This window comes from Microvirga medicaginis (genome assembly GCF_052658925.1).
Genome location: NZ_JBQWEL010000016.1, coordinates 56,050 through 112,664 on the forward strand (window position 1 = coordinate 56,050; position 56,615 = coordinate 112,664).

Annotated in this window: 55 protein-coding genes (2 of these 55 only partly in view); 30 read left to right on the plus strand and 25 right to left on the minus strand. The window is 61.7% G+C overall.

Annotation, left to right across the window (positions count from 1 at the left end; all coding sequences use genetic code 11):
* From ACUXUR_RS18880 to ACUXUR_RS18915, 8 genes are all read left to right on the plus strand, one after another.
* Nucleotides 1-481: the 3' portion of an AMP-dependent synthetase/ligase gene (locus tag ACUXUR_RS18880; RefSeq protein ID WP_445503899.1), read on the plus strand. 1,502 nt of this gene lie to the left of the window's left edge; 481 of the gene's 1,983 nt are visible here — the last part of the coding sequence; its start codon lies beyond the left edge, outside the window; it ends in the stop codon at nt 479-481.
* Nucleotides 478-1,278, plus strand: a complete 801-nt coding sequence (locus ACUXUR_RS18885; RefSeq protein ID WP_445503900.1) for an ABC transporter ATP-binding protein — start codon at nt 478-480, stop codon at nt 1,276-1,278. Before ACUXUR_RS18880 ends, ACUXUR_RS18885 begins: the two co-directional genes overlap by 4 nt.
* A 10-nt stretch (nt 1,279-1,288) precedes the next feature.
* Entirely contained in the window at nt 1,289-2,245 is a 957-nt protein-coding gene (locus ACUXUR_RS18890; RefSeq protein WP_445503901.1) for a branched-chain amino acid ABC transporter permease, read from the plus strand.
* A gap of 13 nt (nt 2,246-2,258) precedes the next feature.
* A complete protein-coding gene (locus tag ACUXUR_RS18895; RefSeq protein ID WP_445503902.1) occupies nt 2,259-3,344 on the plus strand; it encodes a branched-chain amino acid ABC transporter permease in 1,086 nt (361 codons plus the stop codon).
* Between the two features lie 73 nt (nt 3,345-3,417).
* A complete protein-coding gene (locus tag ACUXUR_RS18900; protein ID WP_445503903.1) occupies nt 3,418-4,740 on the plus strand; it encodes an ABC transporter substrate-binding protein in 1,323 nt (440 codons plus the stop codon).
* Nucleotides 4,741-4,945: 205 nt separating this feature from the next.
* Nucleotides 4,946-5,794 carry an ABC transporter ATP-binding protein gene (locus tag ACUXUR_RS18905; protein WP_445503904.1) on the plus strand — a complete coding sequence of 283 codons (849 nt, stop codon included), beginning with the start codon at nt 4,946-4,948 and terminating at the stop codon, nt 5,792-5,794.
* 121 nt (nt 5,795-5,915) lie between these two features.
* Nucleotides 5,916-6,299, plus strand: a complete 384-nt coding sequence (locus ACUXUR_RS18910) for a DUF805 domain-containing protein (RefSeq protein ID WP_445503905.1) — start codon at nt 5,916-5,918, stop codon at nt 6,297-6,299.
* A 176-nt stretch (nt 6,300-6,475) separates the two neighbouring features.
* Nucleotides 6,476-7,708 (plus strand): phenylacetate--CoA ligase family protein, encoded by a 1,233-nt coding sequence (locus ACUXUR_RS18915; protein WP_445503906.1) that lies wholly within the window; start codon nt 6,476-6,478, stop codon nt 7,706-7,708.
* Nucleotides 7,709-8,145: 437 nt separating this feature from the next.
* On the opposite strand, the gene ACUXUR_RS18920 is transcribed toward ACUXUR_RS18915, so the two are convergent.
* The 3 genes from ACUXUR_RS18920 to ACUXUR_RS18930 form a co-directional block, all read right to left on the minus strand.
* The gene (locus ACUXUR_RS18920) at nt 8,146-8,916 is read right to left on the minus strand and encodes an outer membrane protein (RefSeq protein WP_445503907.1); all 771 of its coding nucleotides are present in this window, start codon (nt 8,914-8,916) and stop codon (nt 8,146-8,148) included.
* A 391-nt stretch (nt 8,917-9,307) separates the two neighbouring features.
* Nucleotides 9,308-9,760, minus strand: coding sequence for a sigma factor-like helix-turn-helix DNA-binding protein (locus ACUXUR_RS18925; RefSeq protein WP_445503908.1), 453 nt, complete (start codon nt 9,758-9,760; stop codon nt 9,308-9,310).
* Between the two features lie 93 nt (nt 9,761-9,853).
* Nucleotides 9,854-10,714, minus strand: a complete 861-nt coding sequence (locus tag ACUXUR_RS18930) for a pentapeptide repeat-containing protein (RefSeq protein WP_445503909.1) — start codon at nt 10,712-10,714, stop codon at nt 9,854-9,856.
* A gap of 539 nt (nt 10,715-11,253) precedes the next feature.
* On the opposite strand from ACUXUR_RS18930, the gene ACUXUR_RS18935 reads away from it, so the two are divergent.
* From ACUXUR_RS18935 to ACUXUR_RS18945, 3 genes are all read left to right on the plus strand, one after another.
* A complete protein-coding gene (locus ACUXUR_RS18935; protein ID WP_445503963.1) occupies nt 11,254-11,916 on the plus strand; it encodes a Crp/Fnr family transcriptional regulator in 663 nt (220 codons plus the stop codon).
* Between the two features lie 155 nt (nt 11,917-12,071).
* On the plus strand, nt 12,072-13,100 hold the full coding sequence (locus tag ACUXUR_RS18940; protein ID WP_445503910.1) for a Fe(3+) ABC transporter substrate-binding protein: 1,029 nt from the start codon (nt 12,072-12,074) through the stop codon (nt 13,098-13,100).
* 72 nt (nt 13,101-13,172) lie between these two features.
* Complete coding sequence (locus tag ACUXUR_RS18945; protein WP_445503911.1) at nt 13,173-14,891, plus strand: ABC transporter permease; 1,719 nt, start codon at nt 13,173-13,175, stop codon at nt 14,889-14,891.
* Between the two features lie 170 nt (nt 14,892-15,061).
* Here ACUXUR_RS18945 and ACUXUR_RS18950 read toward each other — a convergent pair whose 3' ends face one another.
* Both ACUXUR_RS18950 and ACUXUR_RS18955 read right to left on the minus strand, forming a co-directional pair.
* Entirely contained in the window at nt 15,062-15,736 is a 675-nt protein-coding gene (locus tag ACUXUR_RS18950) for a 3-oxoacid CoA-transferase subunit B (protein ID WP_445503912.1), read from the minus strand.
* Nucleotides 15,736-16,446, minus strand: a complete 711-nt coding sequence (locus ACUXUR_RS18955; RefSeq protein WP_445503913.1) for a CoA transferase subunit A — start codon at nt 16,444-16,446, stop codon at nt 15,736-15,738. Before ACUXUR_RS18955 ends, ACUXUR_RS18950 begins: the two co-directional genes overlap by 1 nt.
* Nucleotides 16,447-16,643: 197 nt before the next feature.
* Between ACUXUR_RS18955 and ACUXUR_RS18960 the strand changes: the two genes are divergently transcribed.
* Nucleotides 16,644-18,446, plus strand: coding sequence for an AsmA family protein (locus tag ACUXUR_RS18960; protein ID WP_445503914.1), 1,803 nt, complete (start codon nt 16,644-16,646; stop codon nt 18,444-18,446).
* On the opposite strand, the gene ACUXUR_RS18965 is transcribed toward ACUXUR_RS18960, so the two are convergent.
* The 3 genes from ACUXUR_RS18965 to ACUXUR_RS18975 are packed head-to-tail and all read right to left on the minus strand — an operon-like array spanning nt 18,440 to nt 21,323.
* Entirely contained in the window at nt 18,440-19,243 is an 804-nt protein-coding gene (locus ACUXUR_RS18965; RefSeq protein ID WP_445503915.1) for an ABC transporter permease, read from the minus strand. The genes ACUXUR_RS18960 and ACUXUR_RS18965 overlap by 7 nt on opposite strands.
* Nucleotides 19,240-20,145 (minus strand): ABC transporter permease, encoded by a 906-nt coding sequence (locus tag ACUXUR_RS18970; protein ID WP_445503916.1) that lies wholly within the window; start codon nt 20,143-20,145, stop codon nt 19,240-19,242. The genes ACUXUR_RS18965 and ACUXUR_RS18970 overlap by 4 nt, the downstream gene beginning before the upstream one ends.
* 2 nt (nt 20,146-20,147) lie before the next feature.
* Nucleotides 20,148-21,323: an ABC transporter ATP-binding protein gene (locus tag ACUXUR_RS18975; RefSeq protein ID WP_445503917.1), complete on the minus strand. Its 1,176-nt coding sequence runs from the start codon at nt 21,321-21,323 to the stop codon at nt 20,148-20,150.
* A gap of 226 nt (nt 21,324-21,549) precedes the next feature.
* Between ACUXUR_RS18975 and ACUXUR_RS18980 the strand changes: the two genes are divergently transcribed.
* From ACUXUR_RS18980 to ACUXUR_RS19010, 7 genes are all read left to right on the plus strand, one after another.
* Nucleotides 21,550-21,978, plus strand: a complete 429-nt coding sequence (locus ACUXUR_RS18980; protein WP_445503918.1) for a MarR family winged helix-turn-helix transcriptional regulator — start codon at nt 21,550-21,552, stop codon at nt 21,976-21,978.
* A 154-nt stretch (nt 21,979-22,132) separates the two neighbouring features.
* Entirely contained in the window at nt 22,133-23,701 is a 1,569-nt protein-coding gene (locus ACUXUR_RS18985) for an MFS transporter (RefSeq protein ID WP_445503919.1), read from the plus strand.
* A 21-nt stretch (nt 23,702-23,722) separates the two neighbouring features.
* Nucleotides 23,723-24,823 (plus strand): HlyD family secretion protein, encoded by a 1,101-nt coding sequence (locus tag ACUXUR_RS18990; protein ID WP_445503920.1) that lies wholly within the window; start codon nt 23,723-23,725, stop codon nt 24,821-24,823.
* 101 nt (nt 24,824-24,924) lie between these two features.
* The gene (locus ACUXUR_RS18995; protein WP_445503921.1) at nt 24,925-25,110 is read left to right on the plus strand and encodes a hypothetical protein; all 186 of its coding nucleotides are present in this window, start codon (nt 24,925-24,927) and stop codon (nt 25,108-25,110) included.
* A 68-nt stretch (nt 25,111-25,178) separates the two neighbouring features.
* Nucleotides 25,179-25,673 (plus strand): DUF2267 domain-containing protein, encoded by a 495-nt coding sequence (locus ACUXUR_RS19000; protein WP_445503922.1) that lies wholly within the window; start codon nt 25,179-25,181, stop codon nt 25,671-25,673.
* Nucleotides 25,674-25,703: 30 nt separating this feature from the next.
* Nucleotides 25,704-25,988, plus strand: a complete 285-nt coding sequence (locus ACUXUR_RS19005) for a hypothetical protein (RefSeq protein WP_445503923.1) — start codon at nt 25,704-25,706, stop codon at nt 25,986-25,988.
* 17 nt (nt 25,989-26,005) lie between these two features.
* Nucleotides 26,006-26,293 (plus strand): hypothetical protein, encoded by a 288-nt coding sequence (locus ACUXUR_RS19010; protein WP_445503924.1) that lies wholly within the window; start codon nt 26,006-26,008, stop codon nt 26,291-26,293.
* Nucleotides 26,294-26,353: 60 nt separating this feature from the next.
* Here the strand turns inward: ACUXUR_RS19010 and ACUXUR_RS19015 are convergent, their stop codons facing one another.
* Together ACUXUR_RS19015 and ACUXUR_RS19020 are read right to left on the minus strand one after the other, a co-directional pair.
* Complete coding sequence (locus ACUXUR_RS19015; RefSeq protein WP_445503925.1) at nt 26,354-27,949, minus strand: DHA2 family efflux MFS transporter permease subunit; 1,596 nt, start codon at nt 27,947-27,949, stop codon at nt 26,354-26,356.
* 17 nt (nt 27,950-27,966) lie between these two features.
* A complete protein-coding gene (locus ACUXUR_RS19020; protein ID WP_445503926.1) occupies nt 27,967-29,181 on the minus strand; it encodes an HlyD family secretion protein in 1,215 nt (404 codons plus the stop codon).
* Nucleotides 29,182-29,323: 142 nt separating this feature from the next.
* Between ACUXUR_RS19020 and ACUXUR_RS19025 the strand changes: the two genes are divergently transcribed.
* Nucleotides 29,324-30,004: a TetR/AcrR family transcriptional regulator gene (locus tag ACUXUR_RS19025; RefSeq protein ID WP_445503927.1), complete on the plus strand. Its 681-nt coding sequence runs from the start codon at nt 29,324-29,326 to the stop codon at nt 30,002-30,004.
* A 50-nt stretch (nt 30,005-30,054) separates the two neighbouring features.
* Here the strand turns inward: ACUXUR_RS19025 and ACUXUR_RS19030 are convergent, their stop codons facing one another.
* The 3 genes from ACUXUR_RS19030 to ACUXUR_RS19040 form a co-directional block, all read right to left on the minus strand.
* Entirely contained in the window at nt 30,055-30,615 is a 561-nt protein-coding gene (locus ACUXUR_RS19030) for a cupin domain-containing protein (RefSeq protein WP_445503928.1), read from the minus strand.
* Between the two features lie 232 nt (nt 30,616-30,847).
* On the minus strand, nt 30,848-31,534 hold the full coding sequence (locus tag ACUXUR_RS19035; RefSeq protein WP_445503929.1) for a Crp/Fnr family transcriptional regulator: 687 nt from the start codon (nt 31,532-31,534) through the stop codon (nt 30,848-30,850).
* A 94-nt stretch (nt 31,535-31,628) separates the two neighbouring features.
* Nucleotides 31,629-31,802, minus strand: coding sequence for a hypothetical protein (locus ACUXUR_RS19040; RefSeq protein WP_445503930.1), 174 nt, complete (start codon nt 31,800-31,802; stop codon nt 31,629-31,631).
* Between the two features lie 125 nt (nt 31,803-31,927).
* Between ACUXUR_RS19040 and ACUXUR_RS19045 the strand changes: the two genes are divergently transcribed.
* Together ACUXUR_RS19045 and ACUXUR_RS19050 are read left to right on the plus strand one after the other, a co-directional pair.
* Complete coding sequence (locus ACUXUR_RS19045) at nt 31,928-33,805, plus strand: ABC-F family ATP-binding cassette domain-containing protein (protein WP_445503931.1); 1,878 nt, start codon at nt 31,928-31,930, stop codon at nt 33,803-33,805.
* Between the two features lie 2 nt (nt 33,806-33,807).
* Entirely contained in the window at nt 33,808-35,052 is a 1,245-nt protein-coding gene (locus ACUXUR_RS19050) for an MFS transporter (RefSeq protein WP_445503932.1), read from the plus strand.
* Nucleotides 35,053-35,085: 33 nt separating this feature from the next.
* Here the strand turns inward: ACUXUR_RS19050 and ACUXUR_RS19055 are convergent, their stop codons facing one another.
* The 5 genes from ACUXUR_RS19055 to ACUXUR_RS19075 form a co-directional block, all read right to left on the minus strand.
* Nucleotides 35,086-35,340: a hypothetical protein gene (locus ACUXUR_RS19055; protein WP_445503933.1), complete on the minus strand. Its 255-nt coding sequence runs from the start codon at nt 35,338-35,340 to the stop codon at nt 35,086-35,088.
* Between the two features lie 234 nt (nt 35,341-35,574).
* Nucleotides 35,575-35,955, minus strand: coding sequence for a hypothetical protein (locus ACUXUR_RS19060; protein WP_445503934.1), 381 nt, complete (start codon nt 35,953-35,955; stop codon nt 35,575-35,577).
* A 3-nt stretch (nt 35,956-35,958) separates the two neighbouring features.
* Nucleotides 35,959-37,611, minus strand: coding sequence for a S10 family peptidase (locus ACUXUR_RS19065; protein WP_445503935.1), 1,653 nt, complete (start codon nt 37,609-37,611; stop codon nt 35,959-35,961).
* A gap of 135 nt (nt 37,612-37,746) precedes the next feature.
* Nucleotides 37,747-38,199 (minus strand): DNA polymerase III subunit chi, encoded by a 453-nt coding sequence (locus ACUXUR_RS19070; RefSeq protein ID WP_445503936.1) that lies wholly within the window; start codon nt 38,197-38,199, stop codon nt 37,747-37,749.
* 62 nt (nt 38,200-38,261) lie between these two features.
* Nucleotides 38,262-39,752, minus strand: a complete 1,491-nt coding sequence (locus tag ACUXUR_RS19075) for a leucyl aminopeptidase (RefSeq protein WP_445503937.1) — start codon at nt 39,750-39,752, stop codon at nt 38,262-38,264.
* 190 nt (nt 39,753-39,942) lie between these two features.
* On the opposite strand from ACUXUR_RS19075, the gene lptF reads away from it, so the two are divergent.
* From lptF to ACUXUR_RS19105, 6 genes are all read left to right on the plus strand, one after another.
* Complete coding sequence (lptF, locus tag ACUXUR_RS19080; protein ID WP_445503938.1) at nt 39,943-41,103, plus strand: LPS export ABC transporter permease LptF; 1,161 nt, start codon at nt 39,943-39,945, stop codon at nt 41,101-41,103.
* A 2-nt stretch (nt 41,104-41,105) separates the two neighbouring features.
* On the plus strand, nt 41,106-42,191 hold the full coding sequence (gene lptG / locus ACUXUR_RS19085) for an LPS export ABC transporter permease LptG (protein ID WP_445503939.1): 1,086 nt from the start codon (nt 41,106-41,108) through the stop codon (nt 42,189-42,191).
* 38 nt (nt 42,192-42,229) lie between these two features.
* Nucleotides 42,230-44,770 carry an LPS-assembly protein LptD gene (locus tag ACUXUR_RS19090; protein ID WP_445503940.1) on the plus strand — a complete coding sequence of 847 codons (2,541 nt, stop codon included), beginning with the start codon at nt 42,230-42,232 and terminating at the stop codon, nt 44,768-44,770.
* Complete coding sequence (gene pdxA / locus ACUXUR_RS19095) at nt 44,770-45,786, plus strand: 4-hydroxythreonine-4-phosphate dehydrogenase PdxA (RefSeq protein ID WP_445503941.1); 1,017 nt, start codon at nt 44,770-44,772, stop codon at nt 45,784-45,786. Before ACUXUR_RS19090 ends, pdxA begins: the two co-directional genes overlap by 1 nt.
* Nucleotides 45,783-46,634 carry a 16S rRNA (adenine(1518)-N(6)/adenine(1519)-N(6))-dimethyltransferase RsmA gene (gene rsmA, locus ACUXUR_RS19100; protein WP_445503942.1) on the plus strand — a complete coding sequence of 284 codons (852 nt, stop codon included), beginning with the start codon at nt 45,783-45,785 and terminating at the stop codon, nt 46,632-46,634. Before pdxA ends, rsmA begins: the two co-directional genes overlap by 4 nt.
* 95 nt (nt 46,635-46,729) lie before the next feature.
* On the plus strand, nt 46,730-47,842 hold the full coding sequence (locus tag ACUXUR_RS19105; protein WP_445503943.1) for a D-alanine--D-alanine ligase family protein: 1,113 nt from the start codon (nt 46,730-46,732) through the stop codon (nt 47,840-47,842).
* Nucleotides 47,843-47,854: 12 nt separating this feature from the next.
* Here ACUXUR_RS19105 and gmk read toward each other — a convergent pair whose 3' ends face one another.
* From gmk to fabD, 7 genes are all read right to left on the minus strand, one after another.
* On the minus strand, nt 47,855-48,505 hold the full coding sequence (gmk, locus tag ACUXUR_RS19110) for a guanylate kinase (protein WP_445503944.1): 651 nt from the start codon (nt 48,503-48,505) through the stop codon (nt 47,855-47,857).
* Between the two features lie 4 nt (nt 48,506-48,509).
* On the minus strand, nt 48,510-49,397 hold the full coding sequence (locus ACUXUR_RS19115; protein ID WP_445503945.1) for a YicC/YloC family endoribonuclease: 888 nt from the start codon (nt 49,395-49,397) through the stop codon (nt 48,510-48,512).
* A 160-nt stretch (nt 49,398-49,557) separates the two neighbouring features.
* Nucleotides 49,558-50,955, minus strand: a complete 1,398-nt coding sequence (gene mltG, locus ACUXUR_RS19120) for an endolytic transglycosylase MltG (protein WP_445503946.1) — start codon at nt 50,953-50,955, stop codon at nt 49,558-49,560.
* Nucleotides 50,956-51,050: 95 nt separating this feature from the next.
* On the minus strand, nt 51,051-52,313 hold the full coding sequence (gene fabF / locus ACUXUR_RS19125; protein ID WP_445503947.1) for a beta-ketoacyl-ACP synthase II: 1,263 nt from the start codon (nt 52,311-52,313) through the stop codon (nt 51,051-51,053).
* Between the two features lie 66 nt (nt 52,314-52,379).
* Nucleotides 52,380-52,616 carry an acyl carrier protein gene (locus ACUXUR_RS19130; RefSeq protein WP_009764365.1) on the minus strand — a complete coding sequence of 79 codons (237 nt, stop codon included), beginning with the start codon at nt 52,614-52,616 and terminating at the stop codon, nt 52,380-52,382.
* Nucleotides 52,617-52,851: 235 nt separating this feature from the next.
* A complete protein-coding gene (gene fabG, locus ACUXUR_RS19135) occupies nt 52,852-53,589 on the minus strand; it encodes a 3-oxoacyl-[acyl-carrier-protein] reductase (RefSeq protein ID WP_445503948.1) in 738 nt (245 codons plus the stop codon).
* Nucleotides 53,590-53,602: 13 nt separating this feature from the next.
* The gene (gene fabD / locus ACUXUR_RS19140) at nt 53,603-54,550 is read right to left on the minus strand and encodes an ACP S-malonyltransferase (protein ID WP_445503949.1); all 948 of its coding nucleotides are present in this window, start codon (nt 54,548-54,550) and stop codon (nt 53,603-53,605) included.
* A gap of 411 nt (nt 54,551-54,961) precedes the next feature.
* On the opposite strand from fabD, the gene rpoZ reads away from it, so the two are divergent.
* Nucleotides 54,962-55,366 carry a DNA-directed RNA polymerase subunit omega gene (gene rpoZ, locus ACUXUR_RS19145; RefSeq protein ID WP_445503950.1) on the plus strand — a complete coding sequence of 135 codons (405 nt, stop codon included), beginning with the start codon at nt 54,962-54,964 and terminating at the stop codon, nt 55,364-55,366.
* Nucleotides 55,367-55,558: 192 nt separating this feature from the next.
* A protein-coding gene (locus ACUXUR_RS19150) for a RelA/SpoT family protein (protein ID WP_445503951.1) crosses the window boundary here: on the plus strand, nt 55,559-56,615 show its 5' end (the start). Its footprint extends 1,115 nt past the window's final position; 1,057 of the gene's 2,172 nt are visible here — the first part of the coding sequence; the start codon lies at nt 55,559-55,561; its stop codon lies off the right edge, out of view.

The window sequence follows — 56,615 nt, forward strand, 5'->3', positions numbered from 1 at the left end:
GGAGGCGGTCTGCTTCGGCGACGGCAAGGATTACGTCTCCGCCTTCATCAACATCGACCTCGTGGCGGTGAGCAACTGGGCCGAGCGGAACGGCGTCACTTACGCCTCCTATCAGGAGCTCGCCAGCCACGCCCGTGTCTACGAGATGATCGAGAAGCACGTGGACGAGGTGAACCGCTCGCTTGCCGCGGAGCCGCGCATGGGCGGCGCGCAGATCAAGCGCTTCCTCATCCTGCACAAGGAGCTCGATGCGGATGACGGCGAGCTCACCCGCACCCAGAAGGTGCGCCGCGGCTTCATCGCCGAGCGTTACGCGCCCCTCATTCAGGCGCTCTATGACGGTTCGAGCGAGGCCGACATCTCGACCGAGGTCACCTTCGAGGACGGCCGCAAGGGTGTGATCTCCGCGCGTGTGAAGATCAGGGACATGAAGCTCTATCCCGCTGAAAAGACCACTCTCATCCCGGAGGCCGCCGAATGAGAGCGCCCGATCATCCTGTTCTCTCCAAGGGCGATGTGCTCCTGGCTGTCGAGAACGTGTCTCTCGCCTTCGGCGGCGTGAAGGCGCTGACGGATGTGTCCTTCGACATCCGCAAGAGCGAGATCCGCGCCATCATCGGTCCGAACGGTGCCGGCAAGACCTCGATGCTCAACTGCATCAACGGCTTCTATTATCCCACCGAAGGCCGCATTACCTTCAAAGGGGTCAAGCGCCCGAAGATGCGGCCCTATGAGGCGGCGCGCGGCGGCATCGCCCGCACTTTCCAGAACGTCGCGCTCTTCAAGAGCATGTCCACGCTCGACAACATCATGGCGGGCCGCTCCATCAAGATGCGGTCGAACTTCTTCTGGCAGCTCTTCCGCCATGGCCCGGCCATGAAGGAGGAGGTGGAGCACCGCCGCTTCGTGGAAGAGATCATCGACTTCCTGGAAATCCAGCATATCCGGAAAACTCCCGTAGGCCGTCTTCCTTACGGCCTGCAGAAGCGTGTGGAACTCGGACGCGCACTCGCCATGGAGCCGGACCTCCTGCTTCTCGACGAGCCGATGGCGGGCATGAATCTAGAGGAGAAGGAGGATATGTCCCGCTTCATCCTGGAGGTGAACCAGCAATACGGCACCACCATCGCGCTGATCGAACACGATATGGGCGTGGTGATGGATCTCTCGGACCGTGTGGTCGTGCTGGAATACGGCCGCAAGATCGCGGACGGCACCCCGGACGAGGTGAAGCGCGACCAGCGCGTGATCGACGCCTATCTCGGCGTGGCGCATTGAGGGGCAGCCGATGGACATCCTCTACAAAGTCTTCATCGAGCCCTTCGTCTTCATGGGCGAGGCGCCGGATCTGCTGATCCAGACGCTCTGGGAAGGGTTGGTTTCGGGCGTTCTCTATGCGCTCATCGCGCTGGGTTTCGTGCTGATCTTCAAGGCCTCGGGCGTGTTCAACTTCGCTCAAGGCATCATGGTCGTGTTTGCGGCCTTGATCCTGGTCGGTCTTTACGAAAAAGGCGTCCCGGCCTTCCTGGCACTGATCCTCGCTGCAGTTGCGATGCTGGTGCTCGCCGTCGTCGTAGAGCGAGTGGTGCTGCGGCCTCTCGTGAACCAGCCCGATATCATTCTCTTCATGGCCACTTTCGGCCTCACCTATCTTCTGATCGGCTTCGGCGAACTCATCTTCGGCGGCAGCCCGCGCGAGATGATCACGGACGCTCTCTTCCTGCCGCAGGGCACGACGGAGATCGATGCATTCGGCGGTTCCATCCGCCTGCAGCATCTCGATATCGCCGCAGCAATCATTGCTTCGATCATGATCGGCCTCCTCGCGGTGTTCTTCTCCAAGACCCGCATCGGACGCGCGCTGCGCGCGGTGGCTGACAGCCACAAGGCCGCGCTCTCCGTCGGCATCTCGCTCAACCAGATCTGGGTCATCGTGTGGTTCGCCGCTGGCCTCGTGGCACTGGTCGCCGGCATCATGTGGGGCGCCCGCTCGGGCGTGTCCTTCTCGCTCCAGATCATCGCGCTGAAGGCCCTGCCCGTTCTCATTCTCGGCGGCTTTACCTCCATTCCGGGCGCGATCATCGGCGGCCTCATCATCGGTGTCGGCGAGAAGATCGGCGAGTTTTATTGGGGCCCGCTGGTGGGTGGCGGCGTCGAGACATGGCTCGCCTATGTCATCGCCCTCCTCTTCCTGCTCTACAGACCGCAAGGTCTGTTCGGCGAGAAGATCATCGAACGGATTTAAGGGAGTCCTGTCAGTGCTCTACCGCGAAGCCGGTCAATTCAAGACGAACTACGTCAGCGACTCCGCGATCTTCCCCTTGCGCGAGGACAGGATCGGCATAGGCCTCATCATCCTGGCGGCCTATGCCCTCGCCTTCATCGGCAACAGCTTCCTGCTCCAGGCGGTGATGATCCCCTTCCTGGTGTTCTCGCTCGCCTCTATCGGCCTGAACATCCTCACCGGCTACACCGGCCTGCTCTCGCTCGGCACGGGTGCCTTCATGGGCGTGGGGGCTTATGCCTGCTACAAGCTGATGACGGCCTTTCCGGGCGTGAACGTGATCGTCTGGATCTTCGTCTCCGGCTTCTTCTCGGCCGCCATCGGCGCCCTGTTCGGTCTGCCTTCCTTACGCATCAAGGGCTTCTATCTCGCAGTGGCGACGCTCGCCGCGCAGTTCTTCCTGCAATGGTGCTTCATCCGCATTCCGTGGCTCGTGAACTACAATGTCTCGGGTGCGCTCGATGCGCCGTTGCGCACTCTCTTCGGGACCCCGATCATGGGCCCGAATGCCACGCCGCAGGTCCGCTACCTCGTGGTCCTGACCATCGTGATCCTGCTCACCTGGCTCGCCTCGAACCTCGTCCATGGCCGCATCGGGCGCATGTGGATCGCAATCCGCGACATGGATCTGGCGGCGGAGCTCATGGGCATCCGTCCTCTGCAGACGAAGCTCCTCGCCTTTGCCGTCTCGTCCTATTACTGCGGTGTCGCGGGCGCTCTCCTCGTCTTTCTCTGGTACGGCGGAGCGGAATACGACGTGTTCAACATCAATCAGTCCTTCTTCATCCTCTTCATGGTGATCATCGGAGGGTTGGGAAGCCTCATCGGCTCGTTCTTCGGCGCGGCGCTCATCTTCATCATGCCCATCGTGCTCGGCATCGTGCTGCCCGCGGTTCTCTCGCCCTTCGGCATTTCCGTGGGCGCGGACACCATCGAGCACCTGCGCTTCATGATCGTGGGCGCGCTCATCATCTTTTTCCTGATCGTCGAACCGCACGGCCTCGCGCGGCTCTGGCAGATCGGCAAGCAGAAGCTCCTGGTCTGGCCGTTCCCCTACTGACGGCAGACTTAAAAGGAGACGGGAATCGAGAAATCCGGTGTGAAGCCGGACAACAACGGGAGGAAACGAAAACATGTCGTTTCGCAAACTGAGTCTTAAACTGGTCGCAGCGACCCTTCTCGCCGGAACCGCGCTGCCTGCCTTCGCGCAGGATTCGATCTACGTCCCCCTTTTCACCTATCGCACGGGTCCCTTCGCGGGCTCCGGCACGTTCATCGCCGACGGCATGCACGATTACCTCGAGATGCTGAACCAGCGCGATGGCGGCATCGGCGGCGTGAAGCTCGTCGTCGAGGAATGCGAGACCGGCTACGACACCAAGAAGGGCGTCGAATGCTATGAGGCGGTGAAGGGCAAGAACCCGGTCATGGTCAACCCATGGTCGACCGGCATCACCCTGCCGCTCATCCCGCGCGCTTCCGTCGACAAGATCCCGATCCTCTCCATGGCGTATGGCCTCTCGGCCTCGGCCCGCGGCGACATCTTCCCCTGGGTGTTCAACCCGCCGGCCACCTACTGGGACGGCATGTCGATGATCATCAAGTATATCGGCGAGAAGGAAGGCGGCCTCGACAAGCTGAAGGGCAAGAAGATCGGCTTCATCCATCTCGATGCCGCCTTCGGCAAGGAGCCGATTCCGCTGCTGCAGGAAATGGCGAAGGATATCGGCTTCGAGGTGGCGCTTTATCCCGTCGCCGCGCAGGACATGCAGAACCAGTCCTCGCAATGGCTCAGCGCCCGACGCGACCGGCCCGATTACATGATCATGTGGGGCTGGGGCACCATGAACGGCGCGGCCGTGAAGGAAGCGGTGCGCTCCGGCTATCCCATGGACAAGTTCTATTCCGTGTGGTGGCCGAGCGAGGATGATGCGAAGAGTGGCGGCGCAGGAGCCAAGGGCTTCAAGACGCTCAACTGGCATGCCGTCGGTGCGAACTTCCCGGCGATCCAGGACATCCAGAAGCACGTGGTCGACAAGGGCCTCTCCAAAGCCGGCAAGGACAAGGTAGGCGAGGTTCTCTACAACCGCGGCGTCTACAACTCGCTGCTGATCGCGGAAGCCATCGCCACGGCTCAGAAGCTCACGGGCAAGAAGGCCGTGACCGGCGAGGACGTGCGCCGCGGCATGGAGAACATCAAGCTCGATCCGGCCCGCCTGAAGGAACTTGGCCTCGAAGGCTTCACCGACCAGCTCGTGCTCTCGTGCGCCGACCACAACGGCCACCGCCCCGCCTTCATGCAGGAATGGGATGGCACGAAGTGGGTGAAGATCTCCAACCCCATCGAGCCCCTGACCGACCGCGTGAAGGCTCAGCTCGATGCCGCTGCAAAGGACTATGCCGAGAAGAACGCCGGCTGGCCCAAGCGCACGGAAGCCTGCGACAAGGCGAGCTAGTCCAAGCGCATCGCGCACTCTCCTCCCCCACAAGCCTCGGGCTTGCCCGAGACTTGTCTTTGTCTGACGCAAGTCGGGAACACCCGACTTGCGGTGGGGAGGAGTGGGAGGTGGGGGTGTGAGCGCCAAGATCACAGAACGTGGCGCCGACACCCCCGCCCTGGCCCTCCCCACAAGAGGGAGGGAAATCGAGGAGGATCCTGTGATGACGAATGCCGCTCAGATGCAGCCGCTGCATAAACCGGACGCGGCTGAAACCGTTCTCGCCGTCAACAACATCGAGGTGGTCTATGACCACGTGATCCTCGTGCTCAAAGGCGTGTCGCTCACCGTGCCGAAGGGCGGCATCGTCGCTTTGCTTGGTGCCAATGGCGCGGGCAAGACGACGACCCTGAAGGCGATTTCCAACCTGCTCCACGCCGAGCGCGGCGAGGTCACCAAGGGCTCGATCGAGTTCAAGGGCGAGCGCGTCGACAAGCTCTCTCCCAACGAACTGGTGCGGCGCGGCTGCATTCAGGTTCTCGAAGGTCGCCACTGCTTCGGCCACCTCACGATCGAGGAAAACCTCCTGACCGGCGCCTTCACGCGCAAGGATGGCAACACCGCCATCCGCCACGATCTGGAGGCGATCTACGAATACTTCCCGCGTCTGAAGCAACGGCGCGCGTCCATGGCAGGCTACACCTCCGGCGGCGAGCAGCAGATGTGCGCCATCGGCCGGGCAATGATGTCTAAGCCGTCCATGATCCTGCTCGACGAGCCGTCCATGGGTCTCGCACCGCAGATCGTCGAGGAGATTTTCGAGATCGTGCGCATTCTCAATTCAAGCGAAGGCGTGTCATTCCTGCTCGCGGAACAGAACACCAATATGGCGCTGAAATATGCCACTTACGGCTATATTCTCGAAACAGGCCGTGTGGTGATGGACGGTCCTGCGCAGTCTCTGCGCGAGAATGAAGACGTGAAAGAATTCTATCTTGGCGTTTCCGAAGGAGACCGCAAGTCGTTCCGCGCTGTGAAGAGCTACAAGCGTCGTAAACGCTGGCTGGCATAAGTCCCACAGGAATGACCTGTCATATGCTTGACGTCATGGAGACGATATTCTTAGCATTTCCAGGACTGCGAACATACAGATTCCCAGTGCACATTTTCCACTTCTAGGGGGGCTTGCTAAAATGGACTTCGGACTCGCGATCAAAACCTGTTTTTCCAAATACGCCGACTTCACCGGCCGTGCTTCGCGGCCTGAATATTGGTGGTTCTTCCTGTTTTCGGTGATCGTCTACTTCGTCACCTCTTTCGTGGACGGCGCGATCGGCCTTCCCATTCTCAATGTGATTGCGATGCTTGCTCTGCTCCTGCCGAGTCTTGCCGTCGGCGCGCGCCGTCTGCACGACATGGACTATTCCGGCTGGTGGCTGCTGCTGGCGCTCGTTCCGGTCCTCGGAAGTATCGCTCTCATCGTCTGGTTCTGCATGCCGGGCACACCGGGCGCCAACCGCTTCGGTGAAGTTCCGGCTCAAGCACCTGCCCTGCCGAACACGCAGTCCGCCGCTTGATCAGGACAGCCGTGACGCACGTCTCCAGAGCATTTTTCGGCGAAGTGGATCCGGTCGCCGTTCAAAAATGCGGCCGAGCAAAGAAGAGAGCTGAATCCATGGATACGGAATCAGCTCTAGTCGTGCATGGCTGCACGTTGTGAAAGTCGATCAACGAGAGGAGTTCGATCCGTCACATGATAGACCATCACGATCATCTCGAGACGCGCGACCCGGCGGAACGGGAGGCCGATCTGTTTCGTCGCCTCCCGGATATCCTTCTTCGCGCTTCAGCTGCCCCGGCTTATGCGGAGAGGCTGAAGGGCATCGATGCGGCGAGCATCACGAACCGTGAAGCCCTGGCCACCCTCCCCGTGCTGCGCAAGGGCGAACTCTCGACGCTTCAGAAATCCGCCCTGCCCTTCGGCGGGTTCATTGCAGAGGCGCCTGGTTCATTCGGGCGGCTCTTCACATCGCCGGGGCCGATCTTCGAGGCGGAAGCTGCTGTAATCGACCCCTGGCGCGCGGCACGCGGGCTTTTCGCGGCGGGCTTTCGCCGTGGCGACATCGTGCTCAACACCTTCAGCTATCATCTGACGCCGGGCGGCTTCATCTTGGATTCCGGCGCGCGGGCGCTCGGTTGCGCGGTCATTCCCGCTGGTCCCGGCAACACCGAACAGCAATTCGAGCTGATTGAGGCCTATCGCCCGAATGCCTATTGCGGCACGCCGGATTTCCTGAAGATTCTGCTCGACAGCGCCGCGACCTCCGGCCGGAACCTTTCGTCCATCAAGCGAGCGCTCGTATCAGGCGCCGCCTTTCCGAAATCCCTGCAGGAGGAATTCGCAGAACATGGCGTCGAGGCCTTTCAGGCCTATGCCACGGCGGATCTCGGCTTCATCGCCTATGAGACCTCCGCCCGCGAAGGGCTCGTGGTCAACGAGGATATCATCGTCGAGATCGTGCGTCCTGGCACAGGCAATCCCGTCCCCGAGGGCGAGGTCGGTGAGATCGTCGTCACCACTCTCGATCCGCACCATCCCTTCATTCGCTTGGCGCTTGGTGATCTCACCGCTGCATTGCCCGGTTTGAGCCCATGTGGACGCACGAACATGCGGATCAAGGGCTGGATGGGCAGAGCCGACCAGGCGACCAAAGTAAAGGGCATGTTCGTGCGCCCCGAGCAGGTTGCGGAGATCGGCCGGCGGCATCCGCAGCTCGGACGTCTGCGCTTGCTCGTCGAGAGGGAGCGGGAAACCGACGTGATGACCCTCGTGGCAGAATGCGCAGGAGCCTCGGACGAGCTTGTCGCGGCCGTGACAGCTACACTTCATTCCGTCACTAAGCTCAAAGGCTCCGTCACTTTTGTCGCCCTGGGAACTCTTCCCAATGACGGCAAGGTCATCGTTGACGAGAGGACCTACGGTTAGAGCATCGTTGAATCCGGAAAACGGGGATCCCTATTCTCTGACGCGGACCTTCAGATCCGCACGATGCGTCAATATGCGGCCGACAAAGCTTGGCTTTTTTGGCGAGAATCAGAGATACCGTAGAAAAAGAAAGAGCACCCGGAGGGTGCTCTGAGGTGTCCGGCCGTAGGGGCAAAAAGGACCGGAGATGCCTAATAACGAACGTTTCCCGATTTAGTTCCAAAAATTCTTAAAAATTTTTATTCCTAGGCCGCGCCTCATTCAGGTCACCTTTCGGCGGTCTAGAGCTTAGCTTCCGTGGGGGCAAACACGGGCCGCGGCCGCGATCAGGATCCCAAAATGGGCCGGTCGCGGCCGTTTTATTGAGCACACCTCAAAAGACATAAGAAAAGGCCCGGGCTCAATCCCGGGCCTTCTCGTCACGGATACGACAGAACTCAGTAAGTGCCGAACTTGAAGTTCAGCTTGGCACGAGCCACGAAGAAGTCGTTGTCGTCATTCCCCACGTCAGGCGCGATGACATTAATCGGTGTCCCGCCGACAGGGGTGAACGTGCCGACGAACCCGCCATTGTTATCGTCGTCCTCGTCGAAGCTGAGCCACAATCCTTCCAGACCGAACGTGACTGCCGAGGACCCGAACCAGTTCACGGGCAGCGCCCACTCGACACCGCCGCCGACTGTCCATCCGGTATCATTATCCGTATAGGCAAGACCACCAGTGGCGTAGATCAAGACGCGGTCGAAAGCCACACCAGCGCGGGCGCGGACGGTGCCGAACCAATCCGACAGGTCATTGTTGAACTCGCCGGGCACGAATGTGCCAGCAGCCCCGGCCGGGACGAATCTCACTTCCTCGTCGTTATCGGTATCGGCCCATTGGATGTCGGTCTCAAGACCGATCACGAATGATCCGATTTGATAATTGTAGCCGATCTGAGCGCCGCCGACGAAGCCACCGTCGTTATTGTTGTCGAAAAACAACGTGCCCGGAACCGTGCCGCCTAGGACAACGGATTCTTCATCATCATTGCGCCAGCCCCAGCCCGCATTCACGCCGGCATAAAACCCCGTCCACGTGAAGATCGGAGCCGCCATAATCGGTGCTGGCGGCGCAGCACGCGCCGGCAGATCCGCGGCGGATGCTGCCGACGCAAGAAGCGCGGCGGATGCAGCTCCAGCCAGTAAACTAACAAGATATGTCCTCATAACCGCCATCCTTTGTGCGAGGGATAACCAGGACAGTTTATGGACCCGCTGCAAAATATGGCTATGACAGATCTGCAACACCCTGCAGTAGCGCGACAATTCTGAAAGATAAAAAAGTAGTACTACTTTTGAGACAACTACAGAGATTTACGCTTATATTCCTGAATATCGAAGATTTTCATCAGTTACTACAATAAATAATTTGACAAGTTCTTTACGATATGTCCCACTTACAGTGTTTTCGGATCACATCCGAAGGCGAGGAGAATCCTTACCCTGCCCTCCGGGCAGGGTTTTTTCTGGCAAGTCGTAACCAAGCGTAAGGCTCACCATTTTAAGAAGAGATGGCACGACACACTGTGCTCGCTGGTGAGCTTCGACCTAAATCGAACTACAGATCGCCGAGGATGAGCTGTGTTTGATCGGCACGGGCACCACTCTTCCGTTTCTTGGTAACGGAGGACGAAGCAGCATTGGTTTTCTGTCCCTGCGAACTCTTCCGCTCGGTCACTCGTGTCATCCTGGCCTTCGCGCGGTCCCGTGCAACGGCCTCGGGAGCCTCGGGATCATCGCTCAGCCACTTACCGCGCTTGATCACCTCGTTGACCCGCCCCTGATTGACCCCAAGCTCGAAGGCAATTTCCTGCTGGGTCATTTCCGTGGTCGCATGGAGTTCGAGAATGCGGCGGGCGAGATCAGGCGTCATCTTCCGACCGGCAATGCGCCGCGCCGGAGCCACCGAGCGTGTCACCCGGTCGCGTTCGCGCAACTTCTGCAGGATAGCAAGAGCCATATGCATGCCTTGCTCGCGAAGGGCATCCTCGAATTCCTTGAGCGTCGTCACCTTAGGCCCACTCCGGTCGATCAGAGAGCTCGGATTTTGAATCCTCGAGAAATTCAACGGTTAAGCTGATGCTTTGTTTCAGCCTGTGGTCCTTCAATCGTCGTCGGTGCTACATGGCCACGTCTTCGGGGCTGTGAGGCCTGTAGGGAGCTTCGTTTGCTCATCGCCGCAGGCCATGTCGATCTGCGCCTGCGTCAGGCCTTTGACAGCCGTCAGATCCGCACCACTCATCTGGGTCAGGTAAAGATAGGCCCCAGACATAGTCACATCCTGAAGCACCAAGCCTTCCAGTTGCGCCCGGGAAAGATTCGAATAGCTGAAATTGACGCCTCGCAGGTTCGTCTGCTGAAAGATCACGCGCGCCAACTCGGCCTTCGACATATCGGCACGTTCGAGATTGGCACCGCTGAAGTCCGAACGGTTCAATTCTGATTTCAGGAAGTTGGCGCCCGAGGCCTGAACCTTCGCAAAATTCGAGCGGTTCATGTCGGCGGAAGCGAAATTGGCTCCGGTCAATATGGCCTCGGCAAAGTTCGCTCGCCATCCAAGCGCCTTAGTAAAATCGGCTTTTGACAGATCGGCCTTCTCGAAACGGGCACGACTGATCTCCGTCTCACTGAGATTGGCTCCCGCCATTTTCGAACTGCCGAAATCGCTCGCGGTCAGGAGAGATCGCTGAAAGATCGTGCCGGTCAGGTCATCTCCGCTCAGCATGACGCGTGCCTTGGAGCACCCCGACCAATCGGCGCCAGGCCCTGGCGTGTCCTGGCACTTGGCTTCGGCCGTCCCGCCGAGGACCGCAAGCATCAACGCCGCTCCCGCTAGTCTGCGTATCTCTTTGCTTGGTGACCGTGTGCGCACCTTCCAGCAATGAGGTCTCATGTGCTCCTCTTCGATTGCGGAATTGAAACTTGTCGTAGATGTAGGTCTCGCCGCTTTGCGGGGGAGCCCCATCCAAGGAATATCAGACGCGCCATGGCTCGACTCGATGCAGACTGGACTTAACGCATTTACGGCCTAGCTTATGCCACGGAACTGGGGAGTTATATCATGCGTCAGAGAATGATCTTTTCTCTTCTTGGCTTGGCCGGACTGACACTGGGTGGATGTTCGATGTCCCCTGCCCCTCAGGGTGTGCTGCCGCGCGCGGACATCCCTCCGCCTCCATCCGCGACAGGCTCTGTGCCGAACCGCGCCGCCGCGGGCCCGACCACAAATGCGCAGCAGCCTCAGCGTCGGGGTTTAAGCGTGCCTGACCGGCTTGTGCCTCGGCGCCCGGCTGCGAAGCCCTGAGCATCGACCAAAGACAGATTAGTGGAAGATCCGAGGCCCCGAGAGGGGCCTTTTTCATGGCGAAGCGCCGGCGGAGCTACCTCGAGGTGCGCCAAAGCACAGCTGTCGCCACTGTGACGCTTAGTGGTATATGACGTTACGGAATGCATAAGGGGGAGAATCTCATGACCTGGAGCGACGCCTCGGCCTTGCTCGATCGAATGACGTGGCTCGATGGATTGGCATGGCTGGGGGCCATTCTCGCCATCACCGGCAGCGCCATGCGCACGATCATTCCCCTGCGCTGCATCGGCATTGCCACGAACGCGGTGTCGCTCACCTATGCGGTGTTCATGCGGGCGTATCCGAGCATCACGGTCAACCTGATCCTCCTCCCCCTCAACACGGTGCGGCTCTACCAGATGATCCGCCTGATCCGTCAGGTGAAGCAGGCATCGAAAAGCGATCTGTCCATGGAGTGGCTCAAGCCATTCATGACCCGCCGCAAGGTGAAAGCGGGAGAGATCCTGTTCGCGAAAGGCGATAGCGCCACCTGCATGTTCTATACTCTCTCCGGCCGCTACCGCCTGAAGGAACTCAACATCGAGCTGCTGCAGGGACAGGTCGTGGGCGAGATGGGCTTCATGTCACCCGAGAACAGGCGTACCCAGACTCTCGAATGCCTGGACGACGGCGAAGTGCTGAACATCTCCTATGACGAGGTTCGCGAGCTCTATTTCCAGAATCCCGAATTCGGCTTCTACTTCCTGCGCCTGACGAGCGAGCGCATGTTCAAGAACATGGAGATGATGGAAGCAGAGATCGCGCGGCTGAAGAGTGCGACAGCAGAGCCCCAGTTCCTTCGCCAAGTGGTCTCAGCTTAGAATGCCTCAAAAAAGCATCCAGTTTAGAAGACTTATAAGTTATTGTTTTAACTCATATTTTCCTTGACCGAACATCACCATCATGGTTCTTGCAGCCCATCCAGGACAGACCTTGAATCTGTTCGTTTTGGTGAAGGATCTTGATGATGCTGACGATGAAATTTGCGCGCAGCCTTGCGTTCGGCGCTGCGGCTCTCGGGACTTTGGCCGGTTCCACGATCTCCGCCTCCGCCGCGGAGGCGCTGAATATCTATACGACCCGCGAGCCGGGCCTCATCAAGCCGGTCCTCGATGAGTTCACCAAAGAAACGGGTATCCAGGTCAATACGATCTTCATCAATAACGGCCTCGAGGAGCGCATCCGCACCGAGGGCGAGAACAGCCCGGCGGACATCATCCTCACCGTCGATATCGGCCGCCTGCAGGCCGCCAAGGACTATGGCGTGACGCAGCCGGTGAAGTCGGAAGCGCTCGAGAAGGTGATCCCTGCGGCCTACCGCGATCCGGAAGGTCACTGGTTCGGTATCGCGCTGCGCGCCCGTGTGGTCTACGCCTCCAAAGACCGCGTGAAGCAGGACAAGATCACTTATGAAGAACTCGCCGACCCCAAGTGGAAGGGCAAGATCTGCACCCGCTCGGGCCAGGCGCTCTACAATGTCAGCCTGTTTGCCGCCGCTATCGCTCACATGGGCGAGGCGAAGGCCGAGGAATGGCTGAGGGGCGTGAAGGCGAACCTCGCCAAGAAGCCGTCGGGCGGCGATCGCGAACAGGCCAAGGACATCCTGGCCGGCGTCTGCGACATCGGCATCGGCAACACCTACTACGTGTCGCTCATGCGCAACGGCAAGGACGAGGAGCAGAAGAAGTGGGGCGAGGCGATCAACGTGATCCTGCCCACCTTCCAGGGCGGCGGCACCCACGTGAACGTCTCCGGTCTTGCTCTCGCCAAGCACGCGCCGAACAAGGCGAATGCCCTGAAGTTCATGGAGTTCATGGTCTCCGATGACTCGCAGCGCATCCATGCCGAGGCCAATTCCGAATACCCGGTGAAGGCGGGCATTCCGATCCATCCGACCATCGCCTCCTTCGGCGAGCTTAAGGCGGACAACGTGCCGATTGCGGAGATCGCCAAGCTGCGTAAGAAGGCCAGCGAACTGGTCGACAAAGTCGGCTTCGACCAATAAGGCTTTAAAAGCAGTTTTTGAAGCTGCCCCACTCATAGGAGGCGCTGCCGGCAACGGCGGCGCCATTTCCCATTGAAAGCAACCACAGACGCATCGCCTTTCTTCCACTTCGGCCCCTGGCGCGCGGCCAAGCGCATCCCGTGGTGGCTCTCCACCGCCGTGGCGGCGGTGGGGCTGCTCGTGTTCATGCCCATCGCGGCGCTGATCGGGATCGCGATGGAGGGAGATGCGGAAATCTGGCCTCATCTGATCCAGAATGTACTGCCTGCGAGCATCGTCGATACGCTGGCGCTGCTCGCAGGCATCGCCGTCGTCGCAGGCTCCATGGGCATCACATCTGCCTGGCTCGTGACGGCGCATCGCTTTCCCGGCCGCAATATTCTCGTGTGGCTTCTGCCCTTGCCGCTTGCCGTGCCGACCTACATCACGGCGTATATCTACGTGGAGCTTTTCGACTCCGCGGGCCTTGTGCAGATGGCGTTGCGCGATCTCATGGGCTGGAAATCACGTTCCGATTACTGGTTTCCGGAAGTCCGCTCGCTTTACGGCTGCGTCATCGTAATGTCGGCCGTGCTCTACCCTTATGTGTACATCGCCGCACGTGCGATGTTCCTGACGCAGAGCGCGAGCATGCTGGAAGTGGCCCGCGTGCTCGGCGCAAGCCGCCTCAAGCTCTTCCGCGTCATCGCGCTTCCCCTCGCCCGCCCAGCGCTTGCCGTCGGCCTGTCGCTGGCGTTGCTTGAAGCGTTGAACGACATCGGCGCGAGCGAATATCTTGGCGTGCGCACCCTCACCGTCTCCGTCTACAACACATGGCTCAATCGCGGCAGCCTTGCAGGCGCAGCACAGATCGCCTGCGTGATGCTCGCTTTTGTCGTCGCACTGATCCTGATCGAGCGCTATGGCCGCAAGGATCGGCGCTATGCCACCTCTGCAAAGCGCTCACGGGTCGTGCATCCGGCACCGCTCTTCGGTGGGCGCGCATGGCTCGCGACAGTGCTCTGCAGCATTCCGGTCGTTCTCGGCTTCGCCCTGCCGCTTGCCTTCCTGATGCGCGAGATCCTGCGCGGCAACCTCGTCGATCAGTTTGATGTGGAATTTCTCGAACATCTCCTGACGACTGTGGGGCTCTCAGTCACCGCTACTCTCGCGGTGCTGGCGTTGGCGACCCTGCTCGTCTCCGCCGCACGCATCGCCAAATCCCCACTCACGAAGAGCACCCTGTTCGTGGCAGGCCTCGGCTACACGGTGCCCGGCACCGTTCTGGCCCTTGGCCTCATGACGCCGCTGGTGAAGATCGACTCGCTGATCGGCACGCTCTGGCGCAACCTCACGGGTGAGCGTCTCGGCCTGCTCATCATGGGAACGGCAGGCGGCATCATCATCGCCTATGTACTGCGCTTCCTGTCGATTGCCACGGGCTCGCTCTCGGCAGGGCTTGATCGCGTTTCGCCCAGTCTCGAAGATGCTGCGCGCACGCTGGGCGCGTCGCGGAAGGAAATGGTCTGGCACATTCAGATCCCGCTGATGCGCCCTGCGCTCGCCAGCGCCGCGCTTCTGATCTTCGTGGACTGCATCAAGGAGTTGCCGGCAACTCTGCTGCTGCGGCCGCTCAACACGGAGACGCTGGCAACGCAGGTCTATACATATGCCTCGCGCGGCCGCTTCGAAGATGGCTCGCTTGCAGCTCTCCTCATCGTGCTGATCGGCCTCATTCCGGTGATCCAGCTCGTCCGCAGCGCCGAGGCGCGCCCGAAGGCGGTGGAGACGGAACCATCCTCCGGCTCATAAAAGAAAAGCGGCCATAAAGGCCGCTTTTCCATGCTGTTTTAGAGCCCACACCCTCATCCTGAGGAGGATCGCGGGAGCGATCCGTCTCGAAGGAGGCTCCAGTGCTCTCTGGAAACGCCTCGGACTTCGAGACGCTACGCTCCTCAGGGTGAGGCTTAGGACGGTTCGGCTCAAGCCGCCTGCTTGCCGTTCAGAGCAACCTTAAACTCGGCTTGCGTCTTGGCCTTGATCTCATCGACCGTCACGCCATCGGCGAGCTCGATCAGGGTCATGCCGGTGCCGCCCTTCTTATCGATGGTGAAGACACCGAGATCCGTGATCACGAGGTCGACCACGCCGGCGCCCGTCAGCGGCAGAGAACAGGCCTTCAGCAGCTTCGGCTCTTCCGAACCGTCCTTGCCCTTGGCAACGTGCTCCATGACCACGACCACGCGCTTCACGCCAGCCACGAGGTCCATGGCGCCGCCCATGCCCTTCACCATCTTGCCGGGGATCATCCAGTTGGCGAGATCGCCATTCTCCGCCACCTGCATGGCGCCGAGGATCGACAGATCGATATGGCCGCCGCGGATCATCCCGAAGGAATCGGCGCTTGAGAAATAACTCGTGGTCGGCAGCTCGGTGATCGTCTGCTTGCCGGCATTGATGAGGTCGGCATCTTCCTCGCCCTCATACGGGAAAGGCCCCATGCCGAGCATGCCGTTCTCCGACTGGAGCTGCACATGCACGCCCTCGGGAATGTAGTTCGACACGAGCGTCGGAATGCCGATGCCGAGATTCACGTAGTAGCCGTCGCGCAGTTCCTTGGCCGCGCGGGCGGCCATCTGTTCACGGGTCCAGGCCATCAGAGGGTCTCCTCGCGCTTGCGGGTGGTGCGCTGCTCAATGCGCTTGACCGGGTTCGGCACATGCACAAGGCGTTTCACGAAGATGCCCGGCGTGTGGATGCAATCCGGATCGATCTCACCAGCCGGAACCAGATGCTCCACCTCGGCGATGGTGAGGCGCGATGCGGTGGCCATCATCGGGTTGAAGTTGCGGGCCGTCTTGCGGTAGACGAGGTTGCCCTCGGTGTCGCCCTTGAAAGCATGGACGATGGAGATATCGGCGAAGAGGCCGGTTTCCATGACGTATTTCTCGCCATTGAACTCGCGCACTTCCTTGCCCTCGGCGATCAGGGTGCCGACGCCGGTCTTGGTGTAGAAGGCCGGAATGCCGGCGCCGCCGGCGCGGATGCGCTCGGCCAACGTGCCCTGCGGGTTGAACTCGAGCTCGAGCTCGCCGGACAGGTACTGCTGAGCGAAAGTCTTGTTCTCGCCCACGTAAGAACTGATCATCTTCTTGATCTGGCGGGTCTCCAGGAGGCGGCCCAGGCCGGCGCCATCGATGCCCGCATTGTTGGAGATGAAGGTGAGATCCTTCGCCCCCGAATCACGGATCGCCTCGATCAGCGTCTCTGGGATTCCGCAGAGGCCGAAGCCTCCGGCCATGATGGTCATGCCATCCTTCACAAGCCCAGCCAGCGCGGTCCGCGCATCGCTGTAAACCTTATTCATCAACGATTCCTCCTAGGGCTATGCCTGCCCTTCAAGGTCCTGAAACAAGTTCGGGCTGCACCCTGCAACTTGGCCTCAATTTAGACAATCCCTTCCTATGGATATATGAGAACAATTGATTATTCGGCCCCGCCGCCCACAGGCTGCCGCTCAGCCATCCCTTGCGGGGCGGGGCACAAGGTTTAAACACTACACTCATGTCTCGCCGCGTCGCCTTTTTCATTGCCTTGATTGCGTTTGCCCTCATCGGGGCGGCCGCGGTTCCCTGGACCTTCAGGGAGAACGGCCTTTCGTCTGCCCTCTCCAACCATATGAAGGAGCGCTACGGTCTCGACCTGACGGTCGAAGGGCGCAGTGTCTTCGCCGTGCTTCCCATTCCCCGGGTCAAGTTCGAGAATGTGACAATCCGCTTTCCCAACCAGGCGCTTACGGCCGAAGGCGGAACCCTCCGCGGCGAGATCCGCGTACTTCCCCTCCTGCTCGGACGGGTCGAGCTGTCCGATTTCGAGCTGAGCGACAGCAAGATCACGGCCTCCGCCCAGGCGCTGCAGGACGTGAAATGGACCGAGGTTTTCCAGAGCCGCTCCAGGGCCCTGCATGCCCGCCGCCTGATCCTCAACAGTTCTTCCATTCACTGGTCCGATCTGAAGGACGCGGATCTCGACATTGCGGAACTCGTGATCCGCTGGGTGGGCGAGAACGAGCCTCTGACCGTCTATGGCAATGGCCTGTGGCGGGATGCGCGTGTGGTGATCGAGGAGGCCTCCGTCCATCCGGATCGGCTCGCTTCCGGCGATATCAGCCCGGTCGAGCTGACCATCGCCGCCCCCACGGCTCGTCTGAGCCTCAAAGGCGAAGCGCAGCTTGGTCCCAATCCCAGCATGACGGGCGAAGGCTCCATTAAGGCCACCTCCGTGCGCGACTTCACCCGCTGGAGCGGTGTGAAGCTGCCCTTCGGCTCCCTGATCCAGGCCTTCTCGGTCCAGGGCGACTTTTCCATGGATCGTCGACGCCTGTCTTGGCCCTCGGCGGCCGTCGCGCTGGGCAGGGACACGCTGGAGGGCACGATGGCGGTTCGCTTCGATACCGAACGCCCCATCATAACAGGCACCCTCGCAGCGGACGACCTGAACCTCGCGAATTTCTTCGCCCCCTTTGCGCAGACCCGCACCTCCTCCGGCTCCTGGAGCGAGGAGGATCTCGATCTTGCGCATGTCACGGGCAGCGATCTCGACCTGCGTCTCTCGGCGGCGTCGGCCCGCCTGGGGCGCCTGCGCGTCGAGGACATGGCCGCCAGCGTTCTCGTGCGCCCCGGCGAGATCGAAGCCTCCATCGGACGTGCCGGCTTTCATGACGGCAGCCTGAAGGGCCGTCTGTCGCTTACCACCGTCGGTGGTCAGACCGAATTCAAAAGCCAGGGCACCTTCTCAGGCGTCGAAATCGGGCCCTTCCTGAGCAACGTCGGCGAGCCGCGTTGGATCACGGGCCGCGCCCAGGGGCAATTCGCTTTCGAGGGTAAGGGACGAAACCCGATCGAGGTGGTCCAGCAGGCGCAGGGCCGCAGCTCGATCACTGTCCGGAAGGGCGAGCTGGTCGGCATTGCTCTCGGCGATGCCCTCAAGCGCGTGGAAAAGCACCCTCTCCTCGCCTCTCTCAACTGGAAGGGCGGCCGCACGCCATTCCAGGAAGCGCAGGCGCAGATCGTCATCCAGGATGGCGTCGGCGAGGTGACGGAGGGCAAGCTCACATCGACGGATGTGGTCGCCGAGCTCAAGGGTCAGGTCCTGATGGTGGATCGCACCCTCAACCTGAAGGCGGAGGTCTCGGCGGCGGGCACCGAACCGCCTCCCGCCATCGCCTTCGATATCAACGGCGGATGGGACAACATCAGCGTCATGCCCGATGCCCGCTCCCTGATCGAGCGGTCGGGAGCCGCGAAGGCCCTTCTCCCCGCCCGTGTGGCCCCGAACGAACAGGGGCCGCAGGCGATCGCTCAGTGAGCGTTGCGCCGGGAGCGCAGCACCGAGCGCTTGCTGATCAAGGTGGCTGAAATCACACCGAGCGTCACGAGACCAATGAGAATGGTCGAAGCGGCGTTAATCTCCGGCGACAGGCCCAGCCGGACCTGGCTGTAGATCTTGATCGGCAGCGTCGTTGCGCCCGGACCCGTGTTGAAGCTCGCGATCACGAGATCGTCGAGCGACAGGGTAAAGGCCAGCAGGAAACCTGCGACAATGGAGGGGGCGATCAGCGGCAGCGTCACGGCGAAGAACGTGCGCAGCGGCGGAGCACCGAGATCCATCGCGGCTTCCTCCAGCGAACGGTCGAAGGTCATGAGACGCGACTGCACCACCACCGTAACGAAGCACATGGTCAGCGTGGTGTGAGCGAGCGTGATCGTCCAAAAGCCGCGGTCGAGATCAATCGCGACGAAAAACAAGAGCAGCGAGAGGCCGGTGATGACCTCCGGCATGACCATGGGCGCATAGACCATGCCGGTGAACAGCGTACGGCCGGGGAAGCGTCCATAGCGGGTGAGCGCCAGGGCCGCGAGCGTGCCGAGCACCGTCGCCATGCCGGCAGAGAGCAAGGCGATGCGCAGCGTCACCCAGGCTGCTTCCATCAGCGCCTCGTTGCGGAAGAGTGCCGCGTACCACTGAGTCGAGAACCCGCCCCAGACGGTGACGAGCCGCGAGCCGTTGAAGGAATAGACGACGAGCAGCAGGATCGGCAGGTAAAGGAACGCAAATCCCAACACCAGCGACGTGACATTGAAGAGGCTCAGGCGCCGGTTCATGGCCGCGTCTCCACGCGCCGTGCCTCCACATCGCGATAGATCACGATCGGCACGACAAGGATGATGAGGAGCAGAATGGCAACGGCGGAGGCCAGCGGCCAGTCGCGGTTGGAGAAGAACTCGCTCCAGAGCTGACGGCCGATCATGAGCGTCTCGGATCCGCCCAGCAGGTCCGGGATCACGAACTCGCCCACGGCCGGGATGAAGCAGAGAAGCGAGCCCGCGATGATGCCCGGCATCGCGAGCGGCACGGTGATCGTCCAGAAGGAGCGCCAGGGCGTCGAGCCGAGATCGAGCGCCGCCTCCAGGAGCGTGTCGTCCATCTTCTCCAGCGTCGCGTAGAGCGGCAGCACCATGAAGGGCAGATAGGCATAGACGATGCCGATATAGACCGCCCATTCCGTGTTGAGGATCTCGATGGGCTCAGAGATGAGCCCAAGGCTCATGAGCCCCTGCGTGAGCAGGCCTTCAGGCTTCAGGATTGCGATCCACGCATAGATGCGGATGAGGAAGCTCGTCCAGAACGGCAGGATGACGAGGGCAACCAGCAGCGAGCGGTGCCGCTCCGGCGCGCGCGCCATGCCATAGGCGATAGGAAAGCCCACGAGCAGCAACAGGATCGTCGAGAGCGCCGCAATGCGCACGGAGGAGAGGGTTGCGCGGAAATAGAGATCGTCCTCGACCAGAAGCTCGAAATTCTCCAGATCGAGCGCGCTGAGGAAAGCCGCGATATCGCTCCACTCGAAAACCGGCTTGTAGGGCGGCTGGGCGACGGCGGGATCCGAGAGGCTGATCTTGAGCACGATCAGGAACGGCACGAGGAAGAACACGCCGAGCCACAGATACGGCGCAGCAGGCACCAAAGCCGCACTCAGCCTCTTCGTGAAGGAACGCTCTTTCATGGCTATTCCGCCAGGATCACCGCCGCGCCCGGCGCGAAGGTGACATAAACCTGCTCGTCCCAGTCGATGGGGTTTTCCACGAAACGGGACACGTTCGCGCAGGAGACGCGCAGGATCTCGCCGGTGGCAAGCCTGATCCGGTAGACGGTCCAGTCGCCGAGATAACCGATATCCCACACCTCGCCGGCGAGCACGTTCACGGCCTCAGGCCCCGGCTTTCCGCGCCGCACGACCATCTTCTCAGGGCGCACGGCAATGGCGACGGCTTGGCCGGAATGCAGCACCTCGTCGGGATCATCGATGGTGAGCGGCATCTCGGCGGAAGCGGTCCTCACGCGCCAGAGACCGTTCTCCTGGCCCATCACATGGCCTTCCAGGATGTTCACGTCGCCGACGAATTCCGCAATGAAGCGGGTCTTCGGCTGCTCGTAGATTTCGCCGGGGGTCGCGACCTGGGCGATGCGGCCATGGTCCATGACCGCGATCCGGTCGGCCATGGTCATCGCTTCTTCCTGGTCATGGGTGACGACCACGAAGGTCATGTTCAGATCGTGCTGGATGTCCATCAGCTCGAACTGGGTTTCCTCACGCAGCTTCTTGTCGAGGGCGCCGAGCGGCTCGTCGAGGAGGAGCACCTTCGGCTTCTTGGCAAGGGCGCGGGCCAGTGCGACGCGCTGGCGCTGGCCTCCGGAGAGCTGGCTAGGGTAGCGTTTGGCGAGCTTTTCGAGCTGTACGAGGCGCAGCATCTCTTCCACACGGGCGGCAATCTCGGACTTCGGCAAACCGTCCTGCTTCAGGCCGAAGGCAATGTTCTTCTCCACGCTCATATGAGGGAAGAGCGCATAGGACTGGAACATCATGTTCACGGGGCGGCGGTAAGGCGGCACGCCGGCGAGATCCTGCCTGGCGAGGGTAAGGCGGCCCTCGGTCGGATCTTCAAAGCCTGCGAGCATCCGCATCAGGGTCGTCTTGCCGCAGCCGGAGGGGCCGAGCAGGCAGAAGAACTCGCCCTCGAAGATATCAAGCGTCAGGTGATCGACCGCTACGGTCTCGCCGAAACGCTTCGTCACGTTCTCGAAGCGGATCAGCGGCTTGGCGTTGGGATCGGCCCAGGGGGAGAAGGTGCGGCGCACGGCGCCGACTGAAGCGGAAGCAGACTGGCGGAGGGGTGGAGGCAAGATTTCTGAACTTCACCTGAGGGAGAAAACCTGCCGCGCAAGCTATGATGTTCGGCGCGGAAGAACAACAACTTAAAACCCGGATTTCCACCACCTCGGCAGCAGGTGCAAGTCCCATGACTTCCTGTGGGATTTGGCTCGGAGGATCTTGAAGCCGGAGGGCAAAGGATTTATCTCCCTCACATAATTAGTATTCTATCAATATGGACACTAACGAAACTCAGCCATGACAGCGAAAATGATGTTTTCCGAGGAGCTGTGGAAGGTCAGCCGGAAGATGCGGACCCTGTTCGACGCCCGGGTCCGCACCGAAGGCCTCACCCTGTCCCGGGCTCGCGCGCTGATTCTCCTCGGTAAAAAGGATTGCATGACCCAGACGGAGCTGGCCGATGCCCTGGAGATCGAGGGACCAACCCTCGTTCCCCTCCTCGACGGATTGGAGAAGCAGGGTCTGATCGAACGCCAGCCCGTCGATGGGGACCGGCGCGCGAAGCAGATCGCCCTGACGTCGGCAGGCCAGGAGCAGGCCGCTCACGTCAATGGCCTCGTCAAGGCGTTCCGCAGCGATGTTCTGAAGGACGTCAGCGAAGATGACCTAAAGGTGGCCATCCGCGTTTTCCATACCATGACCCGGAACATGGAAGCTGCGAGCTGACGGTGGTGCATTTCCTATGACAGCGGTTCCCAGCAATCGCACGAGCGATATCCCGTTGCCTGATGCCAAGAGCTCAGAGACGGTACCTCCCTCTGAGCCTTCGGAGCGTCAGGAGCCGCAGGCGCCGCCCTCCCCTCCGGCGGCGCCTGCCCCGATGCCTTTGCATCGCGCTTTTCTCTACTTTCTCACGTCGGTGCTTCTGTCCCTGACTCAAGGTCTCGGAATGAACCTGATCACGGCGAACCTGCCGCAGATTCAGGGGAGCCTCGGCGCGACGACGAACGAATCCATGTGGCTGGTGGCCGCCTACCTGGCGCCGAATGTCAGCCTCTCCGTCATTCTCATCAAGGTGCGAAATCAGTACGGATTGCGCAATTTCGCCGAACTCGGAATCCTGGGCTTCGTGCTTGTTGCGGCGATGCATCTGTTCGTGAACGACATGCAATCGGCGCTGATCGTCCGCTTCTTCAGCGGCATCGTCGCGTCGCCGATGTCGTCGCTGGCCTTCCTGTACATGCTCGAGCCGCTGCCTCAGCAGAAAAAGCTGAATCTCGGCCTCAGCCTCGCGCTGACGAATACGACCCTCGGAGCCCCTATCGCCCGTCTGATCGCACCTGCTCTGCTCGAAATCGGCGAGTGGCATGGCCTCTATCTGCTGGAAGCCGGACTCGCGATGATGGCGTTCGCGGGCGTATATACGCTGCCGCTGACCGCTCCGCCCCGCGCCAAGGTGATTCACTGGCTGGACGTCGTCAGCTACATCTTCCTGGCCATCGGCTTCGGCCTCACGGCCATGGCTTTGACCGTCGGTCGGTTCTACTGGTGGTTCGAGGCTCCGTGGCTTGGCGGCATGTTCGCCTGTGCGATCGCAGCGCTGACCGTTGCCGTCCTTATCGAGCTCAACCGAGAAAGCCCGTTCCTGGACATCCGCTGGCTGACGAGCAAGGAAACGCTTCACTTTGCAGGCGTGCTTCTGCTGTTCCGGTTTGCCCTGTCTGAGCAGACCAGCGGCGCTTACGCCTTCTTCCAGGCTCTTGGCCTTCAGAACGAGCAGTTGGGCACGCTGGCTTGGGTGATCCTGGGCGGCAGCATCGCGGGCGGTCTTGTCTGCGCCGCGTTCCTCAAGACCGGACGCGAGCCGCTGTTCCATATGGTCGCCCTCTGTTTCCTGACCATCGGCGCCTACGTGGACAGCCAAGCCACCAATCTGACACGACCGGAAGAGATGTATGTCAGCCAGGCGCTCATCGCGATGGCGGGTACGCTCTTCCTGCCGCCAGCCATGGCGGCAGGCATGGTGTCGGCGCTGAAGAGAGGGCCGAACTATATTCTCAGCTTCATCGTCGTATTCCTGGCCACCCAGAGCCTTGGCGGATCGCTCGGATCGGCGGTGTTCGGCACCTTCGTCACATGGCGGGAGAAGTTTCACTCCGCTGCCTTAGTCGAGCACATCACGCTTACGAATCCCATCGTCGCCCAGCGCGTCAGCCAGCTGACGGCTGCTTATGGCCGGGTCTTGACGGACAAGTCTCTGCTGAACGCGGAGGGCTTGGCACTGCTCAGCCAGCAAGCGACGAGAGAGGCCTATGTCCTGGCCTATAACGACGCCTTTCTGGTCATCGCCGTCCTGTCCGGTGTCGCTCTTGCCATGCTGACGATCCACGTCGCGGTTCTTGCCATCGGTCGAAGGCTTTCTCCTGCCCCTCAACCCTCTGCCAGCTAAAGCTCATCTCGATTGACACACATGTTCAAACTGTTCCGATCCACCGCCTCGATTGCAGCTCTGATCCTCGGCATCGCCGGCATCATTCTGATTCTCTACGCTTGGCGCCTGCCGCCGTTCACGAGTTCGGTGCAAACCACTGATAACGCCTATGTGCGTGGGCAGGTCACGATCATCAGCCCGCAGCTCGCAGGCTATGTGGCCGAGGTGGCCGTGCAGGATTTCCAGCGCGTGAAGGCCGGACACCTCCTGGTGAAGATCGATGACCGCATCTTCGAGCAGAAGCTGAAGCAGGCAAAAGCAACGCTCGCGAGCCAGCAGGCGGCTCTCGCGAATTCCGAACAAAAGCGCTTATCCGACGAAGCCCGCATCGCATCGAGCGAAGCCCAGGTCGCGAGCGCGCAGGCAGCCCTGACGGCAGCGGAGGCAAACTGGAATCGCATCGAGCCGCTTCTGGAACGAGGCGTGACGACACAAAGCCAGGCCGATCAGGCCCGTGCCACGTTCGACCAGGCGACGGCAGCCCTCCACCAGGCCGAAGCCGCGCAGGAAGTGGCCCGCCAGGATCTGGCCTCGACCCTTGTCAATCGCCAATCCCTCGAAGCTGCCGTGCAGGGCGCCGAGGCCGCGGTTCACCTTGCTGAGATCGACCTCCAGAACACGCGCATCGTAGCTCCGCAGGACGGCCGCCTGGGCGAGGTTGGCGCGCGCGTCGGGCAATACGTCGCCGCCGGCACGCAGCTCATGGCCCTCGTGCCCGAGAAGGTCTGGATCATCGCCAACTTCAAGGAAACGCAGCTTGCCGGGATGAAGGTCGGCCAGCCGGTGACCTTCACCGTCGATGCCCTTCAGCATGCCGAACTCACTGGCCATATCGAGCGCTTCTCGCCGGCAGCCGGCTCGGAATTCAGCGTCCTCAGAGCCGACAACGCTACCGGCAATTTCACGAAGGTCGCCCAGCGCGTTCCCGTGCGCATCGCCATCGATCCGGACCAGCCGCTCGCAGAACGCCTTTCACCCGGCATGTCGGTGGTCGTGAGCACCGATACGGCGGCGGGTGTTTCCGGTGTTCCGTCGACTGGAGTGACCTCACAAGCCCAAAATCCGAATGAACAACCTTAGCCTCCTCATAAGCCTAAGCCCGTCATCGTTTTTAAGACGGTTACGCTGGAACAACCATCGGTCCTCCTCGTTCCGGAAGCATCGGCAGAAGGAGTTTCCAGATGCCCGACACACCCGATACCAAGCACGACCCGATCTCCAGCGGCAGCCCTAAGGCCCATACGCCCGGTCGCAAGGGTGGCAATCCCGTTCAGAATGCGGAAAAGTGGGGCGGCGGATCGAAAGGATCGAAGGGTCCGGCGACCTCCACCGACAAGCACAACCCCAATTCCAGCGCAAAGTCTTAAATCGCCGGAGATTGGCGCCTATCGCTTGGGAAGACGCGGGGCACCTGCGATGACCAAGGAGGTTCGCCATGAGCACAAACGGTCTCGAAGTCTTTGATAAAACTCTTCACACCACAAACACTTGGCTCAAGGAAATCATGGAGATTCTGGGCCCGGACCGGCATGTCGCCTGGCATGTGCTGGGGGCGGTCCTGCGAGCTGTGCGTGATCGGATCCCCTTAGAACTGTCTGCGCATCTCAGTGCCGAGCTGCCTCTTCTTGTGCGTGGCCTTTTCTATGACCAGTGGCACCCCGCGACGGCACCGGAGCGCTATCGTTCGCTCGACGAGTTTCTCCAACACGTCGACACCAACTTGAGATCGACCCGGCCGGTCGATCCGGAAGACGCAGTCCGGGCTGTCTTCACCGTCCTGACACGACACCTCCCCGACGGCCAGCTGGAAAAAGTGCGGCATGCCTTGCCGGAAGATGTTCGGGCCATCTGGCCTGAGAGATCTTCGCTCGGAGACAGGACCCGGGTCGAACTCGAAATCGACGAAAACCGTCTCGCCAGGGAAGCTTAAGCCATTGGACGCGAGCCATGGAGGGATGTCATGAAGCCCGGCACGGAACAGAGGCCCGACGTTGCGAGTGGCCCGGATAAAGCGCAACCCGGTGAAGGCCACCTTCCCGAACTCGAGACTGAACGACAGGCGGAGTGGCATGTCAAAGATGGCGGCCTCTTCGTTCTACGCCTCGATCGCACGACCGGCGAATGGTCCGGCGAGCAGAGAGGCCCGGATAGCGCTGGCAGCAGCAATCCTCTCTCGCCGCATGAAGTCTCCCTCATGGCTCGCGCCCATGATCTACGCTTCAAGGATGGAACGCGGGCAGGCTAGCAAGCGCAGCTGAGGAGATGAGGCCAGAGCAGCATGCGCTCGAGGAGAGTTTCTATCGCGAATGCGCCCGCCTGCTCGATGCGGTGCATACCTATAAGCCTTGGATCGGACGTCCTCCGAACCGCTGGAACAACCGGCATCCTGGCAACGGCCGCTTCCCAGGCTTTGGGACCATTCGCCTCTATGCATCGAACCACATTCACGTCTCGTTGCGACAGCCGGTGGTTCTAAACCGGGTCTGCCGGTCGGTGGAGGAGGTCTATGATCTTCTGCGCCGCCTGAAGCTGAAAAAGCCCAAGCAATAAAAAAAGCCCGGCTTGAAGCCGGGCTGAAGTTGTTTGGAGGTTGGTCTCGGGAGGGTCGTCTCAGTGGCCGCCGGCACCTGCGGGTGCCGCACGCGGTTTCTTGATGAAAGGCAAGGCGAGGACCAGTCCTAAGAACAGCACGGTCAGCAGCAGGAACACGTCCGCGAAGGACATGACCATGGCTTCGCGCCGAACCATGTTGGACAGGGTCTTGATCGCAGCCGAGCTCGCATCCGTGCCGAGGGACTGGAACTTCAGGGTCATGGAGTTCAGCGTCTCGACTGCCGTGGAGCGGCCCCAGTTCACGTTCTCGCGCAACCGCTGGAGATGAAGATCCAGGCGGTTGTTGAGAATCGTGTTGATGAGCGCCAAGCCCACCGCCCCGCCCAAGTTGCGGGTGAGGTTGTAGAGGCCCGACGCATTCTTGATGCGCTCCGGCGGCAATGTGCCGAGCGCGATGTTGTTGATCGGCACCATGCAGATCATGAGACCAATGCCGCGGAAGATCTGGGGCAGGAAGAGTTCCCAGAAATCCCAGTCCTTGGTCAGACCGCTCATCATCCAGGTACCGAAGGCGAAGGCGGTGAAGCCGATGCCCATCATGATGCGCGGGTCCATCTTGCGGGACAGGATGCCTGCGACCGGAGCCATGAAGAACATGGTCGCACCCGACACGAACATGGTCTCGCCGATCTGCAGGGACGAGTAGCCCCGCACGCGAGCGAGATAAATCGGATAGAGATAGGTCAGGCCATAGAGGCCAATGCCCATGACGAAGCTGAAAGAGGAACCGGCCAGGAAGTTGCGGTCGACGAAAGCCCGCAGATCCACGATGGGCTGCTTCGCCGTGAACGCCCGATAGAAGAAGCCCAATGCCCCGACGACACAGACGATGGTGAGGACAAGCACCGCTTCGTCCTGGAACCAATCGTTGTTCGGTCCCTCTTCCAGCACGTATTCGAGGCTTCCGAGGAAGGCCGCCATGAAGCCGAGGCCCGCCCAGTCGAAGCTCTTGAAGAGTTCGAAATTGGGCTCGTCGAAATCGACCAGGAGATAGGTGGAAACCGTCACGAAGATGCCGGGCACGATGTTCACGAGGAACAGCCAGTGCCAGGAGAACAGGTCCGTCAGATAGCCGCCGAGCGTCGGGCCGATGGTGGGTGCGAGCGTCGCCACGAGACCGATGAGCGGCGAGATCACGGGCCGCTTCTCCGGCGGGAAGACGGTGAAGGCGGACGCGAACACGGTCGGGATCATGCCGCCGCCGATGAAGCCCTGTAGCGCACGATAGACGATCATCTGCTCGATGTTCGTTGCCGTCGCGCACAGGAAGCTCATGAGCGTGAAACCGCCTGCGGAAATGACGAACATCCACCGCGTCGAGAGCACGCGCGAAAGCGTGCCCGACAGCGGGATCATGATCACTTCGGCAATCAGGTAGCTCGTCTGCACCCAGGAGATTTCATCCGAGGATGCAGAGAGACCGGCCTGAATCTCGGCGAGCGAGGCCGAGACGATCTGGATGTCCAGGATCGCCATGAACATGCCGAAGACCATGCAGAAGAACGCAAAGGTCCTGCGCCGGCTGACCTGCGCAGGCTTTGCGGCTGGCATGGCAGCCTTGGGGGCGTTCGGAATGGCGGCGGAAGCGGCCATGATGGCTTGCTCCATCCTTACTGTTTGGCGCTGGCCGTTTTCTGCGACTCAGCCGAGGTGCGCGTATCCACATCGACGACAACCGACAGGCCGGGACGCAGCAGGCCCTGCTGAGCAATCTCGGGATTGACTGACACGCGCACGGGCACGCGCTGCACGATCTTGGTGAAGTTGCCGGTGGCGTTCTCGGGCGGCAGCAGGCTGAACACCGCGCCGGAGGCGGGCGACACGCTTTCCACCGTGCCGACGATGTCCGCATCGGGGAAGGCATCGACCTCGATCTTCACCTTCTGGCCCGGCTTCAGATGGGCAAGCTGGGTCTCCTTGAAGTTCGCATCCACATGCACGCTGCTGAGCGGCACGAGAGCGGCCAGGCGCGCACCCGGCTGCACGAAGGTGCCAACCTCGACGGCCTTGTTGCCGATCACCCCATCGGCCGGGGCACGGATTTCCGTGAAGGAAAGATCACGCTCAGCCTTCTCGACGCCCGTCTGCAGCTCGGCTGCAACGCGACGTGCCTCGGTCTGCTGGGCTGAGAGAACGTCGACATTCGCCTTCGCGGCTGCGAGAGCGGCTTGGGCGCTCTTCACGTTGGCCTCAGCGCGATCGCTGGCTGCCTTGGCGTTCTCAAGGGCTGCACGGCTGGTGTAGTCGGAACGGGCGAGCTGCTGCTGGCGAGCATAATCGCTGGCGGCGCGCTCAGCTTCCGCCTTGGCGGCAGCTATCTGCGCGTCGGCCTGAGCCACGGAGGCGCGCCCTGCCTCGATCTGACGACCGATGCGCTCGATTGCGCTCTGCTGGGTGGCGAGCTTGTCCTTGGCCGTTTGCAGGGCAAAGCGATAGTCGCCGTCGTCGATCTTGGCGATCAAGTCGCCTGCCTTGACGCTTTGGTTGTTCGTGACCGCCACGGAGGATACGTAGCCGGACACTTTGGCTGAGAGAATGGTGATATCGGCCTGCACATAGGCATCATCGGTCGAGACCATGAAGCGCCCGTCAGTCCACCAGTGATAGCCCTCATAGCCGCCGAATCCCAAGGCAGCCAGCAGGACCGCCATGATCACCGGCTTCTTGCGCGACTTTGCCTTCGCGGGCACAGATTCCTTCGAAGCCGGCGCACCCTGCGCTGGGGCGGTGGCTTCTACCGTTTCCGGAGCTTGGGCAGGCCGCCGATCCATGACCGGCTCGGAAACGCTCTTTGCGCCCTGTTCAAACTCTTCCCGATAAGCCATGCCAACCCTCTATCGACTGACGCGAGCCGCTCGAACCAAAAGTTTAGATCCGTTCTTGCGGCATTGAACTATAATGACTAAGTGGACTACATATGATTTGACCGAACCGTTCGGTCAATAGCCTGGAGGTGACAAAACGCACATGAGCGACCTGAAGGACATCGCTCGCGCAACAGCAGCCGCTCCCTGCGGCTCTCCTTCGACGGAAGAGAGCGCGGAGAGCGCCAAGCGTCGTCAGATCCTGGAAGGTGCCCGTCAGGTCTTTCTGGCAAGCGGCTTCGATGGCGCCAGCATGGGTGAGATCGCGAAGGCAGCAGGCGTCTCCAAGGGCACGCTCTATGTCTATTTCGACAGCAAGGAAAGCCTGTTCGCGGCCCTGACCACGGAAGAAAAGCGGGGCTTGGCCGAGGTGCTCTTCAAGCTCGACGCCGACGATCCGGACGTGCGCTCCGTGCTTACCCAGCTCGGCCATACCTTTTTGAGCCGCATGGTCACGCCGGAGCATGTCTCCTCGATCCGCATGGTGATCGGCGCCGCGGAGAAGTTCCCTGCCCTCGGCCAGGCCTTCTACGAAGCCGGCCCGTGCCAGGGGGCCGCCCGTCTTGCCGCCTATTTCAACCGCCAAGTCGAGGCCGGACGCCTCTCGATCGAGGATACCAGCGTGGCCGCCCAGCATTTTCTGGATCTATGCTCTTCCGGATTGATGAAACGGCAGCTCTTCGCCGTGGGCGGTCCGCCAACGCCGGACGAGATCAGGACGAATGTGGAGGACGCACTCCGCGTGTTCTTTGCAGCCTATGGACCGCGGGCAGGGCAGCGCTAACATCGCTCCGGACCTCCAGGAGATACGTCCCTGGCCCAGGAGACCTCTGATCAGGGCATGACGACGACTTTGTAGCCCAGGAGCCGGGCGATCGGCGCGAGCATTGCGAAAAGCAGCTTCTGCACCCAGACCGGTGGACCGGCCACATAGAAGTGGTCCTTGAAGGTATGAAAGGTGAGCGCCATCAGCAGGAAGCTGGGTTTTCCCTTCGGGCCGAACCATTCGGGATGATTTTGCGCGATGGTCCCGAAATTCAGGAAGAAACGCAGCTGATGTTGCGCCGGGGTGAAGCGGATGACCACCACGGTATCCCCCTCATGGGCGTTGCGGAAGAAATGTGGCTTCCCACGGGGAACAGTGATCGTCTTGCCGGGTCGGAGCTCATGCAGCTTGCCATCAATGGAGACATTCAGCAGGCCTGACCGGACTGTGAACGTCTCGTCCGTCTCAGGGTGAATGTGGGCCATCGCATCGCCGCCGCCAGAGCCTCCCGGTCCTAGGTGGACCTCGAATTCGGCCGAATCTGCACTCTCGGGTGTGGTGAAGACAAAAGTCTCGTGATTGAAGGCATTCACCAGGGTCAGCCCTGGCATGAAAGAAAACGAATCCATAGTCCCCTCGATCTCTATCCGAAGGCGCTCTTATTTTTTGCTGCTCTTCAGGTCGCCATTAAACGTTATCAAGTTAAAATTGCAACCCATTTCCTTGGCCGACCCCAAGGGCGGCCATGTCGTCACCCTGTCCAGTTTACGAAGGCATCTCTTCAATAGGCCAGGAAGGCTAGACGCAACATGCCCCAGGCTATTAGGAGGTCCGTGGCCTCTCGCTTTGGATCGGGAGCCTCTAGTGATCCGCCCGCATGGCCTCCGCGACACGGGCCTTCAGAACCTCCGGCTGGCGCAGGATCAAGGCGCCGCGGGTGCGCTCGATCAGGCCTTCCTGGGTCAGCATCGAAAACTCACGCGTGATCTGCTCGCGGCGGCAGCCGATGCGGGCAGCGACGATGTGGTGGAAGGGCGGCGGGGTAATGACCCGCTCGATCCCCTTGTCTCCGCGCGGCACGGAGAGACGCAGCAGCTCCGAATAGAGCCGGTGCCTCAGATCAAGGACCGTCTGCTCCATAAACTTGGCGTTCAATTCGCGCAGACGCGAGGCCATGAGGCAGAAGAGGCGCTCTGCGACAGGCCGATTGGCGAAGAGCAGCTCCTTGAACACCGCCGCCGGCATTACGCAGGCTTCGCCCCTCGTGAGCGCCGTGACGTTCGCCGAACGCTTGATGCTGTCGAGGGCAGCCAGTTCACCAAAGACCTCTCCGGGCTTCATCTCGTTGAGGATCACTTCTCTGCCCGAGGCAGTGCGCATGAGCACGCGCACTTCGCCGGAGAGCAGGAAATAGACATCGGTCGAGAGCTCGTCGAAGTCGACGATCACCTCATCCGGATCGAAGCGGCGCCAGTTGGACCGCGCCTCGAAGGGGGCGAGATCGATATCAAGTCCCTTGAACAAGTGAACATTGGCAAGCCGTGCCATGTCTTTTCCCCGACCGCGAACCTTCACCAGAACTATACCATAGCGCCCGTATAAGGAGAGCTAAAGCCCTGCTTATCAGGCTTTAACCGCCCGGTCATCGACAAGCCCCGCTCAAATCCCAAGACATTGAGGCCAGCTTGGCGACCGTGGGTGCGAGCGGAAGACCCACGTCGCCCATGCCGATGGTCGCCTGCCGGGCTTTGAGGCGCTCCAGCAGCTGCGCCATTCCCATGGCATGCGCGTGAAAGGATACGTGATCGGCCGGCATCTCAGGCCCCATCGGCTCTTTGTTACACTACGAATCCATACCTAGGTCACCCTGGAGAAAAGCCCAAGCGAACTTACGCTATGTCAACACCTTGCCAGCGCCCTTTTCACAGGCCAAAAGGCGGCATGCTCCACGTCAACGACCTCACCTATCGCATCGGCGACCGGCTGATCCTCGACCACGCCTCCTTCAACCTGCCCACGGGCAGCAAGGTGGGGCTCGTCGGGCGCAACGGCGCGGGCAAGACCACTCTCTTCAGGATCATCCAGGGCGAGCTCGCCACCGAGAGCGGCAGCATCACCCTGCCCCGCGGCATGCGGATCGGCGCCGTGGCCCAGGAAGCGCCGGGCGGGCCTGAACGCCTCATCGACGTGGTGCTCGCCGCCGACAGGGAGCGCACCGCTCTCCTCGCCGAGGCCGAGACGGCGGACGGAATACGCCGCGCCGAGATCGAGACGCGACTGACCGATATCGGCGCGCATTCCGCCCCCTCGCGCGCCGCCGCAATCCTCCACGGCCTCGGCTTCGATGCGGACGCTCAAGGACGCCCCTGCTCGGATTTCTCGGGCGGCTGGCGCATGCGCGTGGCGCTCGCTGCCGTGCTGTTCACCGAGCCCGACCTTCTGCTCCTCGACGAGCCGACGAACTATCTCGATCTCGAAGGCACGCTCTGGCTCTACGACTACCTGGGACGCTACCCGCACACGGTTCTCGTCATCAGCCACGACCGCGAGCTGCTCGACACCTGTGTCAACCATATCCTGCATCTCGACCGCGGCAAGCTCACGATCTATCGCGGCGGCTATACCTCGTTTGCCAAGCAATATGCGGAAAAGCGCGAGCTGACGGCGAAGATGGCGGCGAAGCAGGAGGCCGAGCGCAAGCACCTTCAAGCCTTCGTGGACCGCTTCAAGGCGAAGGCCTCGAAGGCACGCCAGGCGCAGTCGCGCGTGAAACGCCTCGCCAAGCTCGAGCCCATCGCCACCATCGTCGAAGACGATGTGCCCCCCTTCAACCTGCCGGGCCCCGAGCGCCCTGCCGCTCCGCCTCTCATTACGGTGGAAAGCGGGGCAGTCGGCTATGGCGAGCGCATCGTGCTCGACCGGCTCAACCTCACGATCTCGCCCGACGACCGCATCGCGCTGCTCGGCTCCAACGGCAACGGCAAATCCACCTTCTGTAAGCTCATCGGCGGCAGGCTTGAGCCCCTGAAGGGAGAGATGCGGACGGTCAACCGCATGGATGTCGCCTATTTCGCGCAGCATCAGCTCGACGAACTGAACCCGAAGGCGACCGCCTACGATCACGTCGCCGAGCGCATGCCCGATACACCCGTCGCCAGGATCCGCGCCCGAACGGCGCAGATCGGCTTTCCGGGCGCCAAGGCGGATACGCCCGTTTCTGCACTGTCCGGAGGCGAGAAGGCGCGCCTGCTCATGGGATTGGCGGCCTTCAACGGCCCTCACCTGCTCATCCTCGACGAGCCGACGAACCACCTCGACATCGACAGCCGTACGGCGCTGATGGAAGCAATCAACGACTATACCGGCGCGGTCATCCTGGTGAGCCACGACCGCTTCCTGATCGAGGCCTGCGCCGAGCGTCTCTGGATTGTCGGCAACGGCACGGTGAAGCCCTTCGACGGCGACATGGACGATTACCGCCAGCTCGTGCTGGCAGGCGAGTTCGATCCGCAGAAGCAGAACGACAAGCCGCAGACGCCAGCCGCATCCAAGGTCGACGAACGCCGCGCCGCTGCAGAAAAGCGCGCAGCGCTTGCTCCCCTGCGCAAGAAGCTCGAAGCCATCGAAGCGCGCATGACGAAACTCAACGAGGTCATCGGCAAAGTGGACGCAGCGCTCGCGGACGGCACGGCCTTCCTGAAGGATTCTGCCAAAGCCACCGAGTTGTCGAAGATGCGCGCCGAAGCTGCCGACACGCTCGCCTCCCTCGAAGAGGAATGGCTGACCATCAGTGGCGAAATCGAAACCGCGAGCGCGTGACAATGCAGAACCAGGCACCCGAGCAGCCGGAGACCGCCACCAAGCGCAAAGCACTTTGGAAGGAAATCCCCACCGGCATCTGGGCGCTCGGTTTCGTCTCGCTGCTGATGGACGTCTCCTCCGAGATGATCCATGCCCTGCTGCCGGTTTATCTCGTGACGGCGCTCGGCACATCGACGCTCACCGTCGGCATCATCGAAGGCATTGCGGAAGCCACCGCTTCGATCACGAAAGTGTTTTCCGGCGCACTCAGCGACTGGCTCGGCAAGCGCAAGTTTCTCGCCGCCTTCGGCTATGGCCTCGCCGCCTTCACGAAGCCGATCTTTCCCCTCGCCCCTTCCGTTGCATGGCTCGTCACGGCGCGTTTCGTCGACCGCATCGGCAAAGGCATTCGCGGCGCGCCGCGCGATGCGCTAATCGCCGATATCAGCCCCGAACACTTGCGCGGCGCAAGTTTCGGCCTGCGTCAGTCACTCGATACGGTGGGAGCTTTCATCGGCCCGTTCCTCGCCATTGGCCTCATGTGGCTGACGGCCAATCACTTCACCACCGTCTTCTGGATCGCGGTGATCCCCGCCTTTCTCTCCTTCGCCCTGATCGTCTTCGCGGTGCAGGAGCCGGATCGTCCTGAAGGATTGCGGAAAGTGCGCATGCCTTTGCACCCGTCGGAGCTCGTGCGGTTAGGCGCGACCTATTGGTGGGTGGTGGCGGTCGCCACCGTGTTCACGCTCGCGCGCTTCAGCGAGGCCTTCCTCATCCTGCGCGCCCAGTCCTCCGGCGTGCCGGTGGCGCTGGTGCCCATCGTCCTCGTGATCATGAACGTGGTCTACGCCCTCTCCGCCTATCCGGCGGGCGTCCTCTCCGACCGCATGGACCGCATCGCGATCCTCACCATCGGCTTGGGCCTGCTCTTTGCCGCCGATGTGGTCCTCGCCTTTGCGCCCGGTCTTACCGGAATTGCTCTCGGCGTGGTGCTCTGGGGCGCTCACATGGGCTTCACGCAGGGGCTTCTTTCAACCCTCGTCGCCGACAGCGCCCCGCCCGAGTTGCGTGGCACAGCCTTCGGCATGTTCAACCTCGTCACAGGAATTGCGCTTCTGGTGGCGAGCGTGATCGCAGGCGCGCTGTGGGACAAGGTGGGTCCGCAAGGCACGTTCCTGGCCGGAGCTGCCTTCACCGTGTTGACGCTGATTGGGCTGCTGCCGGTTCGGGAGCGGCTGAAGAGCAAGAGACTTTCTGATCTTTGATGCCACTTTCGTGATCTGGCCACGAAGCCGCAATCATCTCTGGATTCTCAGGAACTCCTTCAATTTCTCCATGAGGATCGGCCTCTTTTGAGCAACCAGCAGCGTCACAAAGGGAGTGAACAGAAACAATGACCAAAGCGCGAGGGATAGAGAAAACCAAGCAGGATCGCTTTCACGCGTGATCCAGCGCGAATGGCGCGAGACAATCGCAATCGCCAGTATCCTGTCGTGAAGGATCGCGCTCCCTATCTGATAGGCTCCGTAGAGCGGCCCGCCCAGAAAGACCATGAAGGCAGCCGCATATCCTCTCATTCGCCGCAGTCTTCCAAACAGGCGCTTGGCCCACTCGGGCGTTCCGTCTGTTTCGCCTCTCTCTTCCGGCATTTTCCGGTCCCGTATTCCAGCCGCTCGACAAGATGTCTCTTCACGTCATGGCCGGGCTTGTCCCGGCCATCCATGTCTTTGAACCATGGCGCCGACAGGCGTGGATGCCCGCAACAAGTGCGGGCATGACGAGATGGGTTAAGGCTTCGCGATCCGATCGAGCCGGTTGTTCACGAAGAAATACAGCTCGCGTCCGCCAGGCTCGGAATAGAGCACCTGCACCTCGCGCTGGCCCTTGCCGCTTTCGCCCACGAGCACGTCCGTGGCGGGCTTGCCTTTGAGGCGCACGAGATCACATTCGCTGATGCCGGGCTCGATGGCCGTGGCGGTGCCGGTCGAAGGACCGGTGCAGCGCCCGTCAGGTCCGAGCAGAGGGCCTTCGAAGGTCGGACCTGTTGGAGCGGCAGCCATGGGTGTCGGCGCGACAGGCGCGGCAACCGGCGGTGCGGAACCCGTGCTGTTGCAGGCCGCCAGACTCAAGGTGGCGAGAGCCACGCACGACAAGACCTTCAGACGCATCGATCAATCCCCATTGGCGGCCCTGGCCTGCAGGGCTTCTTCAAAGAGCCGCTGCACGTCCGTGCGGAACGCCTGCCGCGACGCCTGCCGCGAATAGAACATGTGGCCGCCTTCGTAAACACTCAAAGCCACACGCTTCTGGGGACCGAGATCGGGAAGCTGATCGAGGAGCAGCTTGGAGGCGAAGTATGGCGTCACCAGATCGGTGAAGCCGTGGGTGACGAGCACGCGCATCTTGCCGTCGAGCGCCAGCGCCTGCCGAAGCTCTTCGAGGTTTTCTGGTCCGCTCCGCCCGTTGCCCCAACGCCAGGAGCCGCTGAGGGAGCCATTCAGCAGGTTGTAGCGTCCCTCCGCCTTGTAGTTCAGCGTGTCGGTCATGAGATGGATGATGGCGCTCGACAAGGGCGCGGTCATTGCATCGAGGACCGGGTCTTCGAAGCGCGGAGACTGGCTCGTGGGGTTGGGGTCCGCGGTCGCGACATTGGTGTCATAGGCGCTGACGATCTCGGATGAGGCGCGCCGTAACTCCCGTTGAATCATGCGCATATCGATGCGCCCGGCCGAACGGCGCGTCAGCTCGGGATCGAGCCCGCTCAACTCGGCCACGCGGCGGCTCATGCGCCCCACCGCCTCCTTGTCCTGCAGGCCGCGCATGAGATCGACAAGGTATTCGCCGGAGGCGTAAGCCTCGGCCTCGCGAAGGCTCTCCCTCGATACCGGTCCCTTGCGCGATTGCGCGGTGGCAGCGAGCGATGGCAGGAGGGCAGCATTGACCCACGGTGCCCCTGCCCCCTGATCGAGCCAGTCAAAGTCGAGGACGGGCGAGACGAGAACCAATCCGCTGAAGCCGATGCCCTGATCGCTCTGGAGCTTCTGCGCGAGCAGAGGCCCACGGAAACCGCCATAGCTCTCGCCCACGAAGAATTTCGGGGATGTCAGCCTGCCCTTCTCCTTCAGCCAGCGCATGACGAAAGCGGCCAAGCCGTCGATATCGCCCTGAACGGAGTAGAAACGCTCCCGCACCTGATCGCCGCCGATGACGCGGCTGTAGCCGGTGCCCGGCGGGTCGATGAAGACCAAATCCGTGAAGTCGAGCCAGGTCTCCGCATTGGGCACGAGCGCGGGCGAGGCGGATGGGCTGATGGCCGGTCCATCGAGCGGCAACAGCCAGGGGCCGACGGCAAGAAGATGAAGGTAGGCGGAGGATGCGCCCGGCCCGCCATTCACCGCGAAAGTCACCGGCCGCGACGCGGCATCGGCATTCTCCTTCGTGTAGGCCACGAATCCGATCTCGGCCTGCGGCGCGCCCTGCTGATCGGTCAGCGTCAGATGCCCCGCCGTCGCGATGAACTCGAGTCTCCGTCCCGGCAGTTCGAGCGTATGGCGTGTTACCGATTCCGGAGGAAGCGCTTGCGTCTGCGGCTCGGAGCGCGACCTGCGCGCCTCCTGCTGCTCGTTTTGCGGCTGCCTTTCCTGCGCCAAAACCGCGAGAGGCATGACCAGTGACAGACTGAGAGCGGCTGAGGTGAGCAGACGGAAGGCGCGAAGCATGGCTTTTATCCTTGTGGCCTTCGGGAAACTGGAGAGGCGGGGAAGGGTTGCAAGTTTTCCGGCGATGAACACTTCGTGTGTCAGCGTGCCCTTTCCAGCTGTCATTCTCTCTGTCCTCATCCTGAGGAGCAGACGAAGTCTGCGTCTCGAAGGGGGATCCAGTGCACTCTGGAAGCTCCTTCGAGACGGTCGCTGCGCGCCCCCCTCAGGATGAGGACAGAGTGTGTTTTTAGGCGTCCCTCAAGCCTTGCGCTGCCAGCGACCGTAATCGTCCTGCTGCCAATAGGTCGCATCGTGACCGCCCTCCTTCACCGCACGCCACTGATCGCGGGCGATGGCAAGCGCTTGCAGGTCATTGCCGTCGAAGAGGACGGCGATGCGTTGATAGGAGCCGATATCGTCCGGCAGGGCTGCCCCTTCCGCGAGGAATCGGATGGCGGCTCCGTTGGGGTTCTCGCCGCTCAACGTAATGAGGATCGGCTGGTCCGCCGCATGGGCCTCACGGTCCGTACCATGCGGCAGGAAGCTCTCGTCGGAGAAGGTCCAGAGATGATCGTCGAGCGCGGCCATGCGCTCCTCGGTCGTCACCTGCACCACCGCGCGCCAGCCACGCTCCAGCGTTTTCTGCAGGAGCGTGGGCAGCACCGCCTCGAGAGACTGTTGCTGAAGATGGTAGAAAAGGACCTCGGCCATCGGCGCCTACATTCCGTTGCGGATCACAATGTTTGCGGAGGATACGAGGTCGCTTTTCACGCTCAGCCCTCGTAATGATCGCGCACGAGACGGTCGAGCAGGCGTACGCCCCAACCGGAAGCCCAGCCGCGGCTGATTTCGGTCTGCGGCGAGCCCATGGCGGTTCCCGCGATGTCGAGATGTGCCCAGGGCGTATCATTGACGAAGCGCTGGAGCAGTGCCGCCGCCGTGCTCGAACCGCCATGGCGGCCGCCCGTGTTCTTCATGTCCGCGAACCTGGACTCGATCATCTTGTCGAATTCCGGTCCGATCGGCATGCGCCACACACGCTCGCCCGTCGCCTTGCCGGCAGCGGTGAGCCGCTCGGCCAGTTCGTCATTGTTCGAGAACAGGCCGGCATATTCCTGTGCCAGAGCGACCAGGATCGCGCCGGTGAGCGTCGCCAGGTCGATCATGAACTTCGGCTTGAATCGGTCCTGCACGTACCAGAGCACGTCGGCCAGTACGAGGCGACCTTCCGCATCGGTGTTGATGATCTCGATGGTCCGGCCCGACATGGTGGTGACGATGTCGCCGGGCCGCTGGGCATTGCCGTCGGGCATGTTCTCCACGAGGCCGATGGCGCCGACCACGTTCGCCTTCGCCTTGCGGCTGGCGAGCGCATGCATGAGGCCGACGACGCAGGCTGCGCCCGCCATATCACCCTTCATGTCCTCCATGCCGGCCGCTGGCTTGATGGAAATGCCGCCGGTGTCGAACACCACACCCTTGCCGATGAAGGCGATGGGCTTGTCGTTCGCCTTGCCGCCGTTCCAGCGCATGATGGCGACGCGCCCGCCGCGGGCGGAGCCCTGCGCCACACCGAGCAAAGCACCCATACCGAGTTTCTTCATGGCCTTTTCGTCGAGAATCTCTACTTCGACGCCGAGCTTGGTGAGGGCCTGGGCGCGGGCTGCGAATTCCTGGGGACCCAGCACATTCGGTGGCTCGTTGACGAGATCGCGCGTCAGCGTGATGCCTTGAAAAACGCTCTCGCGGGCCTTGTAGGTTTTTTTGACGGCAACCGGATCAGCTACGCTTAAAACCAGGCGGGCGATGCCCTTCTGCTCGTTGTCGTCCTTCTTGGTTTTGTAACGGTCGAAGCTGTAGCGGCGCAGCTGGACGCCCAGCGCAATATCGGCCGCCGCCTCGGGCGACACCTCGATGCCGGGCAGGTCGAGCACGGCGGTTGCCGTCTTGCCATTGGTCTTGCCGGAGATCAGGCCTCCCAGCTGGACGAAATCCATATCCTTCCGGTCCTTCTCGCCACCCAAGCCGATCACGATCAGTCGATCGACAGTCAGACCGTTCGGCACCACGATGGTCATGGCGGACTTGGGCTTGCCCTTGAAGTTCTCCGCAGCCGCGGCCTTGGCGATAAGATCGACGGCCTTGGAGCCGATCTGCTTGGCAACCGCAGGCGCTGGCTTGAGATTATCCCCGACGAAAATGATCAGATCGCCGGATTCGACCTTGCCATGCGGCTGGAAGTCGATCTTGAAGCTGTCGGCCATGAAATCCTCTTGGTCTAAACTGTGCGGGCGCCGGACTTGGAGCCCCTGCTCTGCTGACTGCCTTCATATAGGGCATGCCGGGCTCCGCCGTGAAATAGGCGCAATCTCAGGCTGTTGAAAACGGCCGTCTTGCCTTAAGACCGGGCGACAAGGTAACCCTGGGCCTTCGCGCCCGGGGGCAAAGGGCTTCATGACACTTCTCGAACGCTACATTCTGAAAATCGCATTCAGCGCCTTTGCCGCGTGCCTGATCGCCCTGACGGGCGTTATCTGGATCACGCAGGCTCTGCGCGAGATCGATCTTCTGACGGGCAAAGGGCAGACGATCCTCATCTTCCTGACGGTGACGGGTCTCTCGCTGCCGGCGCTCATCAGCGTCATCGCGCCTGTCGCTCTGTTCATGGCGACGATCTATACCCTCAACAAGCTGAACGGTGATTCCGAGCTCATCGTCATGAGCGCGGGCGGCATGGCACCGCAGCGCCTGCTGCGCCCCTTCATCGCACTGGCAACCTTCATCAGCATCGTGGTGGGCATGATCTCCCTCTACCTGATGCCGGCCAGCCTCCAGGAAATGCGAATGCTGTTCACGCGGATCAGGGCTGACTTCGTGGCCTCGATGGCCAAGGAGGGTCAGTTCATCACCCTGGATAACGGCATCACCTTCCATTACCGCGAGCGCGCGGGCGATGCCTTGCTCGGCATCTTCATGGAAGACCAGCGCGACAAGGCGAAGCCCATCGTCTATCTCGCCGAGCGCGGCCAGACCGTCGAACAGAATGGACAGGCCTATCTCGTGCTAGAGAAGGGCAGTGTGCAGCGCAAGGACCCTAAGAGCAGGGATTCCTCCATCGTTGCCTTCGAACGCTATGCGGTCGATCTGGCCGCGTTCAACCAGGAGAACAACGAAGTCGTCTACAAGCCGCGCGAGCGGAGCACCATGCAGCTCCTGTTCCCCGACAAGAATGAATACCTTTATAAGGCCCAGACAGGTCGATTCAGGGCCGAGCTTCACGATCGCTTCTCGGCCTGGCTCTATCCTCTTGCCATGATGGCGATCGCCTTCGCGGCTTTGGGCGAAGCGCGAACGACCCGCCAGGGGCGTGGCGTTGCCATTGCGACCGCGATTGCGGCCGTCGTGGTGCTCCGGGTTCTGGGCTTTGCCGCCTCCAGCGCCGTGGCCCGGACACCCATGGCCATACTGGCCATCTATGGCGTTCCTTTCGGTGGAATGGCCATCTGCCTCCTGCTGATTTTCAAGAGTGCAAGAATCCGATCTCTGAATGCCAGGATCCGCTCCACTCTCCTGACTTTGCGCCCATCGCGTAAGACGGCCACTCAAGGGGTGTGAGCATGCTGATCGGCCGGACCCTCGGGTTCTATTTTGCACGCCAGTTCGTCAAGACGATCTTCATCGTCTTTGCAACGGTATTTGTCCTCGTCTATACTCTCGATTTCGTCGAGCTGATGCGTCGCGCAGGCGATGCGGAACAGGCTACGACAGAGGCCATTGCCCAGCTCGCTCTGTTCCGCACCCCGGCCATTGCCGAGCAGGTCATGCCCTTTGCCATCCTTTTCGGCAGCATGGCCGCGCTTCTGCAGCTCAGCCGCAAGCTCGAGCTGGTGGTGGCCCGCGCCGCCGGCATCTCCGCCTGGCAGTTCCTGCAGCCTGGCCTCTTCGTGGCGCTCCTGATCGGTGTCGGGTCCGTCATGATCTACAATCCGATGTCGGCCCATCTGAAGCAGCAGGCCGCGGCCCTGGAAACCAGGATTTTCTCACGCACCACCCAGACTTCGGGCAAAACCATCTGGTTGCGGCAGAAGAGCCAGGATGGGTACGCGGTCTTCCGAGCGGATGGATCCCGTACCGATACGACAACCCTCGTCGGCGTGACCGTTTACACGTTCGATCTGGACGGCGCCTTCACGCATCGAATCGAGGCCAAGCAAGCGACACTTCACGAGGGATTCTGGGAGCTGAAGGAGGCCCGTGTCCTTTCAGCAACAGAAGAGCCCGAATCCCACGAACGATATCTGATCGCCTCCCACCTTCAGCCCTCTCAGCTCAGACAGAGCTTCATTGATCCTGATTCCGTGCCGTTCTGGGACCTGCGGGAGACCATCCAGAGGATGGAGCGGGCAGCCATCAACACCACGGCCTATCAGCTCCATTACGATATTCTTCTGGCCCGCCCCCTCCTGTTCATTGCTATGGTCTTTGTGGCCGCATCGGTATCGTTAAGATTCTTTCGATTTGGTGGTGTAGCAACGATGGTTCTGGGTGGCGTCGCCGCCGGGTTCATGCTTTATGTCGCCACTGAGCTTATGGCGGAGCTTGGAGCCTCGGGCATCATCAGCTCAATTGTTGCGGCCTGGTTCCCTGCTGTAGTAGGCAGTCTATTAGGGACCTTGGCATTATTATACCAAGAGGATGGCTAACCCATCCTCACATAAGGGCGTAGGGTTTAGGAGTGGGGATGCAACGGCTCAAGGCAACGGTCGCAACGTCTGCGATCGCAGTAGCGCTTCTGTGTGCTGCTGGATCGATGCCTGCGCTTGCCCAGTCGCTTAACGAGGCCATCGGCTCTCGTCTTCAAGCCAATCCAAAAGGGGATCGGCTCCTCGTTGACGCTAAGGAAATCATCTACGACAACGACCGGAATACGATTTCGGCCTCCGGCGACGTTCAGATGAACTACCAGGGCCGGACGCTTCAGGCTGACCGGGTCACCTATGACCGGAACACCGGCCGCGTCTTTGCCGAGGGCAATGCCCGTCTCACCGACTCAAGCGGCGCGGTCGTCACCGGAGACCGTTTCGAGCTGACGGACGACTTCAAGAACGGCTTCATCGATTCGCTGCGGGTGGTTCAGACCACGGTCGAGAACGGCCGGACGGTCACGACCCGATTCTCCTCGCCCCGTGCCGAGCGTGCGGAAGGCGAGACGACCACCTTCGAGCGCGGCACCTACACGGCCTGCGAACCCTGTAAGGATCACCCGGAACGGCCGCCGCTCTGGCAGGTGAAGGCCGCGAAGATCATCCACAACAACAGCGAGCAGACGATCTACTATGAGGACGCAACCCTCGAGATCCTCGGCCTGCCCGTTGCCTACCTGCCCTATTTCTGGACGCCGGATCCCACCGTCAAGCGCAAGACCGGCTTCCTGGCGCCCCGCTACGTCACCTCGAACACCCTCGGTTTCGGTGCCTCGATTCCGTTCTTCTGGGCCATCGCCCCGAACTACGACCTGACCATTGCCCCCACCTTCCTGACCCGCCAGGGTGTTCTTGGCGAGGCCGAGTGGCGCCACCGGCTGGAAACCGGCTCGTACAACATCCGCGTCGCTGGCATCTCGCAGCTGGATCCGGACGCCTTCCTCCGCAGCCCTCGTGGTCCGGGAGATCGCGATTTCCGCGGTTCGATCGAGTCGGCAGGTCAGTTCTACCTGAACGAGCGCTGGAAGTGGGGTTGGGACATCACTCTCGTGTCGGACAAATGGTTCCTGGAGAACTACCACGTCCGCAGCGAAAGCCTCAGCTCCCTCTACCTGAAGGAGTCGATCTCGACCCTCTATCTGCAGGGTCAGGGCGACCGCTCGTTCTTCGATCTGCGCGGCTACTACTTCCAGGGCCTGTCCACCCGGGACTGGCAGAAGCAGCAGCCGGTCGTTCACCCGGTCCTCGACTATGACAAGCGGATCACCCCCTCGGGCATCGGCGGCGAATTCGGCATCAACGTCAATCTGACAAGCCTGTCGCGGGAAGCGGCCCAGTTCGAGCCGCTGACAGCTGAGAACAGGACGTCGTTGCTTGGTGTCTACCAGACCTGCAAGATCTTCGATCCCGAGAGCTGCCTGGTGCGCGGCACCAGCGGTTCCATGTCCCGCGCGTCGGTCACCGCCTCCTGGCGCCGGGAGTTCATCGACCCCATCGGCCAGGTCTGGACGCCCTTCGCCTATGTGCGGGCCGATAACTTCTGGATCGCTCCGGATTTCGACGGCTACCAGAACGCCAACCTGGGCAATTATCTCGAAGGCGACGACGACTATCTCTTCCGCGCCACCCCGGCCGCCGGTCTCGAATACCGCTATCCCTTCGTTGCCGACCTCGGCACCTCGGGGCGCCAGGTGATCGAACCGATCGCCCAGATCATCGCCCGTCCGAATGAAACCAGGATTGGCCATCTTCCCAACGAGGATGCGCAGAGCCTCGTCTTCGACGACACATCTCTTTTCGATTGGGACAAGTTCTCCGGCTATGACCGCGTAGAAGGCGGCGTCCGCGCGAATCTCGGCGTTCAATACACCGTCACGGGCGCCGACGACTTCTACGCCAATGCGCTGTTCGGACAGTCTTATCAGGTAGCTGGACGTAATTCATTCCGCCAGGGCGACCTAGCCAATGTGGGCCTTGATTCCGGCCTGGATTCCCGCGCCTCCGATTATGTGGGCCGCCTCCAGGTCTCTCCGAACAGGAACTTCGCCCTCATGACTCGTGCGCGGTTCGACCAGGAAGATTTCAACGTCAACAGGATTGAGGCAACCGTCCGGGCGAACTTCAACCCCTACCTGCCGCTTTCCACCTCGCTGACCTACGCCCGCTATGAAGCTCAGCCGGATATCGGCTTCCCGCGCCGTCGCGAGGGTCTGCTTGGCTCAGCTAAATGGGACCTGACCCCGAACTGGTACGTGACAGGCTCGGTGCTGCTGGATCTCGACCGCTATCTGCTCGCGCGCGAGACATATGAGCTGGCGCTCGCTACCAATCCGGATGCAGTCTACAATCGTCTGGATCGCGCCTATGTCAGCTCCATGTCTCTCGGCGTGGGCTATATCGACGAATGCACGACCTTCTCAGTCAAGTACATCATGACGCCGCGCTCCATCTCGACCAGCTCGGGTGAGAAGGAGCGTAATCACACGGTCATGCTCAGCCTTGAACTGCGGACCCTGGGCGAGGCCACGGTCAGCCAACGTATCGGCGGCGACTCCTCCGAAGAAGGTGTATCGAACTAGTGGCCGGGCTTGAGCGCCCTCTCCTCCTCACCCAAGGCGACCCGGCCGGCATCGGGCCGGAACTAACCCTCCGGGCCTGGCTCCATCGCGATCAGGAGGCGCTCCCTCCTTTTGCGGTTCTGGCTGATCCCGCGCATCTGGAGCGTGTCGCGAAAGCCCAGGGCTGGACTGTTCCCATCGTGTCCGTGGATGCCGCGCAGGTGTCTTCCGCCTTTCCGCAGGCCCTGCCGGTCATTCCTCTGAACGTGAAGGTGTCCGCGGACCCCGGCAAGCCCGATCCTGCCTCGGCTCTGTCCGTCATTGAATCCATCGAGATGGCGGTACGCCTGGTGCGCAGCGGTGTGGCCCGCGCCCTCGTGACAAATCCAATCGCCAAGCATGTTCTCTATAGCGCGGGGTTCCAGCATCCGGGGCACACGGAATTCCTGGCGGCCCTCGCAGGTCTCGACGGGAGCACCTACCATCCGGTGATGATGCTTTGGAGCGAAGAGCTCGCCGTAGTCCCCGTCACCGTTCACATCCCCCTCTCCAACGTGCCTTCGGCGCTGACGACGGAACTGATCGTTATGACAGGGCGAATCGTGGCGCGGGAGCTGAGGGAGCGGTTCGGCATTGCCAATCCTCGTCTCGCCCTGGCCGGTCTCAACCCTCATGCCGGGGAGAACGGCGCCATGGGCACGGAAGACCAGGCAATCATTGCCCCCGCGATCGCAACCTTGCGGGCCGATGGCATTGTGGCATCCGGCCCTCTTCCCGCGGACACCATGTTCCATGCCCGTGCCCGCAAGAGCTATGATGCGGCACTTGCCATGTATCACGACCAGGCCCTGATCCCGATCAAGACCATCGCCTTCGACGAGGCCGTGAACGTGACCTTGGGCCTGCCTTTCGTGCGCACATCGCCGGATCACGGCACGGCCTTCGACATCGCAGGCAAAGGCATCGCGCGTCCCGACAGTCTCATGGCTGCGATCAAGCTGGCGGCGCGCCTCGGCGCAGGGGCGAAGACCCCATGAGCCAGATCGACAACCTTCCCCCCTTGCGCGAGGTCGTCCGCACTCACGGCCTGATGGCCAAGAAGTCGCTCGGCCAGAACTTCCTGTTCGACCTCAACCTCACAAGCCGTATTGCCCGCTCCGCCGGGCCACTCGAAGACGCCACGGTCATTGAGGTCGGCCCCGGCCCTGGCGGCCTTACCCGCGCCATCCTGGCGGCGGGCGCGAAGAAGGTTATCGCCATCGAGCGCGACAGCCGCTGCCTGCCCGCGCTTGCCGAAATCGCCGCTTACTATCCTGGCCGTCTGGAAGTCATCGAGGCCGACGCGCTCGAATTCGACCCGCGCCCCATGGTCGGCGACGGGATGGTGCGCATCATATCGAATCTCCCGTACAATGTGGGCACGGCCCTGCTCACCGGCTGGCTGACGGGCGAGGCCTGGCCGCCCTGGTGGGATTCGCTGACCCTCATGTTCCAGCGCGAGGTGGCCGAGCGGATTGTCGCGACCGAGGACGATCCGAAAGATTACGGGCGGCTCGGCGTCCTGTGCGGCTGGCGCACGGATGTGCGCATTCTCTTCGATGTGCCGCCCTCAGCTTTCGTGCCTCCGCCGAAGATCACGTCAAGCATCGTGCATCTGACGCCCAAGGCTTCGCCTCTGCCCTGCCGCATCGGCGCACTGGAAGCGGTCACCCGCGCAACTTTCGGCCAGCGCCGCAAGATGCTGCGTCAGAGCCTGAAGGCCATAACGCCCGATCCCTCCTCCATCATCGCCGCAGCAGGCCTTGAGGAAACGATCCGCGCCGAGAACGTGCCTGTGGAAGGCTACGTCGCGCTCGCCAATGCGTTCGATGCGGCGCGGCGTTGAGGAACCTGCCCTCGCTCTTCAGCAGACCTTAACCTCATCGTCTCAATGATGAACCGAATTCAGCAGCCTCTGACCGGCTGTGACGGGAGGAGCGCATGGCACAATCACGCAAGACGATCGGCCTTCTTTTCGGTGGCCGCTCCGCGGAGCATGAGGTGTCCAAGCTGTCGGCCGCCAATGTCTTTCGCGCCCTGAATCCTGAGCGCTACGAGATCGTCCTGATCGGCATCGGCCGCAATGGGCGCTGGCTTTTGTGCGACACCGGCAATGGTGCCGGCAGAGGCGCGCAATCGCTCGAGATTCCCGAGGGCGCTCCCCAGGTGGCGCTCCTTCCCGGTGGCGATGGCGAGATGATCGTCCTTGATGGCAACGCCTCCTCCCGCTCTCTGCGGCTCGATGCCATCGTTCCGGTTCTCCATGGACCGAACGGAGAGGACGGAACGGTTCAAGGCCTCTTGCAGCTTGCGAATGTTCCCTATGTAGGCTCCGGAGTGATGGGCTCCGCCGCCGGCATGGACAAGGACATCGCCAAGCGTCTGCTCCGCGACAGCGGCATTCCCGTGGTGCCGTTCCTGACCCTGACGAAGCGCAATCGTTCGGATTATCGGGCTGCCGTCGATGTGCTCGGCACCACCGATCTTTTCATCAAGCCCGCCAATATGGGCTCCTCCGTCGGCGTGTCGCGCGCGACGTCCGCAGACGAGTTCGCAAAGGCCTGCGAGCGTGCCTTCCGCTACGACGGAAAATTGCTCGTGGAGCGAAGCATCACGGGTGCCAGGGAAATCGAATGCTCCGTGCTGGAGGATGCCTCCGGTGAGGTCCGTGCCTCCCCGCTCGGAGAGATCGTGCCTGCGAGCAGCCACGGCTTCTACAGCTATGATGCGAAGTATATCGATGCAGACGGTGCCCTGCTGCGCATTCCGGCCGAACTCTCGGCTGAGCAGGCGCGAAAGCTCCAGGATCTCGCCATCGAGACCTTCAAGGTCTTGAGCTGCGAAGGCTTGGCGCGCGTCGATTTCTTCGTCGATCCGAACCGCGAAGAGACCCTCTTCGTCAATGAGGTGAACACGCTTCCAGGATTTACGGCCATCAGCATGTACCCCAAGCTCTGGGAAGCCGGCGGCCTATCCCAGCAGGAGCTGATGGAGGTGCTGCTCGGCCACGCCTTCGCCCGTCACGAGCGCCGGAACGAATTGGCGCTCGTGTGAACGGCAGGCCTGTTAATCGATCTTTTCCGTCAGCAGTCCCTGCACGAACTCCTGCAGGCCCACAAGGCGGTCGCGCTTGAGGCGCTCGGCCGCCTGGATGGCCTTGAGACTCTGGAAGGATTGACCGAGATCCTCGTTGACGATCACGTAGTCGTATTCGACCCAACGCTCCATTTCGACACGGGCATTGGCGAGACGCTTGGCGATGACTTCGGACGCATCCTCCGCGCGGCGCTCCAGACGCGCTTTCAGCTCCTTGAAGCTCGGCGGCAGGACGAACACGGTCACCACATCGTCGGGCATCTTCTCACGCACCTGGCGGGTGCCCTGGTAATCGATGTCGAAAACCATGTCCTGCCCGGCAGCGAGAGTCTTCTCCACCGGCTTGCGGGGCGTGCCATAGAAGTTGCCGTGCACCTCGGCCCATTCGAGGAGTTCATCGCGATCGCGCATCGCCTTGAACTCTTCCACATCGATGAAGTGATAGTGCTTCCCCTCGATCTCGGAGGGGCGCTTGGGTCGCGTGGTGACGGAAATCGACAGAACGCCTGCCTGCTCTTCCACAAGGCTGCGGGTGAGCGTGGTCTTTCCGGCGCCGGAGGGCGAGGACAGAATGAGGATGAGGCCGCGACGTCCGACCAGGGGCTTCGAATCTTGGCTCACCGCATCACTCCACGTTCTGAACCTGCTCGCGGAATTGCTCGATAACGGCCTTCAATTCAAGACCGATCCGTGAAAGAGCCACATCATTGGCCTTTGCACACAGGGTATTCGCCTCACGGCCGAATTCCTGTGCCAGAAAATCGAGACGGCGTCCCACCGATCCGCCTTCCTTGAGCAGCGCGCGCGCGGCATCCACATGGGCGCGCAGGCGGTCGATCTCCTCGCGGATATCGGCGCGGGCGGCAATCAGCACCGCCTCTTGATGCAGGCGCGCAGGATCAAGGGACGTCTTGCCGTCGAGAAGCTCCGCGATCTGCGCTTCGAGGCGCACGCGAATGGCCTCCGGTTGGCGAGCGGGGCAAGCCTCCGCTTCGGAGACGAGCGCTGCAATGGCATCGAGCTGTTGGCTCAGCACGGCAGAGAGCGCCTGCCCCTCTTTCAGCCGCGCGGACTTCAATGCTTCGATCAGCTTGGCCACACCGCCTCTGAGCGCCGCTGCGAGTGCTTCGTCCTGAGCAGGATCGCCCCCATCCTCGTCGAGTTCCACGACACCGCGGACGGAGAGCAGTCCATCAAGGGAAGCCGACTTCACATTGTCCGGCAAGGTCAGGCCGCCGATGGCGGAGAGGAGCGATTGCAGCACATCCTGATTCACCCGCAACTTCGGCGCGGTAGAGGTCTTGGACAGGGTGAGATTGAGCTGGCCCTGGCCCCGGCTGAACGCCTTGAGAATCTGGCCGCGCGCCTCCTCACCCATGGCATCGAGCCCGGACGGTGTCCTTACGCGCACCTCGAGCCCGCGTCCGTTGACGGTCTTGATCTCCCAGGCCCATTGATAGGAGCCGGTCACACCGGCCGCGCGGGCAAAGCCGGTCATGCTTGCAATCGCCATGCACTGAACCTCAGGCGTAAAAACAAAAATCGGCGCGACCATAGCGCATCGGACGAAAAAGTGGATCCAGTTATTTGCTAACGGACCTCCGGTTCGATTCGAACGATGCTCGAATGCACGCCGACTTTGAAGTCGATTGCAATTGCCGAACGAAAGACGATCAGGGCTGCTTCAGTGCCGGAACGTTCTTCGGATTGGTCAGGTCGAACGTCTTGTTCTTAAGCGGATCCTTTTCGGTGCCTTCGCTGGCATCGAAACCGCGAGCGCGCCCAGTCTTTCCATTCGTACCCACCGGACGCACTCCAGAGGTCGACATGGCGTTGGCCGTGCCGCGCAGTTCCGACAAGCCATCGTCCACCGCACCGGATTGACCGGGAGCCTCCGGATCCACGACACGATCGACGTTGTCACTGTCGGGCGTCGCTTTTGCCTTCTCCAGCTGACGCCAGCGGGTCACGTTGCGCTGGTGCTGATCGTAGGTCTCGGCGAAGGTGTGCCCGCCCGAGCCGTCGGCCACGAAATACAGATCCTTGGTCCGCGACGGATTGGCCACCGCTTCGAGCGCGGCCCGTCCCGGATTGGCGATAGGTCCGGGCGGCAGTCCCTCGATCACATAAGTGTTGTAGGGCGTTGCCGTCTCGATCTCGCTGCGCATGATCCCGCGGCCGAGCGTGCCTTTGCCACCGACCAAGCCATATACGATGGTGGGGTCCGACTGGAGCTTCATGCGCTTCATGAGGCGGTTGATGAACACGCCCGCCACACGCGTGCGCTCATCGGCGCGGCCCGTTTCCTTCTCCACGATGGAGGCGAGGATCACGAGTTCCTGCGGCGACTTGATCGGCAGGTCCGCCGAGCGGCGCTGCCAGATCTGATTGAGTGCCTGGCGCTGCGCCGCCTGCATGGTGCTGACGATCTGCTGACGTGTGGTACCGCGCTCGAATTTATAGGTATCCGGCAGCAGCGTTCCCTCGCGCGGCGTCTCGGCGATGTCGCCGCTCAGGATCTCGTTCTCATAAAGGCGCGCCACGATCTGATCGCTCGTGAGGCCTTCCGGAATCGTGATGGCATGGAGGATCGCCTTACCCTGCACAAGGGTATCGATGGCTTCCTCGATGCTCGTGCCAGCCTTGAACTGGAACTCGCCTGCCTTGAGCTGGCCACGCTGACGGTTGAGAAGTGCATAGGTCTCAAACAGGAAGGGCTGATTGACGACGCCCTCTTCCTTCAGGATGCGCGCGATCTCACCCGTGCTGGTATTGCGCGGAATGAGCACCACCTTGTCGTTTTGCAGCGGCCCCTTCGCGGTGACCTCCCGCTCCAGCATCGTGAAGGCGAAAACACCTGCCAAGGCCAGAGCCACGAACAGCGTCAGCAGGCCGCTGAAGAGAGACAGCATGCCTCCGCGACGGCGGCGAAGACGAGGCGGCGGTGGAGGAGCCAGCGTTGGCTTGAGCGCCTCGCTGGGCGAGCGCGGCGCAAGGCGCGGCTGCTCCGCACCTTGGGTTTCGGCCTCGTGCTCAGAGAGAAGGGTATTTTTCTTTTTGCGTCCGAACATCACGATGCTTTTCTGGTGCCGGCCTAGTTTTCGATGACTCGTCCGACACCCTAACGGGGATTATGGCGAAAAGCCGTAACGTAGAACAGCTATCCTCAGGCAACGCGGCGGAAGATCAGCGAGGCATTGGTGCCGCCGAATCCGAAGGAGTTCGACAGGGCAACGTTGACTTCCTTACGCTTGGCCACATTCGGCACAAGGTCAATAGCGGTTTCGACGGATGGATTGTCGAGGTTGATGGTGGGCGGAATGATGCCGTCGCGCATAGCGAGCATCGAGAAGATCGCCTCGACCGCACCGGCCGCGCCCAGCAGGTGACCGACGGCCGACTTGGTGGACGACATGGAGAGCTTGCCCGCCGCGTTGCCGACGATACGCTCAACAGCCTTCAGCTCCAGCTCGTCGCCGAGTGGGGTCGAGGTGCCGTGGGCGTTCACGTAATCGATCTCGGAGACCGGGATGCCTGCACGCTTCAGAGCCGCAGCCATGCAGCGATAGGCGCCATCGCCATCCTCGGATGGCGAGGTGATATGGTAGGCATCGCCCGAAAGGCCATAGCCGATGACCTCGGCATAGATCTTGGCGCCGCGCGCCTTGGCGTGTTCATACTCCTCCAGCACCACGATACCGGCGCCCTCGCCCATGACGAAGCCGTCCCGGTCCTTGTCGTAGGGGCGGGAAGCCTTCTCAGGCGTGTCGTTGTAGCTCGTGGACAGAGCGCGGCAGGCGGCAAAGCCCGCGATGGAAAGGCGGTTGACTGGGGATTCCGTGCCGCCGGCCACCATCACATCCGCATCGCCGAGCGCGATCAGGCGGGCCGCGTCGCCGATGGCGTGCGAGCCGGTGGAACAGGCCGTCACCACGGCGTGGTTCGGCCCCTTCAGGCCGTGCTCGATGGAGACGTAGCCGCCAGCGAGGTTGATGAGACGGCCGGGAATGAAGAAGGGCGAGATGCGGCGCGGGCCGCGCTCGATGAGGGTCGCGGATGCCTCGTAGATGCCGCCGATTCCGCCGATGCCGGAGCCGATCAGCACCCCCGTGGCGCATTGCTCCTCATAGGTCTTAGGGGCCCAACCCGCATCGCGCAGAGCCATGGTGGAAGCCGCCATGGCATAGATGATGAACGGATCGACCTTGCGCTGCTCCTTCGGCTCCATCCACTCGTCGGGATTGAAGGTGCCGTTGGAGCCGTCGCCGACCGGGATCTGGCAGGCGATCCGGCAGGCCAGGTCATCGACCTGGAAATCGGTGATCTTGTTAGCGCCGCTTTGTCCCTCGATCAGGCGGGACCATGTGGTATCGACCCCGCTGCCCAGCGGAGTGACCATGCCAAGACCTGTAACAACAACCCGGCGCATAACGTTCTACCCTATCATCAAATAAAAATCGGGCGTCGGGTGGCTCACCCGACGCCCGTCAGCGTCTTAGGCCGCGTTCTTCTCGAGGAAGCGGATGGCGTCGCCAACCGTGACGATGGTCTCAGCGGCATCGTCCGGGATCTCGACGTTGAACTCTTCTTCGAAAGCCATCACCAGCTCGACCGTGTCGAGGCTGTCGGCGCCCAGGTCGTCGATGAAGTTGGCGTTGTCCGTCACCTTGTCGGCCTCAACGCCGAGGTGCTCGACAACAATCTTCTTCACGCGATCAGCGACGTCACTCATCGTTCTCTTCCTCAGTGGCTGCCGCCTCAGGAATTGGGCGGATTAAAAATCGAAATCAGATCAGCTGCTCAGCTGACAACGCTGAAACGGCTACCTTGCGCCGTGCAAAGCCGCATTTTTAAGCGCCGGTCAACCCCTTTGGCTCGATCGGGCTCATGCTTAACACAAGCTTATCCTCTCTGGCGAGAGGCCAGCGGCGCCTGCGAACAAATTCTGCAACCGCCGCTAAGTACCTTTAGAACATAGCCATTCCGCCGTTTACGTGCAGGGTATGGCCCGTCACGTAGCCGGCTTCATTGGATGCGAGATACACAACAGACGAGGCGATTTCATTGCCCTGGCCCAGCCTTCCCATAGGGATGGTGCCCAGGATTCCCTCGCGCTGCTTGTCATTGAGCACGTCCGTCATGGGGGATTCGATGAAGCCGGGAGCGACCAGATTCACGGTGATGTTGCGACTGGCAACCTCGGCGGCAAGCGCCTTCGTCATGCCGATGAGGCCAGCCTTGGAGGCGGCGTAATTGCCCTGTCCCGGATTGCCCGTCGAGCCCACGACCGAGCCGATATTGATGATGCGGCCGAAGCGGCGGCGCATCATGCCTTTCACGGCAGCGCGTGAGAGACGGAAGGAAGCGGTCAGGTTCACGGCGATCACCGTGTCCCACTCCTCGTCCTTCATGCGCATGAACAGGTTGTCCTTGGTCACGCCCGCGTTGTTGACGAGGATGTCGAGGCCGTCCATCGCCGCTTCTGCAGCGGGAACGAGGGCCTCGACCGAATCCTTATCGGCGAGGTTCGCCTCGACCACGTGGACCCGCTCACCCAGCGAGGCTGCCAGCTCGTCGAGGGCGGCCCGGCGGGTGCCGGAGAGGGTCACGGTGGCACCCTGGGCGTGGAGGGAGCGGGCGATGGCGCCGCCGATACCACCGGTGGCGCCGGTCACGAGAGCCTTGCGGCCAGTCAGATCGAACATGGAGGCTCTCCTCTTATCCTTGCAGGGAAGCTTTGAAGGCTGCGACATCCTCAGGGGTGCCGATGGCGCTCGACGTGGTGCCTGCCGCGATGCGTTTCACGAGTCCGGTCAGGACCTTACCCGATCCAACCTCATAAAACGATTCAACACCCTGGGCCGCCATATAGGCCACGCATTCGCGCCAGCGGACCGTGCCGGTGACCTGGCGAACCAGGGCATCCTTGATCGCCGCCGGATCGGTGATCGGCGCAGCCTCCACATTGGCCACCACCGGAACGACGGGAGCATTCACGGTCACACCGGCCAGAGCCTCGCGCATCGCGTCGGCGGCAGGCTGCATAAGGGCGCAATGGAAGGGAGCGGACACGGCCAGGATCACGGCGCGCTTGGCACCCTTTTCCTGGGCAATGGCGACCGCACGCTCAACGGCGGCTTTATGGCCGGAGACCACGACCTGGGCACCGCCGTTGTCGTTGGCTGCATCGCAGACCTCGCCTTGAGCCGCCGCGCGGGCAACCTCGAGAGCGGCGTCATATTCAAGGCCGAGAAGCGCCGCCATGGCGCCCTGCCCTACGGGCACGGCATTCTGCATGGCATTGCCGCGGATCCGCAGGAGACGAGCCGTGTCGGCAACCGAGAGGCTCCCGGCGGCGGCAAGCGCGGAGTATTCGCCGAGCGAATGGCCGGCAACATATGCGGCATGCTTCCTGAGATCGAGCCCGGCCTCAGCCTCCAGCACGCGCATGGCGGCGAGGCTCACGGCCATCAGGGCCGGCTGGGTATTGGCGGTCAGGGTCAGTTCCTCGGCGGGGCCGTCCCACATGATGACGGAGAGCTTCTGGGAGAGAGCCTCGTCCACCTCGTCGAACACGGCCTTGGCCTGCGGAAAGTTGTCGGCAAGGGCCTTGCCCATGCCCACAGCCTGGCTTCCCTGGCCTGGGAAAATGAATGCGCGCTTCATCGGGAGCGGAACCTTTATTGCGTCGAATCCGCGCGGGACTCGCACCCGTAGGCTTCAGAGTCAAGGCAAAGAGCGCGTTTTGGGACCTTATCCAGCCTTCAGATCAGCTGCCGCCATCCTTTAAGCAGGCTGCGGTCGATTCTCGGTTGACTCGCGAAAAGCTTGCCCCATAGGAGCCTCCCCCAACGTGCAGCACAAGGCAGAAACTGTTTGAAAATCCTCATGTAGCCTTCCGTATTATAGTTGTTGTAACATAACAATAGCGATGCAAAGATTCCGTGCGAGGCCGCACTTGGCGAGAGGCATGGGATTAAGTCCCTGTCCGGGAATGCCTCCTCTTGTTTTCTTAGGGCATCCGGTGTATCCGGTCCCTCTTCCGATATTCTCCGAACCTGAAGAAGGAGCCCCTGCATGGCTCGTGTGACCGTCGAAGACTGCATCGACAAGGTCGACAACCGGTTTGAGCTCGTGCTGCTGGCCAGCCACCGCGCCCGCCTGATCTCCTCGGGCTCGCCGCTCACCGTCGACCGCGACCGTGACAAGAACCCCGTCGTGGCCCTCCGCGAGATCGCGGACGAGACCATCGCTCCCGACGACCTCAAGGAGCAGCTCATCCACTCCATGCAGAAGTATGTCGAGGTGGACGAGCCGGAGGCCGAGGCCGTTCCCATGCTGGGCAATACGGCTGCCGCCTCAGGTGCCGACAACGACACGGACGTCCAGTTCGATCGCATGAGCGAGGAAGACCTGCTGCGCGGCCTCGAAGGTCTTGTCCCTCCGAGCAACAACAGCTCGGACGACGACGACCGCGAATAAGCGCTCAGCACCGTATTTTTTCAAAAGAAGCCCGGCCCAGAGCCGGGCTTTTTCGTGAGAGCCTTAACCACAGTGCGGTTTTACGGCCTGCGGCAAGGTATTCAGCTTGCGGTCAGAAGACGTATTACAATATTTTCTAAAGTCTTCTGATTTCAGTCAGATAGACCGATTTTGAAGGGGGTGGCGGCGGATATGATGCGCCAATACGAACTTGTCGAGCGGGTAAAGCGCTACAACCCCTCGGCTGACGAGGCGCTGCTCAATCGTGCTTACGTGTATGCCATGATGGCTCATGGCAACCAGAAGCGCGCGTCCGGCGACCTGTTCTTCGGCCATCCTCTCGAAGTCGCGGCCATCCTCACGGATATGAAGCTCGACGAGGCGACCATCGCCGCGGCGGTGCTCCATGACACCGTGGAAGACACCGAGGCGACGCTGGAGGAGATTAACAAGACCTTCGGTCCCCAGATCGGCGCTCTCGTCGACGGCCTTACCAAGATCAAGCGCCTCGACCTCGTCTCAAAGCGTGCCGCTCAGGGTGAGAACTTCCGCAAGCTGCTGCTCGCTGTTGCGGACGACGTGCGCGTGCTTCTGGTGAAGCTTGCCGACCGCCTCCACAACATGCGCACCCTCGGCTTCATGCCGCCGGAGAAGCGCCAGCGCATCGCGCAGGAAACGCTTGAGATCTATGCGCCGCTCGCCGGACGCATGGGCATTCAGGAGATGCGTGAGGAGCTGGAGGAGCTGTCCTTCCAGAACCTCGATCCAGAAGCTTTCGAGGCCATCAACCGCCACCTGCACGAGCTGACGGCAAAGAGCGAAAAGCTCGTTGAAGAGATCGAGCAGACTCTGACCACCAAGCTCAAGGCCCAGGGCATCGACGCGCAGGTGTCAGGACGCCAGAAGCGGCCCTATTCCATTTGGCGCAAGATGGAGCGCAAGTCCGTCTCCTTTGAGCAGCTGTCGGATATCTTCGCCTTCCGCATCATCGTCGGCACGGTCGATGAATGCTATCGCGCGCTTGGTATCGTTCACACGAGCTGGCCGATGGTGCCGGGTCGATACAAGGACTACATCTCGACGCCCAAGCAGAACGATTACCGTTCGATTCACACCACGGTGATCGGCCCTGGCAGTCAGCGCGTGGAGCTGCAGATCCGCACCGCCGACATGGACGAGGTGGCGGAATACGGCATTGCCGCGCATGCACTCTACAAGGAAGGCGTGAACGACAATTCGCGCCTGGCGA

Coding starts and splice junctions, on each gene's coding strand:
- ACUXUR_RS18885 (WP_445503900.1), top strand. CDS start 478: ATGAGAGCGCCCGATCATCCTGTTCTCTCCAAGGGCGATGTGCTCCTG.
- ACUXUR_RS18890 (WP_445503901.1), top strand. CDS start 1,289: ATGGACATCCTCTACAAAGTCTTCATCGAGCCCTTCGTCTTCATGGGC.
- ACUXUR_RS18900 (WP_445503903.1), top strand. CDS start 3,418: ATGTCGTTTCGCAAACTGAGTCTTAAACTGGTCGCAGCGACCCTTCTC.
- ACUXUR_RS18905 (WP_445503904.1), top strand. CDS start 4,946: ATGACGAATGCCGCTCAGATGCAGCCGCTGCATAAACCGGACGCGGCT.
- ACUXUR_RS18910 (WP_445503905.1), top strand. CDS start 5,916: ATGGACTTCGGACTCGCGATCAAAACCTGTTTTTCCAAATACGCCGAC.
- ACUXUR_RS18915 (WP_445503906.1), top strand. CDS start 6,476: ATGATAGACCATCACGATCATCTCGAGACGCGCGACCCGGCGGAACGG.
- ACUXUR_RS18920 (WP_445503907.1), bottom strand. CDS start 8,916: ATGAGGACATATCTTGTTAGTTTACTGGCTGGAGCTGCATCCGCCGCG.
- ACUXUR_RS18930 (WP_445503909.1), bottom strand. CDS start 10,714: ATGGGGCTCCCCCGCAAAGCGGCGAGACCTACATCTACGACAAGTTTC.
- ACUXUR_RS18935 (WP_445503963.1), top strand. CDS start 11,254: ATGACGTGGCTCGATGGATTGGCATGGCTGGGGGCCATTCTCGCCATC.
- ACUXUR_RS18940 (WP_445503910.1), top strand. CDS start 12,072: ATGAAATTTGCGCGCAGCCTTGCGTTCGGCGCTGCGGCTCTCGGGACT.
- ACUXUR_RS18950 (WP_445503912.1), bottom strand. CDS start 15,736: ATGGCCTGGACCCGTGAACAGATGGCCGCCCGCGCGGCCAAGGAACTG.
- ACUXUR_RS18955 (WP_445503913.1), bottom strand. CDS start 16,446: ATGAATAAGGTTTACAGCGATGCGCGGACCGCGCTGGCTGGGCTTGTG.
- ACUXUR_RS18960 (WP_445503914.1), top strand. CDS start 16,644: ATGTCTCGCCGCGTCGCCTTTTTCATTGCCTTGATTGCGTTTGCCCTC.
- ACUXUR_RS18965 (WP_445503915.1), bottom strand. CDS start 19,243: ATGAACCGGCGCCTGAGCCTCTTCAATGTCACGTCGCTGGTGTTGGGA.
- ACUXUR_RS18970 (WP_445503916.1), bottom strand. CDS start 20,145: ATGAAAGAGCGTTCCTTCACGAAGAGGCTGAGTGCGGCTTTGGTGCCT.
- ACUXUR_RS18980 (WP_445503918.1), top strand. CDS start 21,550: ATGACAGCGAAAATGATGTTTTCCGAGGAGCTGTGGAAGGTCAGCCGG.
- ACUXUR_RS18985 (WP_445503919.1), top strand. CDS start 22,133: ATGCCTTTGCATCGCGCTTTTCTCTACTTTCTCACGTCGGTGCTTCTG.
- ACUXUR_RS18990 (WP_445503920.1), top strand. CDS start 23,723: ATGTTCAAACTGTTCCGATCCACCGCCTCGATTGCAGCTCTGATCCTC.
- ACUXUR_RS18995 (WP_445503921.1), top strand. CDS start 24,925: ATGCCCGACACACCCGATACCAAGCACGACCCGATCTCCAGCGGCAGC.
- ACUXUR_RS19000 (WP_445503922.1), top strand. CDS start 25,179: ATGAGCACAAACGGTCTCGAAGTCTTTGATAAAACTCTTCACACCACA.
- ACUXUR_RS19005 (WP_445503923.1), top strand. CDS start 25,704: ATGAAGCCCGGCACGGAACAGAGGCCCGACGTTGCGAGTGGCCCGGAT.
- ACUXUR_RS19010 (WP_445503924.1), top strand. CDS start 26,006: ATGAGGCCAGAGCAGCATGCGCTCGAGGAGAGTTTCTATCGCGAATGC.
- ACUXUR_RS19015 (WP_445503925.1), bottom strand. CDS start 27,949: ATGGCCGCTTCCGCCGCCATTCCGAACGCCCCCAAGGCTGCCATGCCA.
- ACUXUR_RS19020 (WP_445503926.1), bottom strand. CDS start 29,181: ATGGCTTATCGGGAAGAGTTTGAACAGGGCGCAAAGAGCGTTTCCGAG.
- ACUXUR_RS19025 (WP_445503927.1), top strand. CDS start 29,324: ATGAGCGACCTGAAGGACATCGCTCGCGCAACAGCAGCCGCTCCCTGC.
- ACUXUR_RS19030 (WP_445503928.1), bottom strand. CDS start 30,615: ATGGATTCGTTTTCTTTCATGCCAGGGCTGACCCTGGTGAATGCCTTC.
- ACUXUR_RS19035 (WP_445503929.1), bottom strand. CDS start 31,534: ATGGCACGGCTTGCCAATGTTCACTTGTTCAAGGGACTTGATATCGAT.
- ACUXUR_RS19040 (WP_445503930.1), bottom strand. CDS start 31,802: ATGCCGGCCGATCACGTATCCTTTCACGCGCATGCCATGGGAATGGCG.
- ACUXUR_RS19045 (WP_445503931.1), top strand. CDS start 31,928: ATGCTCCACGTCAACGACCTCACCTATCGCATCGGCGACCGGCTGATC.
- ACUXUR_RS19050 (WP_445503932.1), top strand. CDS start 33,808: ATGCAGAACCAGGCACCCGAGCAGCCGGAGACCGCCACCAAGCGCAAA.
- ACUXUR_RS19055 (WP_445503933.1), bottom strand. CDS start 35,340: ATGGTCTTTCTGGGCGGGCCGCTCTACGGAGCCTATCAGATAGGGAGC.
- ACUXUR_RS19060 (WP_445503934.1), bottom strand. CDS start 35,955: ATGCGTCTGAAGGTCTTGTCGTGCGTGGCTCTCGCCACCTTGAGTCTG.
- ACUXUR_RS19065 (WP_445503935.1), bottom strand. CDS start 37,611: ATGACAGCTGGAAAGGGCACGCTGACACACGAAGTGTTCATCGCCGGA.
- ACUXUR_RS19070 (WP_445503936.1), bottom strand. CDS start 38,199: ATGGCCGAGGTCCTTTTCTACCATCTTCAGCAACAGTCTCTCGAGGCG.
- ACUXUR_RS19075 (WP_445503937.1), bottom strand. CDS start 39,752: ATGGCCGACAGCTTCAAGATCGACTTCCAGCCGCATGGCAAGGTCGAA.
- lptF (WP_445503938.1), top strand. CDS start 39,943: ATGACACTTCTCGAACGCTACATTCTGAAAATCGCATTCAGCGCCTTT.
- lptG (WP_445503939.1), top strand. CDS start 41,106: ATGCTGATCGGCCGGACCCTCGGGTTCTATTTTGCACGCCAGTTCGTC.
- ACUXUR_RS19090 (WP_445503940.1), top strand. CDS start 42,230: ATGCAACGGCTCAAGGCAACGGTCGCAACGTCTGCGATCGCAGTAGCG.
- rsmA (WP_445503942.1), top strand. CDS start 45,783: ATGAGCCAGATCGACAACCTTCCCCCCTTGCGCGAGGTCGTCCGCACT.
- ACUXUR_RS19105 (WP_445503943.1), top strand. CDS start 46,730: ATGGCACAATCACGCAAGACGATCGGCCTTCTTTTCGGTGGCCGCTCC.
- ACUXUR_RS19115 (WP_445503945.1), bottom strand. CDS start 49,397: ATGGCGATTGCAAGCATGACCGGCTTTGCCCGCGCGGCCGGTGTGACC.
- mltG (WP_445503946.1), bottom strand. CDS start 50,955: ATGTTCGGACGCAAAAAGAAAAATACCCTTCTCTCTGAGCACGAGGCC.
- fabF (WP_445503947.1), bottom strand. CDS start 52,313: ATGCGCCGGGTTGTTGTTACAGGTCTTGGCATGGTCACTCCGCTGGGC.
- ACUXUR_RS19130 (WP_009764365.1), bottom strand. CDS start 52,616: ATGAGTGACGTCGCTGATCGCGTGAAGAAGATTGTTGTCGAGCACCTC.
- fabG (WP_445503948.1), bottom strand. CDS start 53,589: ATGTTCGATCTGACTGGCCGCAAGGCTCTCGTGACCGGCGCCACCGGT.
- fabD (WP_445503949.1), bottom strand. CDS start 54,550: ATGAAGCGCGCATTCATTTTCCCAGGCCAGGGAAGCCAGGCTGTGGGC.
- rpoZ (WP_445503950.1), top strand. CDS start 54,962: ATGGCTCGTGTGACCGTCGAAGACTGCATCGACAAGGTCGACAACCGG.